This is a genomic window from Oceanospirillum sediminis (assembly GCF_014164585.1).
GTDB classification, from domain to species: Bacteria; Pseudomonadota; Gammaproteobacteria; order Pseudomonadales; family Halomonadaceae; genus Oceanospirillum; species Oceanospirillum sediminis.
Genome location: NZ_JACJFM010000037.1, coordinates 1 through 49,093, shown reverse-complemented (window position 1 = coordinate 49,093; position 49,093 = coordinate 1). Strand labels below are relative to the sequence as shown.

Genomic DNA, 49,093 nt, shown 5'->3' with positions numbered 1-49,093 from the left:
CAGTTCTGCCTGATTCGCAGCTATCTTTCCTCATGCCGTAAACAATCGGTATCAGCAAGTAATGCCTTAACCCTGTTATTTTGTGGGCAGCAGCCAGATATCTTTGACCGGGCAGCAGAATAGTTACCCAAAAGGTATGTATAATTGTTTTATCATTTTTCAAAGAATAGCTGAGTTACAGCAAAGAGATGAATATTGGTGGGCAAGGGGAAAAGAACCCCGGTTGATTAAACCGGGTGTAGTATGCCTTGCCTGGCGCTATCGCGAATGGTGTTTGCGAGCCGTGTGGTTGCTTCATTAACGTTGTCGTCTAAAAACAGGGTAGTGTGAGTGCCGGGCAGCTCTGGCAGGCCTGACTCAATAATCATCATCCCGGATTCGACAGTGGAGCGAGGCAGAATGCCAATGCCAATACCTGCTTTAACCGCTGCGATGATCCCTGCCCGGCTCTGGCTACTGAATGCGATACGATAATCCCGTCCGGCATCCTTCAGTGTATTCTGAGCACATTGTCTGTGATAACAGCCTTCAACAAAAACGGCCAGTGGTAATGGTGTTTGTTGAGTCATCGGGCGAATTTGAGAGCAAACCCATACCAGTTCATCTCTGGCCAATCGTTCACCGCCTTCAGATTGTGCGGGCATCTCGATCAGAGCGATATCCAGTTTGCCTTCATACAGCATATCCCTGAGCACTTGTGGTCGGTGATCACTGAATACTTCCAGATTAGCTTCAGGATAAGACAGGACAAAGGATTCCAGGATCGGTGTCAGTACCCGTGTGGCGTACTGATCATGGGTGCCTAATCTGACCGTGCCGTCAATTGCAGCGTGTTGATATTGCCCCATGATCTGATCATGCAGGCTGATCAGTTGTCGGGCATCCTGTTCAAGCTGTTTTCCTGAAGCTGTCAGGCGAACACCATATTGGCCTCTCTCTAACAGGGTCGTGTCCAGGCATTCTTCCAGCCTGTTCAGTTGCATGCTAATGGTCGAGGGAGCCTTATGCAGAATCTGTGCGGTTTGTCCAAGATTCAGAGTTCTTGCCGCAATCACAAATGTTCTCAGTAGACTGATCGATAAATCTTTCATGATTATATTCATTTTTATTGAAGGTAATGATCAATATTTATCGATATATTGAATATGGTCAAGTGCATACAATGCGGCCAGATGCTTCGGATACCTCCGGAGAAACAGGGTTATGGAGATTTTTATGCGATTGGCCATTATTCTGGGAGCAAATCAGGTTATCAGTCATGGTTTTGGCGTCTTCCTGTTTGCGGCCTTATTTCCTTTGATGCGTGATGCGCTGGATATGACGTACTGGCATCTGACGTTGACAGGTGTCGCGACACAAATCGCTTATCTGGCCGGAGCACTCTGCGTCAGCATTCTGGGCAGGATTATTTCTGCAGAGCGCCTGATTCTACTGACTGCAGGTGGGGCAACACTGTTGCTGGCAGGTTTATCTCAGGTAGCGGAGCCAGTGATTATTATCGTTTTATTATTTCTGCTCGCCTTCAGTGCAGCTGGCTGTTGGGGAGCCATTGTCGGGTTGATCAGTCAATATGCGGATAAACAGAATGCGGCAACCAGTTTATCCGTAGCAGGAAGTGGCACCGCCTGGGGCTATGGTATTAATGGTTTGATTCTGCTTTGGTGGGTGCCGGTCTTTGGCTGGCAAAGTGTCTGGATACTGACTGCGGGTATTGCCGGGCTTATCTTTCTGACCACTCTTTATATGATGCGAAGCTTATCCAGCGTCAGTACCAGGCAACCAGAGAAACTCTCAGAATCTGAGCTGAATATGCTATCTGTACGTCAGCTGATTATGGCTTGTCTGACAGAACACAGAGCCTTGTTCAGTTGTCTGATCTATTTCCAGATCGGGTTAACCTGTATCACTTTTACCAGTTGGCTGAATACCAGGCTGGATGAGGTGGATCCATCCGGTTTTCAGGGAGCAATAACCTGGTCGGTGATTGGCATCAGCGGAATGCTGGCAGGAATCTTGATTGGACGTGTTGCAGATAAAAAAGGTCATGAAGTGGCTCTTTTGCTTGCCGCTTCAGGGTATGCCGCAGGATTACTGGCGTTCAGCTTTAATCCGTTGCAGTTTGCTGTGATCGCCGGGGCTGGCTATGGAATGATCTATTTCCCTGTGTGGGGAGTGGTGTCATCCTGGCTGGCACAGCGTTACTCTCCTGTTGCGACAATGCAGCTTAGTGGGGTTGGCATGATCGCTTCAGCCATTGGTGGCAGCCTCGGTAATATCATCGCAGGGCAAATATTAAACCAGACGGGATCGTTAACGCTGCTTTATGATTTTCTGGCATTCGCGGGTTGTGTCACAGTGGTGCTGGTGGGAGGGATCTGCTGGCATAAAAGTAAAGGCGAGGTGACAGCTCGTCTTAATAGCCTGTCCTGAAAGATCACTATAGTAAGGGGCAAGGGAAAAGGAAGAGGATTTACCCGATTGGGAGTACTGTGCTTAGTCCTGGTACTGATACTGACCAATCAGGTAAATTGTCTGCAGATGGTTCACCTGAACCATCTGCAGATAAGGCGTTAAACTGATGAAATCAGTTTGCTGGAAGTGCGTCGTCACGACGGCGACGTTGCAACCAGCCAATAAACACCAGTAAGGTTATTGTCGGTATAAATACCAGCTCCTGCGGCGGTCGGTCTGCTTCAGCTTTAATGCCGGTAATCTGCCAGCCAAAGTCGATGCCTGCACGTTCTGCTGGGCTATCGAAAGTGACCAGATCAACGGTCCAGCTATTTTCACCTTCGCTGAGCATAAAGCCCATCTCCTGCAGGCGAGCCATACCATTACCGTCTTCTGATTCCAGCTGAAGGGAAACTGTTTTAGCCACTTCGTCTCCTTCAATGGTGACGCCTTCAACGTTTAACTGCAGATATTCACCTTTTTTCAGTCCCTCTGCCTGAACAATAAGCTGATTGGCTGGCAGGTTGGTTGTCGGTGCATATACCTGATCCCACCAGAAATCCGGGCGGAACAAGCTGAAAGCAATCAGTAGTAGTGCCAGAGATTCCCACAGTTTACTTTTGACCAGCCAGTAGCCCTGTGTAGCGGCGGAGAAGATCAGAATAGCAGCAATAGCGCTGACTACAGTGATCAGAAGGTCAAATATGCTATCAATACCAATCAGCAGTAGCTGAGTGTTAAAGATAAACATGAACGGCAGGATGGCGGTTCGGATATCGTAAGTGAAGCCCTGTACACCGGTTTTGATCGGGTCTGATTTGGCAATGGCCGCCGCTGCAAAGGCTGCAAGACCCACCGGAGGTGTGTCATCGGCGAGAATACCAAAATAAAACACAAATAAGTGCACGGCAATCAGAGGTACGATCAGCCCATTTTCTGCACCCAGGGATACAATAACAGGGGCCATCAGAGTGGATACTACGATGTAGTTTGCTGTTGTTGGCAACCCCATGCCCAGAATAATACAGATGATAGCTGTAAAGATCAGGATCAGGATCAGGTTGCCGCCAGAGATGAATTCAACAAACTCTGTCATCATCTGACCCAGGCCGGTCAGGGTAACAGTACCTACAACGATGCCTGCTGCTGCTGTTGCGATACCAATGCCAACCATGTTTCTGGCGCCATCTATCAGGCCATCAACAAAGTCATTCCAGCTTTCCTTGAAGAAATGCCCCAGGCTCTGTTCACCACGGAACCAGGCTTTCAGTGGTTTATGGGTTAAAACCACACCGATCAGGAAAATGACTGAGAAAAACGCCGATTGCTGAGGAGAGTAGCGTTTTACTGCCAGAGCCCACAGCAGAACCACAATAGGCAGACCAAAATAGAGACCTGACATTACGGTTGGGCGAACTTCTGGCAGATGATCCAGTTCAATGCTTTGATCATCAGACGCCAGTTCTGGATAGCTTGCTGCGACTTTTACCAGATAGATATAACCGGCAATTGAAATAATCAGCATAGCCGGATAGGCAAAACCACCCAGATAGGCTTCAAGCAGGTTAGATCCGTAATAGACTACAGCTGCCAGCAGAAGTGTAATGGTTGATGTGGTGAACCAGGACAACATACGTTGTGCCATTGTTGGCACATGTGTTCGGGTAATCCCTTTCATTCCCAATTTGATCGCTTCCAGATGCACGATATAGATCAGTGCAATATAGGAGATCAGAGAGGGAAGGATCGCATGCTTAACTACCTCGATATAGGATATACCGACATACTCTACCATCAGAAAAGCTGCTGCGCCCATAATCGGTGGTGTCAGCTGCCCATTGGTTGATGCCGCAACCTCTACAGCCCCGGCTTTAGAGCCTGGAAAGCCAACACGCTTCATTAGTGGAATAGTGAAGGTTCCTGTGGTTACCACGTTAGCAATCGATGATCCTGAAATGATGCCGCTCAGACCCGATGCCACAACCGCAGCTTTAGCCGGGCCACCTCTTAAATGGCCCAGCAAAGAGAAAGACACCTTAATCAGGTAGTTACCTGCACCGGCTTTATCCAGTAAAGCACCGAGCAGAACAAACAGAAATACAAAGGTGGTTGATACTCCCAGAGCAACACCAAAAACGCCTTCAGTAGTAATCCACTGATGAGACATCGTCTTGTTCAGACTGGCGCCTTTATGGGCAATAGCATCCGGCATGTGTGGGCCGCCGAAGGTATAAATAAGAAATACTATTGCAACGATAACTAAAGGTGGTCCCAGAGCCCTTCGAGCAGCCTCCAGCAGAGTAATCATGCCCACCACAGCAAAGATAATATCAGTGGTATCAGGTGCACCAATGCGCAAAGACAACTCTGTTCGATTAAACAACAGATAAAGGGAACAGGAAGCTGCAATCAGGCCTATGATAAAGTCCATCGCCTGCCAGGGGCCACGGTTCATACGTGAACTTGCAGGAAACAGGCAGAATGTCAGAAATACCGCAAAGCTCAGGTGAATAAATTTAGCCTGATCTTCATTGAAAACACCGATATTCAGCATAAAAGGTATCGGAGAGGCATACCATAACTGAAACAGTGACCAGGTAACCAGCAGGCCTATGACCAGTTTGCCTAAAGGGCCGTCGAGAGACCGGCTGCCGGTTTCAGATTTCAACAGCTTATCAATCTCATCATTCTGAGGCGGAGTAGTCGGAGAAGCGTCGGACATCGTGAAGGCTCCATGGCAGAGGAAAAACATGCAGTCATAAACAAGAGATGCCACTGCCCGGAGGCAGTAGCATCAGACAGCAATTATGCAGTCATGGAGTACTTACAGAAGACCGGCTTCTTTGTAGTATTTAACAGCACCCGGGTGCAGAGGGGCAGACAGACCGTCTTTAACCATCTCTTCTTTTTTCAGGTTAGCAAACGCAGGGTGCAGTTTTCTGAAGGTATCGAAGTTTTCGAATACGGATTTAACAACTGTGTAAACAACTTCGTCAGGTACTTTAGCTGAAGATACGAAAGTCGCACCGACACCAAAAGTTTTTACATCCTGATTAGTGCCGCGGTACATACCCGCTGGGATAGTAGCTGTACGGTAGAAGTCATTCTGGCTGACCAGAGAATCAACCGCTTTACCGGATACTTCAACAATCACGCTATCGCATGATGTAGTGGCTTCTTTAATAGAACCACTTGGGTGGCCCACAGTGTAAACCATGGCATCAATCTTATTGTCACACAGAGCTTTAGACTGCTCGGCGGCTTTCAGCTCAGACGTCAGACTGAAGTCAGATGCTGTCCAGCCTTTTTCAGCCATCAGCACTTCCATCGTACCGCGCTGACCAGACCCCGGATTACCAATGTTTACTCGCTTACCTTTCAGGTCATCAATTGTTTTGATGCCGGCATCAGCACGGGCAACCACTGTGAATGGCTCTGGGTGTACAGAGAAAACTGCACGCAAATCCTTGAATGCGCCAGCATCTTTGAATTTACTGGTACCGTTATAAGCGTGGAACTGCCAGTCAGACTGAGCAACGCCCATCTCCAGTTCACCAGCACGGATAGTATTAATGTTGTATACCGAACCGCCGGTGCTCTCTACGGAACAACGCACACCGTGTTCTTTACGGTCTTTGTTAACCAGACGGCAGATTGCACCACCCGTTGGATAGTAAACACCCGTTACACCACCTGTACCAATAGAAATAAAGCGTGTTTCAGCACTGGCTGCGGATGCAATACCTGCGGATGCAACAACGGCCATACCTGTCAGCAATTTCTTGGTAAATTTCATAAAGTGCTTCCTTTTTATTATGCTTTTCGGACAAAAAGAATGTGCAGATGCGATTACGATTGTCTCGCTAATGCAACGGCGAATACGCCGGTTTTGTAGTTCCAGTTTAGACCTTCCCGATGGATTTAACCTGATAATAGGAAAGATCTTTTTTGTTTCGGATGACATTGTCACCTGCAATAACAGATTCGCCAGAATCTGTCAGGCAATTACATCTCTAAATATGTGCCTGGAATGCTCTGGAGCTATTTCCCTGGTAACTATTTGTGATTCTGGGCAATTTTTCTTTAAAAAGCAATAAAATCATTTTTATCAACGATTTGTAATAGTTAAATTCATAATAAACAGGAGATTCTATTTTATTTTGGGTCATTAAATATAGAGGTGTAAGTGCTTTTTTGAGAAAAGCAGTGGAACAAAGCGTGTGTTTATGGCGTTACTTCAGGCACATCCTGAGATAAATCCGGTATGTTTTGGTGTCATGGCCTGGAAAGCTATACCCGTGAGATGGTATCCGTATTTGAAATTCTGATGCCGGTTACCTGATGCAATGCCGAAGAGCTGGTTTAATTTTATATCTGGCTGAGAGCCTGACAGTCCTGAAGCAGGGCAACTCGTGGCTTAAAAGTCAGCATTCATTTTTTTAAGACAGGAGACCAGAGTCTGTGCTTCTGTCTCAGTCAATGACTGGCTGATTTTTTCGGTTAGCTTCAGATGCAGGGCATCATGCTCCAGATAGAGTTGATGTCCTGTTTCTGTCAGCTTAATCAGAAATGAGCGCCGATCTGATTCATGGGGGATACGTTCTACCAATTCTGCTTTGGCCAGCTTGTCGACCTGAACTGTCAGAGTACCTGTGGTAATGCCCAGCTTTTCAGCAAGCTCTTTCATTCTGAGAGAACCATAGGTACCCAGCACTTCCAGAGTGTGGATTTGTGCCAGAGAATAATCTTTATTTCTGACGACGTTATTTTCCCAGGCGGATAATCGGTCATAAAACTCAATAATTGACCGGTTCAGCTGATCGGTTTTCTCTTTGCTCATCTGAATTACTGCATCGATTTACTTCAATTGTCAGATGATGCAGTTTATCGAATTCCTGCAGCAGTGTCCTGTATTCCTCTGTGGACTTTGCCTGAGTAGTATTCAGTGAAATCATTGCAGCATAATGATCTGCACTGATTTTCCAGATATGAATATCACTGACGGTCGTTGCTTTATCCTTTTCCAGTGTGGACACAATCTTCTGCTCATATTCTTTAGATATACTGTGATCCAGCAGGATAGGGCTGGTTTCTTTCAGAAGACCTAACGCCCAGCGAGTGATAATGATCCCGCCAACAATGCCCATAAAGGCATCGAGCCAGTGCCAGCCATAATATTTTCCTGCCAGAAGAGCGAAGATCGCTAACAGAGATGTCAGTGCATCAGCCAGTACGTGGTAATAAGCCGCTTTCAGGTTGAAGTCGCTTTTATGATGAGCGTCAATATGATGTCCGTGTCCGTGTCCGTGTCCGTGTCCGTGTCCGTGTCCGTGTCCGTGTCCGTGTCCGTGTCCGTCGTGAAGTAAAAATGCACTGGCAATATTGGTCACTAAACCAACCATAGCAATCAGAATGGCTTCATCGAACTGAATTTCCTCCGGTGAAAACAACCGATGTACCGATTCTGCCAACATGATTAAAGCAACCACACCCAGAATGATTGCACTGGTAAACCCACCCAGCACGCTGACTTTGCCAGTACCGAAAGTGAAAGAGGGGTTATGGGCATTCATTCTTGCGTAGCGATAAGTGAATAAAGCCAGAATAAAAGCCGCAGCATGAGTTGCCATATGCCAGCCATCGGCCAGCAAAGCCATTGAGCCATACAAACTTCCGGCAATAATTTCTACTGTCATTACAAGCAGCGTTAACAGTAATACATACCAGGTTCGATTTTCACTGTCTTGATGCTTGTGACTTAAATGCTTGTCGTACAGGCAGGTTCGTGCAGGTTCTGAATGTTTCATCCTTTAACCTTTTAACTATTTTGATAATCAAAATAAATGGTAGTTTGTTTGATTGTCAAAATAAAGAGGATTATGGCTGCAAAGAAGTTTCAGTTTGGGTCTGCCTTGCCTGAAATATATCTCTGAATGCCTCTGCTGAGCGAATTGGTGTGCTTCAAACACAGTCGATAAGCTGGTATGAGTTTTGCTTTTATATTTTCCATCTAATTTAAAGAGGGGATATTATGAACGCTGAACTCTGGTGGTTATTTTTCTTATCCTATTTTTTTATCACCCTGGCCCCAGGGCCAAATGTGTTTTTTGTTGTCCAGAATGCTGTAAAACACGGTTACATGCAGGCAATTTTATCTATTATGGGAAATCTGTCCTGTCAGGCTGTTATTATCTTTCTGGTCGCGATGGGCGCAGGGGCCATGCTGGAGCAATCGCCTATTGCCTTTTTTATCCTGAAAATTATGGGTGGTTTATATCTGATTTATCTCGGAGTAACCGGGTTAATGAAAAAGCCACAAACCACCGAAAAAACTGAGCCCGCACTTGTACAGCAGACATCCTTCTTTAAGACGGGCTTTCTGGTTTCAGCCAGTAATCCTAAAACTGTGATCTTTCTGTCTGCATTTTTACCCCAGTTTATTTCGGCAGATTACCCGGTTTCGGCGCAGTTTAGTGTCATGTTTCTCACTATATGCGCTATTGTGATCTCTGTGCATCTCGCTTACTCGTATTCAGCCAGAAATATGCAAAAGTTTGTTGCAAACACCAGAGCTGGAAAGTTTTTTTCCAGAATCTACAACGGGGTTTTTATCGCGTTTGGAGGCGGGCTGATTTTCAGTAATAAGTAATCTGTCTTTTTAGCCCCGAGTTAATCGACAGGCTTTAATCACTGTCAGTTGAAATAAGGCACCATGTTTTATGAAAAATATGGTGTTTTCAGATGCTCTGCCTTCGAAATTGCTATATCAGTATTGCTAATGCATCCTTGGATTTTCCTGTCCTTATTCTTGCTCTGCCTCTCTTTTTCATTGTTCAGATCGCGTTTTAAGCGCCTCAACTGGCTATATTCCTGATTATTCAGAATTGCATTGCTGCATATATGAAAAAATCACTTGATTTAAATCAATGCATGTTTAAACTTTCAGAAAATACTGAAAGTTCGGAATGTTCTGATGATTATGACCGAGAAGATTGAATCCTTTGTAATGCACTGCGGTGAAATGGGGAGCCGGTGGGGCTTTAACCGCACTGTCGGACAGATGTATGGACTGCTCATCATTAGCCAGGAACCTTTGAGTGCTGTTGAGATTGGAGAAACTCTGAATATCTCCCGTGGCAATATCAGCATGGGAATTAAGGAGCTGCAGTCCTGGCGTCTGGTACAGGTATCCCACAAACCGAAGGATCGCAAAGAATATTATTCGCCAGCAGGTTCTATCTGGGAGATGGCGATTCGAGTATTTGAAGAGCGCCGTAAGCGGGAAGTTGATCCGACAATGTCTTTGTTGCGCGATAATCTGATGGATGAGCCAGGCAATGAGCAGGAGCGCTATGCACAGGAGAAAATGGGAGAAATCCATGATCTGCTGGAAGCCGTGACCAGCTGGGCCGGAGAGTTGCAGGATATGAACCCGGACAAGCTCAATACCCTGATGAAGCTGGGGGCTGGCGTCAGCAAAGTCATCGATATGAAAGACCGAATACTACAAAACAACTGAATCTGAGTTGTTATCTTACTTGTCACCCTTCCGAGGTGGATTATGCTTGAAGAAACCTTAATGCTTTCGCGCATTCAGTTTGCGGCGAATGTGAGTTTTCATATCCTTTTTCCCTCTATTACCATCGCTTTGAGCTGGTTTCTGGTGGTCTTTAAAATTCGTTATAACCAGACCGGTGATCCCGTCTGGATGAGGGCCTACCGTTTCTGGGTGAAAATATTCGCTCTGACGTTTGCAGTGGGGGTTGTTAGTGGTATCACCATGTCTTTCCAGTTTGGCACCAACTGGCCCGGCTTTATGGAAACCGTCGGTAATATTGCAGGGCCTTTATTGGGTTATGAAGTACTGACTGCTTTCTTTCTGGAAGCGGGCTTTCTCGGCATTATGCTGTTTGGTATGAATCGTGTGTCAAATCGAGTCCATACGGCATCAACTGTGATTGTTGCCGTGGGCACGGCATTGTCAGCGTTCTGGATTCTGGCACTCAACTCCTGGATGCAGACGCCGCAGGGTTTTGAGATGCGGGATGGCGTTGCTCACGCAACCGACTGGGCTGAAATCATCTTTAATCCCTCTTTTCCCTATCGCCTGACTCACATGCTTCTGGCCTCAGCATTAACAGCGACTTTCTTAATTGCTGGTATCAGTGCCTATCGTCTGTTGAAAGGGGATGATAAAAGAGCACCGAAGCTGACCTTGAAAGTCGCTTTATTTATCGCGGCAGTACTGGCGCCGGTACAGGCTCTGGTGGGGGATTTTCATGGTCTGAATACCCTGCATCATCAACCGCAGAAGATTGCGGCAATGGAAGGTATCTGGGAAACCGATACTCAGGTGCCTTTATTACTGTTTGCTGTACCTGACGAAGAAACCCGTCAGAATCATTTTGAAATCGGCCTACCTGGTATCGCCAGTTTTATTCTGACTCACGACTTTAACGGTGAACTTAAAGGTCTGAATGATTTTGAAGGTAATCATCCTCCGGTAGCACCTGTGTTTTATGCTTTTCGGGTGATGGTTGGTATCGGCGTTTTAATGCTGGCAATTGCCTGGCTGGGTAGTTTGCAGCTAGTACGCAAAGGCTCAGTTTCACCGCTCATATTAAAAGGACTGGTGGTTATGAGCTTCTCTGGCTGGGTGGCGACTCTGGCAGGCTGGTATGTGACGGAGATAGGCCGTCAGCCATGGCTGGTAACCGGTGTATTGACTACTCAACAGGCTGCGACAGATATTGCGCCTGGAAATGTGGCTCTGTCTCTGGCAATGTACTCCATCCTTTATGTGGTGTTACTGGGCGCTTATCTGCATACCCTGTTTGTAATGGCCCGGCGTGCGGTTGAGATTGAGGAGATTCAGCCAGAAGAAGTGAAGCAAGCCGGTGCTTATACCTCAAAGTCTGAAGTGAATGGAGGTCAGAACTATGTTTGATGCAGATACACTGGCGGTAATCTTTATCGCATTAATGGGCCTTTCCGTCATTCTTTATGCTGTACTGGACGGTTATGATCTGGGGGTCGGGATTTTATTGCCGCTGGATCATGATCAGCATAGCGATCGTATGGTGGCATCCATCGGTCCTTTCTGGGATGCCAATGAAACCTGGCTGGTACTGGCGGTAGGGCTGTTGTTGATTGCCTTCCCAACGGCACACAGCCTGGTATTCCGGGAGCTTTATATGCCCACTGCCATCCTGTTAATCAGTCTGGTGTTGCGAGGCGTTGCTTTTGATTTTCGCGCAAAAGCACCTTTCAGCCATAAACCAACATGGAACAGAGTATTTAAAATCGGTTCTTTACTGGCGGCACTCAGTCAGGGCTATATGCTGGGCATGTATGTGATGGGGTTTGAAGATAGCTGGACTGCCGTTGCTTTCAGTATTCTCAGCGCCCTGGGTGTGGCAGCTGCTTACAGCTTTATTGGTGCTTGCTGGCTGGTGATGAAGGCAGAAGGTGAGTTGCAGAAAAAAGCGATTATCTGGGCAAAAAATTCCATCGGAATTTGCATGGCAGGTACTATTGCGGTGTCTCTGGTCAATCCCTGGATCAACCCGGATGTCTATGAGCGTTGGTTAAGCTGGCCAAATGTACTCTGGCTGGCTCCATTACCAGCGTTGTGTATGGCGTTGTTTATCGTAAATTATCTGTTCCTGAAAAAATTGCCTCAGGATAATGATCGGGGATGCTGGGTTCCATTTGTCTCTGCAGTAGTTATCTTCCTGCTCTGCTTCTTCGGTTTAGGTGTGAGTTTCTTCCCGTATATTGTACCGGGTCAACTAACAATCTGGGATGCCGCTGCCGCACCTGAGTCTCTGACTATTATTCTATGGGGAGCGATTATTGTTGTACCTGTCATCATTTGTTATACCGCGTTCGCCTATCGGGTGTTCTGGGGTAAAGTAGATGATTTGAAGTACTATTGATAGCAGGTTCTTTGGCAGAAAATGGTTTCTGTTGAAGTAACATAATAGTGACAAAAAGCAGCCATTTGGCTGCTTTTTGCGTTATGGAGGCAAAGGCAATCAGATATCCTTCATCAATCGCAAAGCATCCAGAATAGCGGCATGGGTATTACGAGAGGCGACGGCATCTCCAATTCTGAAAAGCTGGTAGCGTCCTTCCGGATTACGTACCACCGTTTGTGGTTTACCGTTTATCAGCTGTTCATGGGATAGCTCTCCCTGATTAGAAGAATCAGGTTTTAGCTCGAAATAGAGGTCATCCAGCGGGATAATGCCGTGATTCACAATGACCTGATCGAAAGCTTTTTCTTCTGCGACACCGCCATAATCACTGCCAATAAAGGCTTTCAGGGTATTGCCTTCGGAATCCGTATCCTGTTTTTCCACGGCATGCAAACGATAGGTTACGGTGAATTGGGTATCCAGTGATTGCAGTGTACGCATATAAGGAACCAGGTTCATGGCCATCACTTCCGGGGCAAAACTGCGATCTGGGGTCATTATTTCGGTTCTTGCACCGGATTTAGCAATGATTTCAGCAGCCTGAAGGCCTGAATGATCACCGGCATCATCGAAAATCAGTACGTTTTTACCAGGTTTTACATCACCAGATATAATGTCCCAGGCTGAAATAACGTGTTCATTACCTTTAGCCAGCACCTCAGTATGAGGCAGTCCACCTGTGGCTATTACGACCACATCCGGCGCTTCTTCGGCTATGGTGTCTGCTTCTGCCCAGGTATTAAACCTGAAGCGTACATTCAGACGTTCGCACTGGGCCATACGCCAGTCGATAATAGAGATCATCTCTTTACGGCGTTCACTCTGGGAGGTCAGCAGAATCTGACCACCGGGTTTATCGGCAACCTCAAACACAACCACATCGTGCCCTCGTTCGCCTGCAACACGTGCGGCTTCTAACCCCGCGGGACCTGCACCCACGATAACGACTTTCTTCTTCGTATCTGCGAGGGTGATCTGATGGGGCAGGGTTTCTTCTCGTCCAGTGGATGGATTGTGGATGCAGAAGGCCATACCGCCCTGGTAGATTCGATCCAGGCAGTAATTTGCACCGACACAGGGGCGGATCTCTTCTTCGCGCTTTTCGATAATTTTCTGCACAATATGAGGATCAGTCATATGAGCTCGGGTCATTCCCACCAGATCTACTTTACCGGAATCTACGGCGTAACGTGCAGTGGCTACGTCGGGGATTTTAGCAGCGTGGAACACAGGCAGACTGGTCGCTGCGCGAATCTCTCCGGCAAAATCAAGGTGAGGATTATTAGCCATACCCTGGATTGGAATCACATCGGTCAGGCCCGGATCAGAATCGATATGTCCCCGAATAACGTTCAGGAAGTCCACCATGCCGCTGGCTTCCAGTTTGCGTGAAATCTCCAGACCCTCTTCTTTACTCAGGCCTCCCGCCAGCATCTCATCAGCGGTATAGCGCATACCGATAATGAAATCCGGGCCGACGCGTTTGCGCATTTCTGTCAGCACATCAAAGGTAAAGCGCAGCCGATTATCCAGCGAACCACCGTAAGGGCTATCCAGTTCATTCGTGAGCGGAGACCAGAACTGATCCATCAGATGACCGTAGGCCTGTAGCTCAATACCGTCCATACCTCCGGCTTTCATACGCTCTGCTGCATCGGCATAGTCTTTGATAATTCGTTCGATATCCCAGTCTTCAATTTTCTTTGGAAAGGCTCTGTGTGCCGCTTCTCGATGATGAGAAGGGGAGACAACAGGCAGCCAGTCGCCTTTATCCCAACGGGTACGACGGCCCAGATGGGTCAGCTGAATCATAATGGCAGCACCTTCTTCATGTACTGCATCCGTCAGCTGTTGAATCCAGGGAACCACTTCATCCTTATGTACCAGCAGGTTGTTAAATACTGGTGGACTATCTTTGGACACTGCCGCTGAGCCTGCTGTCATCGTCATTGCGACCCCACCTTTTGCCCGCTCCACATGGTAAGCCCGATAACGTCCTTTGGGCATGCCATCTTCCGGATAAGCGGGTTCATGGGAGGTCATGATAATGCGATTACGCAGTGTCAGATGCTTCAACTGGTAGGGTTGCAATAATGGATCATTGGACATGTTCAGGCTCCTGCTTGTTGTTATACCTGTTTTCCGCTGTGTTTTGCCATTTCAAAGAGGGTATGGCTGTCACGGTGTATTTAAAAGGGCCGGGTCAGATGACATGGCTTTTTGTGACTTTAAAAATAAATGTACAGTAGTGTCAATAATTATGACGCATATGAACATATTATGACGCAGATAGATCAGAACGTAACATTGAGGTATCGTTAAGCCGTGATCGGATTACAGATAAAAGCAATGAAAAAACAATCCCCTAATGAAACCGGATGGCGCGGATCGTCAGAAGTATGGCTACAAGCTGCCAGTGAGATTCTGGTGGAGTCTGGTGTTGAGAATGTAAAAATCGCAACTCTGGCGAAACGGCTTAGTTTATCCCGAACCAGCTTTTACTGGTTTTTTAATGACAGAGAAGCGCTGTTAACGGCTTTGATGCAGCGTTGGAAAGAAAAAAATACCGGAAATATCATCAGACAGTCGGAAGCTTATGCAGACTCTCTGGCTGAGGCAACACTGAATATATTTGATTGCTGGCTGGATAACGGCCTGTTCGACGACCGGTTTGAATTTGCGATTCGTAGCTGGTCATTGCAGTCGAACGATATTCTGGCGGAGGTGCACAGTGCTGATCAGTTGCGTCTGGATGCACTGGCTGCAATGTTCAAACGCTATGGCTTTAATGATGTTGAAGCGGATGTTCATGCCAGAACCATTTATCTGGTGCAGATTGGCTATATTTCAATGCAGACTCAGGAATCTTTAGAGGTGCGTATGCAACGTATTCCTGAGTACGTTAAAACTTTCACCGGAGAATACCCTGAACTCCACGAGCTGGCACGCTTTCACTTCCGTCATGGTTACTCCGGGCCCTGATGCCACTCCTGCTCGGTTTAATTAAAGGGCAGTTCATTTTTCATAAACAGGATGTTACAGATAGCGGGATAAAGCATTCAACACTGTTCCTGTTATCCGTACAGCATATACAGAAAGGTTATTCAGGTGTTTGTCAGAAAATAGTTAATTCAATCCTGGGCAGGTTTTTTGCATGAACAGATAAAAATAGCCACAGCCTTAAGGATGATTATGACTATTACTGTAGGTATTACTCACCATACGGAATATCATTATGACCGTCATGTGAACATGTCCCCCCATGTATTTCGTTTACGTCCTGCCCCCCATAGTCGAACGCCTGTCAAAAGCTATTCGCTCAGAATTGAGCCAGAAGAGCATTTTATAAACTGGCAACAAGACCCGTTTGGTAATTATCTGGCACGGGTGGTTTTTCCTGAAAAGACTCGTCACTTCTCTTTTACTGTTGATGTCGTTGCCGAGATGAAGGTGATTAATCCGTTTGATTTTTTTCTGGAGGAATACGCTGAGCAGGTTCCTTTTGATTACGATGCACAGTTGTTACAGGATCTGGCTCCCTATCTGGCAAAAGACACTCAATGTCAGCAGTTTGATCAACAGCTGAAACAGATCAGAGTACTGGAGAAGGACAGTAAGCATACTGTCGATTTTTTAGTGGCAGTGAATCAGCATCTGTATCAATTGATTGACTACACCATACGCCTGGAACCCGGAGTGCAGACCTGTACCGAGACTCTGGAAAAAGGCTCAGGCTCCTGTCGGGATTCAGCGTGGTTACTGGTGCAACTGTTCCGTCACCTTGGTCTGGCGGCCCGTTTTGTTTCCGGATATCTGATTCAGTTAGCTCCGGATGAAAAATCACTGGATGGTCCCAGTGGACCGGAGAAAGACTTCACTGACCTGCATGCGTGGACAGAAGTGTATATTCCCGGTGCAGGCTGGATAGGTCTTGACCCCACATCTGGTTTATTCGCAGGAGAAGGGCATATTCCTCTGGCCTGTACCCCGGAGCCTGGCAGCGCCGCACCAGTGACCGGCGGGATTGATCCCTGTGAATCTGAATTCAGCTTTTCGAATACTGTCACCCGCTTGCATGAGATGCCCCGGTCGACGAAGCCTTTTGCGGATGATGACTGGGATGATATTAATCAGTTGGGAGAGCAGATCGATGAGTTCCTCCATCAGCAGGATGTGCGCTTGACCATGGGAGGGGAGCCGACATTTATTTCCATTGATGATATGGAAAGTCCACAATGGAACACTGAGGCTGACGGTAAAGAAAAAAGAAAGCTGGCTCAGGATCTGTATCTGAAGATGCAGCAGCATTTTGCCAAAGGTGGTTTCAGCCACTTTGGTCAGGGGAAATGGTATCCAGGGGAGCCATTACCGCGTTGGGCTTATAGCTGTTACTGGCGTAAAGATGGTGTGCCCATCTGGCATAAGCCAGAGTTACTGGCAGATATAAACCGGAACTATGATTTTTCTGATCAGGATATTAAGCACTTTGCTCAACTTCTCAGTCGGCATCTGGGGTTAGATAGTGGTTGTGTACACCCCGCTTATGAAGATGTGCTGTACCATTTGTGGCAGGAGGGAAATCTGCCTGTTGATCCTGGGCCGGATGAACCTGAATTACTCAACGCTCTGAGTCGCAAAGGCTTTCTGGCAAAAATGGAAAAAGGCCTGGATCAGCCAGTCGGGTATGTACTGCCATTAGAATGGAATCCTGTACAGCAATACTGGCAAAGTTGCTGCTGGTCATTCCGGCGGGGGCACTGTTTCTTGCTGCCAGGCGATTCACCCGTGGGTTATCGTTTACCTCTGGATAGTCTGGGTAGTGTACCGCTTGTGCCAGAACGCGATCCTTTTGCTATTGATAAGCGCTTTGACGGGAAAGCTGTTCCGACTGACTTTCAGCCACAACAGGGACAGGTGACAGAACAGCTAATTAAGACAGCTTTGTGTTTTGAATATCGTCAAGGGCAGCTGTACCTGTTTATGCCCCCTTTAAGTGACAGCGAACACTATCTTGCACTGTTAAATGGCATTGAAGCGATCGCTAATGAGCTGAAAATGCCTGTCGTTATAGAAGGGTACACACCGCCATCTGATCCAAGAATTGAGAAGTTTTCGGTCACTCCTGACCCTGGAGTAATTGAAGTCAATGTGCAGCCAACACAAACCTGGGCTGATCTGGTCAGTAATACGGTTGATTTGTATCAACTGGCAAAAGAGAGCCGTCTGGGTACTGAAAAGTTTATGCTGGATGGTCGCCAGACAGGGACCGGTGGCGGTAATCATGTTACGTTGGGGGGCGTAAGGCCTGAAGACAGTCCTTTCTTACGTCGTCCTGACCTGTTACGCAGTTTTATCACTTACTGGCAGCATCATCCTGGGCTGTCTTATCTGTTTTCCGGATTATTTATCGGCCCTACCAGTCAGGCTCCACGAGTGGACGAAGCCAGAGATGAGCAGCTGTATGAACTGGAGATCGCTTTTTCACAATTCCCGCAGGGAGAAGTGCCTCAACCCTGGCTGGTAGACCGGTTACTGCGCAACCTGCTGACGGATCTGACAGGTAATACTCATCGGGCAGAATTCTGTATTGATAAACTGTACTCACCGGATAGTCCGACTGGTCGTTTAGGGATCGTAGAGTTCAGGGGCTTTGAAATGCCCCCTCATGCGCGTATGAGTCTGGTGCAGATGCTGTTGCTACGCACTCTTCTGGCGCGCTTCTGGGTAAAGCCTTATCACAAGCCTCTGGTTCGCTGGGGAACTCAGCTGCATGATCGCTTTTTATTGCCGGAATATGTCTGGCAGGATGTTGCCGAGGTTTGTCAGGATCTACAGCAGTCTGGCTTTAACTTCCAGCAGGAGTGGCTGAAAGCTTTCTTCGAATTCCGTTTTGCCCGTGTTGGTTTATATCAGTTTGATTCCCTTGAACTGGAACTGCGAAGTGCTATTGAACCCTGGCATGTGCTGGGAGAGGAATCTACTGCCCAGGGGACGTCCCGTTTTGTCGATTCCTCTTTAGAGCGGGTACAGCTTAAAGTGACAGGTATGACGGATAAGCGCTATATCATCACCTGTAATGGACGTCGCTTGCCACTGCAAAAAAACTCTGTCTCGGGTGAATTTGTTGCAGGGATACGTTTCAGAGCATGGCAGCCACCTTCTGCCCTGCATCCAACAATTGGTGTTCATGCCCCCCTGGTGTTTGATATTTATGATAGCTGGATCGGGCGATCAGTGGGTGGGTTTACCTATCACGTGTCTCATCCGGGTGGACGCAGCTTTGAAACACCTCCGGTGAACGCTTTTGAAGCGGAAGGGCGGCGTTTAGCCCGTTTCTGGGATCATGGTCACACCATCCCTGTTATTAATACCGATCAGGGCTTAACCGGGCATATGACGTTGAAACGGGAGTTTGTTGTGCATAAAGGACAAGCTGAGTTTGTGTTACCGCCTGAAGAACGGCCAAATGATGAGTATCCGGTTACTCTGGATTTGAGGCGGCCACTCTGAGCGGCTATGGCACACAAGTGAACGGGCAGGGCTTTCTGACAGGTATCTTTCGGGTAAACGCTTTGAGGGATGTAGCAGACAGGCCGTGGCCCGGCGTTGTTGATGTTAATTGTTAACGATCTGGTTAGGTGATCCTGGCTATGGAAATGTGTTTTACCGATTATTTACTGCACTCAAATCCAACGGATGAGGCGGTAGGAGAGGATGGAGAGTTTGCCCGCCACTGGCAAACTCTGATCAATAAATTGTCTGAGTTGAGTCGTGACGACCTGAACGGCCGGGCAAATGAGGCCTATCGCCTGTTGCAGGAATACGGCATGATGGATCAGGAGCACCAGAACTGGCAACTGGACCCTCTGCCAATGGTATTGTCAGAAGAAGACTGGCGTTTTCTGGAGCAGGGGGCGATACAGCGCCAGCAGCTATTAAATGAGGTATATCAGGATCTTTACGGTGAGCAGAAGTTGCTTAAGCAAGGCTTATTGCCTGCTAATCTTATCCGGCGTCATAAAGGTTATCTGCGTGAAAGAGTCGTAGGTGAGGGACAAGCTGCGCAACCTTTGTTTATCAGTGCTATGGATATTGGACGAGATCTTTCAGGGCAGTTCAGAGTATTAGCTGATCATTGCCAGTGTCCGAACGGTATTGGCATGTTGCTGGAAAACCGCATTATCAACCGTCGGGTGATGGGGGAAGCGTTTAATGAATGTGGTGTACGTCGTATCACACGTTTTTTCCGTATTCTGCAGGAGACGATTAATCAGCAGCTAGAAGGTGCCAGAGACCCTAAGGTGGTGATTTTATCGCCAGGCCCTGAACATACATCCTATTCAGAACATGCTTATCTGGCTTCTTATATGGGCTACACCCTGGTTCGTAGTGCAGATCTGACGGTACGAAAAGGCAAAGTATGGCTTAAGACACTACGGGGGTTACGTCTGGTCGATGTGATTATTCGCTGGGTCCAGGATTCTGATATTGATTCCCTGGAGCTACCGGAATATTCCATGAATGGTATTCCCGGATTGTTGCAGGCCGTACGCGCGGGCAATGTAAAAGTGTTTAATCCTCTGGGAGCTGGTTTAGTTGAAAGTCCGGCATTAATGCCTTATCTGCCGGGAATCGCTGAAGCTTTACAGGGTAAACCTCTGTTACTGGACTCTATTCAGGTTAACTGGCTGGGGGAGCATCAGGATAACTCTGAAGCGGAACTTCTGACCTTAACCGGTGAGAAGGTGATACCGAATGCTGCTGAAATATCTTCAGACACGCTGTCAGACGATGCTCATTATACGGAAGCAGACAGACTGCCCGCTAACACTCTGCCGGAAGATTACCTCAATCGTATGCCGCTGAATCTGACCCAGGCCCCTTTCTGGCAGCAGGGACGGCTGGTCAGTCGCCCTGTTTTTCTGCGTATCTTTATGATTAACAGTCCCGACGGTGTTTATGTGATGCCTGGTGCAATTTGCCAGTCATTGCCTCTGAACGACCGTGATAATAGCTCTGATGCCGATGAGCAGAATACAGATGACAGCTCTGAAACACTTAATGAGGTTGTACAGGTAAAAGATACCTGGATCAGAAGTTCTCAGCCCGTTAATGAGCTTAACTCGCAAAGAAAACGCAATCGCTATCCTGACCTGGCACTGGTCGAAGGCGCTGTACCCAGTCGAACAGCTGAAAATCTTTACTGGCTCGGACGTTACCTGGAAAGAGGAGAGAGTACGGTACGTCTGATCCGCCAGTTAACAGAGAAACACTCTGAAGGTGCTGCGTCTTCAGATGCTAACTTTATCGCTATGACGGAGCTGTTTGCACTGGGCATCAGTGGTGGCTATCTGCTATATCCATACCATTGTCAGCTTTCCGAGGATGACAGCGAAGTTCAGGCTCAGGTAAGCCAGACTATTATTGACGGATTAAACCATCAACAATGGCCCGGTGCTCTGGTGCAGACTCTGGATGCTTTTTATGCCAGTGCCTGCGAAGTCAGAGATCTGTTGTCCGACGATAGCTGGCGATTTGTTGATGATCTTAAGGATGAAATCAACAGCCTGAAAAAACATCGAATCAGCTCAACCAGCCGGGTTGTGCAGGCCAGGCTTGATCGTATTATCGGTTACCTGATGGCGTTTAATGGCTCTACTTCTGATAGTATGCCCAACAGTAATGGCTGGTTTATGCTGGAAATTGGCCGACGTATAGAGCGTGCCCAGCAGCTACTGGCTATGCTGGAATATACTCTTGGGCAGGAATTACCTGAAAACCAGCAGAATCTGGTGCTGGATGAAACCCTGTCCAGTCAGTTGAGTCTGGTGACTTACCGTCGGCGGTATCGTATCTATCAGAGTGTTGAGAGTGCGATAGAGTTACTGATTCTCGATGGTGAGTATCCCAGATCTCTGGCCTATCAGCTAAAACAACTGCAACAGTTAAGCCAGCAGCTACCGCCCAAAAAACGGCCTGGTTTACTGGAAGAACACGACAAAGCGCTGTTAAAAGCGATTACCGCCTGCCAGCTGACTGATCGTGAAAGTCTTGCTGAGGCTGATGATGCGGGGCTTCGTAGTACTCTGAGCAGCCTGATCCAGCAAATCAATAGTCAGCTGGATGTTTTTGGTGACATGCTGTTGCTGAACTATTTCTCTCATACTAAAACGGCCCGACCGCTGGCCTGGAGCCAGATGGCTCAGCAGATTTAAATATGGAGTGATCTGTGCGTTATAAAATCAAACATGTCACCCGCTACGAATATGCGGATTTTGTCAGTCTGTGCCAGAATCACGCCCGCTTAACGCCCCGTAGTGATCATAAGCAGATCAATCTGAATAGCCGGATTTATGTTGAGCCAGAGCCGGGTTATATCGATCAGTATATGGATTATTACCATAATCAGGTGACTGTATTTGAATTACCTACCCAGCACAAAACCCTGACGGTAACTGCAGAGAGTGAGATTCAGCTACTGGAGCAACCGGATATCCGGTCATTACCGGATAAATACAGCTGGGAAGACGTCCGTCATCTGTTGCGTCATCCCGAATGTTTAGCAGAGTATTCAATTGAAATACAAACTTTGCAGTGTAAAGCATCAGAGGGGCAGACTTCAGAAAACACTGACTCTCTGTTTTCAGCTGCAGAGTTTGCCCTGCCTTCACCTTTTGTACCGATACACCCGGAGATGAAACAGTTTGCAGAACTGAGTTTTACTCCGGGCCGTCCTCTGATTGATGCGACTTATGATCTGATGGCACGGATTTTTCATGAGTTCCAGTACGATCCTGGCTTCAGCACCATCAGCACCCCCATTTTAGCGGTGCTGCAGCATAAAAAGGGTGTGTGCCAGGATTTTGCCCATTTAGCAATAGGTTGCTTGCGCAGTCTGGGGCTGGCGGCTCGTTATGTCAGTGGCTATATCGAGACTCTGCCCCCGGAAGGTCAGGAAAAGCTGGAGGGCGCTGATGCAACCCATGCCTGGTTTGCGGTTTATGTACCAGAAATAGGCTGGTTGGACTTTGATCCGACCAACAATGTCACAGCTAAAGATCAGCATATCACTGTGGCGGTTGGTAGGGATTTCTCAGATGTTACGCCATTAAAAGGGGTGGTTTTTGGTGGGGGTTCTAATCGGTTAAGTGTGGCGGTAGACGTTACACGGCTTTAGCCATGCTTCCTGCGCAGACGAGGGGCATGTGCAGGCTTGTGTATTCAGCCCCGTAACAGGTGATTTATCTCACACTGACCGGATGAAAGACTCTGAACCAGAATTGACTTTTTGCACGTAATGGCGCCCTGAAACAGGGCGACATCAGGGACGTTAAAAAGAGCAATAAAAGGAGTCAAGGGTGAGTATCAATTGGCAGGAATATCAGAACCAGGGGTTTTATGATGAGTCGGTACAGGGCGATGGCCAGGCCCGAAGACATGCCAAGACCGTCGTAAATTATTTAGCCGAGTTAGGATCTGACGAGCTGAGAAGCCGTCAGGTCGCCGCTGAATTGGCCATTAAGGAGATGGGTATCACCTTCAGGGTGTATCATGAGGGCAGTTCTATTGACCGCCCCTGGCCCTTTGACATCCTTCCCAGAATGATGCCTCAGAAAGAGTGGCAACATATCGAACAGGGTTTAAAGCAACGGGTAAAAGCCCTGAATCTGTTCATTCAGGACCTTTATAACGATCAGCAGATTATTAAGGATGGTGTATTCCCGGCTTACCTGATCGAGAATTCTGTTAATTTCAGAAAAGAGTGCATTGGTATTACGCCCCCGAATGGTGTCTGGGCACATATCTGTGGCTCTGATTTGGTGCGTGATCAGGATGGTACTGTCTATGTACTGGAAGATAATTTGCGAGTGCCATCCGGCGTATCCTATATGCTGGAAAACCGCTCAGTAGTAAAACGGGCTTTTCCTGAGTTGTTTGAACGATTATCTGTTGAGCCTGTGTCGGATTATCCCTCTCAGCTGTTTGATATGCTCTCTGCCATGAGTCCACGGCCTCAGTCTCAAACCGAAGTGGTGGTATTAACTCCGGGAATTTATAACTCAGCCTATTTTGAGCACAGCTATCTGGCACAACAGATGGGCTGTGAGCTGGTTGAGGGGCGGGATCTGGTTGTTCAGGACGATGACAGGGTCTATATGCGCACTATCGCCGGATTAAAACCAGTAGATGTTATTTATCGTCGCATTGATGATCTGTTTCTTGATCCGGAGGCATTTGAAAAAGACTCCATGCTTGGGGTGCCTGGTTTGATGCGAGCCTGGAAAGCCGGAAATGTTGCTTTGTGCAATGCGCCGGGAGCAGGTGTTGCAGATGATAAAGTGGTCTATGCCTACGTGCCTGAGATGATCAGGTATTACCTTGATGAAGAAATTCTTCTGCCAAATGTACCCACCTACAAATGTCTGGATGAAGAGGACCGTGCCTATGTTCTGGAACATCTGTCAGAACTGGTCGTCAAGCCTGCTAATGAATCTGGCGGCTATGGTTTATTGATTGGTCCCAGAGCCAGTAAAAAAGAACTGAAAGAATATGCTGAACGGATTGTTGCTGATCCGAGAAACTATATCGCTCAACCCACCCTGAATCTGTCTACTGTGCCAACACTGATTAAGGATCAGGTAGAGCCCAGACATGTTGATCTGAGGCCCTTTATTCTGTCGTCTTCTGTTGACGAAAGTTACGTCACTATGGGAGGGTTAACCCGAGTAGCTATGACAAAAGGCTCCCTGGTGGTTAACAGCTCCCAGGGAGGAGGCAGCAAAGATACCTGGATTATTAAGGAGGGGCATTGATGTTATCCCGTGTCGTAGAAACTCTGTACTGGACAAGTCGTTATATTGAACGCGCTGAAGATATTGCGCGCTTGATTGATGTAAACAATCATTTACTACTGGATTTACCGAAAGGTATCTTAACTGGCTGGGAACCCCTTATTGATATTATTGGTGGAAGGGAGCAGTTTCTGCAGAGTTACAGTGACTTTCAGGAAAGTAATGCACTGAAGTTTCTGATCACAGAGGAACAAAGTCCATCATCTATTCTCAGTTCTTTATGGAGCGCCAGGGAAAATGCCCGCACAGTGCGCGATATTCTGCCATCAGAAGTATGGCAGAGGCTGAATGCACTGTATCACTATGCAAAGGATAATCAGCACGAAGGGATTAATAAGCGCGGACGAGCCAGTTATCTGGAAAGCATTATTCGGCAGACTCAGGGGATTCAGGGAACTCTGGCAGGTACGATGAATCATGACTCCGGCTATCAGTTTGCCTGTATGGGACTATTGATAGAGCGCGCAGATATGACGTCCCGAATTATTGATGTTCGCTCCACTAATTTACTGTCCATTGATGACAACAGCTTTGATAAAATTCAGTGGGTCAGCGTACTGCATTCATTGAGTGCTCATCAAACCTACCGGCAGGATCGAGGCGTCCAGGTCAGCCGTCCTGATATTCTGAACTTTCTGTTTAAGAGTGAAACGTTCCCAAGGTCAGTACTATTCTGCCTGAATGAAGTGAAAACTACTCTGCAAAAACAGCCAAATTCAGAGGGATGTATTGAGGCTGTCAATTATGCCTGTAATCGTATTAACGATGTCTCTGTGGAAGGGTTAAGACACAGTGATCTGCAACAATTTGTAGATGATCTGCAGGTGGATATTGCCAGATTACACAATGTGATTGCGGCAAATTACTTTCTGCCAGGGTTAATGACGCAGGAGCAGAGTAGTGCTTAGTCAGAATATCAGATGGCTTAATCCTGATATAATGGCTTGTATCGAATAGCTTTTTTTGCTGAACATCATCGAATTGTCAGTGTCTTGTAGCGTCGGGTTATATCTTGTACGTTCTGCGACAGGTATAATCCTGACATTCTTTTTTATCAGGATGTGGCTATGAGTAATGATATCAATTACAAGAACAACCCTTTGCACGGTGTTAGTTTAAAAAACTTGTTGATTGAGATGGTCGATCATTACGGTTTTGATATTCTCTATGCCTATCTGAATATTAATTGCTTTAAGACCAAGCCCAGTATTGAGTCCAGTGTGAAGTTTCTGAAAAAGACAGACTGGGCTCGGGAAAAGGTCGAAGCATTTTATCTGTATCAGTACAAAAATCTGCCAAAAGCCTCCGCTGATCAGTTTAAGTTACCCCCCAGAGATCGTATTGTGCCTGAAGGGCAGGTTGCTGGTGAACCGGCTGAATTAAGCCTGGAAGATGCTGAACGTTTACGGGAGAAACGGGAAAAAAAAGCGGCTGAGTATAAAAAAGGAGGCGGGCGTCGATCAGGCAGAGACTTCGGAGGTCGTCGTGATGACCAATCCTCCCGCAGTCGTAGCAACGATCGGAACAATATCTGGTCCCGTGGTTCTTCTGATAATCGAAATAACTCTTCTTCAGACTCATCCAGTCCGTGGGACAGAGCTGTAAGAGATTCTGAATCATCTCAAAAACCTGAACGCTCAGGTGCTTCTGACCCGTGGGCAAACTGGAAAAAGAAAACGCAGTGATGACAATTATCACTACAATAGTCAATGTCCTATCTCATCAGAAGTACTGTTTTTGAAGTGATATTCCTCCGGAAAACAGAAAATCCTGTGGTCTGAACAGATCACAAGTGTGCTATATCTGAACCAGAATCGTCTGATAATGGCTATGTTTTTGTTCCGATGTGCTGGTTCAGATTCAGATATTCCGTTGCTATTTTTCCCAGTCAAATGGGCAGCCTTTACATCCTTCCATATAGGTTGCCTGGAAGGTAGCGTAATGCTTTCTGACACCGGTAAAATCAGCATCCTGTAGTGTTGCTGCGTTGAGTTTAGCTTCCTGCAGGTTTGCATTTCTCAGGTTAGCTCCAGTCAGATTGACCTTAGTCATCCAGGCAATTTCCAGACTGGCGGCCTGAAGATTCGCTTTTTGCATGCGAGCGCCGCTTAATCTGGCGAATTCCAGATTAGCGCCACTCAGGTTAGCCTTGTAAAAATTAGCTCCCTGAGCAAACAGTGCCCAACCTTTAATAGCCTCAAGATTGGCTTCGGTCAGATTGGCTCCACGCAGCGTTGCATGCCGTAAATCCGCACGAGCCAGATTGGCCCCTGTCAGATCGGCTTTTTCAACCTTTGCATTTTTCAAGGTTGCATGGCGTAAATCAGTACCTTTCAGGTTAGCACCGGTCAGGTTGGCCCCACTGAAATCGGCATGACGCAGATCCAGGTTGCTTAAATCAACACCGGACAGATCCACATCTACACATTCTGTTTCCACTTCCAGGATACAGCCATTGATTGTTTTTGCCTGACGGGTGTCAGCATGAGCAACGCTGGAAAGAAGTAATGGGGAAGCAATCAGCGTACTCAGGAAAAGAGCTTTTTTCATTATTGTCTCCTGAAAAAGCCCGCATTCGAAGGAGGGAAGGAGTGAATGCGAGCTTTTATAAAAAAGGTTGCAGTTCAGTAGAAAATCAAAAACAAGGTTTATCACGCATATTTCCGATGCTTCTTCACTGACCTTAGTTTTATCGTGACCTCAGGTGATCCGCATGAAGAATCATCCGGGATATCAACCAATCATCATGGATGATTGGCCATACCACACTAAGTTTTTAAATTAGTGCTCAGGCAGTTTGAATACCCAGAAAGAACCACCCTGTGAAACAGGTTTAGTCAGATCAGCCATGTCGCCACCCCACAGCGGTACAGCACCACCGTAGCCGCTTGCGATACCGATGTACTGATTGCCATCCATTTCCCAGGTCACCGGGGAGGCTACGATGCCGGAACCTGTCTGGAACTTCCACATTTCCTTACCGGTTTTAGCATTGAACGCTTTAACATAACCATCACCGGTACCGGTGAAAATCAGATTACCTTTCGTTGCCAGAACACCAGCCCACAGAGGCAGTTTTTCTTTGTGAGACCATACGATTTCACCTTTTACCGGATCAACTGCACGAAGAACGCCTACGTGATCATCGTACATTTTCTTGATACGGAAACCCTGCCCCAGGTAGGCAGCACCTTTCTTATAGTTAACCTCTTCAGTCCAGTAATCCTCTTTCCAGTGGTTAGCGCCCAGGTAGAACAGACCGGTATCCTGGCTGTAAGCCATAGGGTTCCAGTTTTTACCGCCCAGGAATGGAGGTGATACTTCAACAGACTTACCGCGCTTCTCACCTTTTTCTGGCAGAGGAGGACGCTGGCCTTCAACTTCTACCGGACGACCCGTTTTTTCATCGATATGAGTAGCCCAGGTGATGTTGTCAACAAATGGGAAACCACGAATGAAGTCACCGTTGTTACGGTCAACAACATAGAAGAAACCGTTACGATCAGCGTGTCCGGTAGCTTTTACTGTTTTACCGTTGTCTTTATACTCGAAGAGTACCAGCTCGTTATTACCGGAGAAATCCCAGGCATCGTTTGGTGTGTGCTGGTAGAACCAATCTACTTCACCCGTGCCTGGATCAACCGCTACCTGACCAGAAGTGTATAGGCTGTCGTAGTCTGCTGGGTTACCGCCAGGTGAAGTACGCGCCCAACCGTTCCAGGGCGCAGGATTACCTGCACCAACAATGATTCTGTTATTTTCGATATCGAAGCTGGCTGACTGCCATGGTGCACCTCCGCCGTGACTCCATGCTTCAACTTTGCCAGTCGGGGAGTTCGGGTCATCCGGCCAGCTCGGTGCTTTTGGATCACCAGTTGGCGTGCTCTTCTTGCCATTCAGGCGACCATAGTGTCCTTCAACAAAGGGGCGCATCCAGACTTCTTCACCGGTTTTAGGATCACGGGCAAACAGTTTACCGACTACACCGAATTCATCACCAGAAGATCCGTGGATCAGCAGAACACGGCCTGTTTTCTGATCTTTAATAATCGTTGGAGCACCGGTCATCGTGTAACCTGCAGCGTGGTCACCGAATTTCTTTCTCCACTTCACTTTACCGGTTTTCTTGTCCAGAGCAACAATCGAAGCATCCAGGGTACCAAAGTAAATCATATCGCCAAAGATCGCAGCACCACGGTTAACTACGTCACAGCAAGGACGGATATCATCAGGCAGACGCTTAGAGTAAGACCACAGTTTCTGACCTGATTTGGCGTCGATTGCGAAGATACGGGAGTAAGATGCCGTGACATATATGACACCGTCATGCACCAGAGCCTGAGTTTCCTGGCCACGTTGCTTTTCACCACCAAAAGAAAACGACCATGCAGGAACCAGCTTATGGATGTTTTTGTCGTTAATCTCGGTCAGATCACTCCAGCGTTGAGCTTTCGGCCCCATACCATAACCCAGAACGTCTTCCGGTGTATTTGCGTCGTTTGCAATATCCTCCCAGGTTACCGGCTTAGCGAATGCTGAACCGGCAATCAGACTCAAACCAATGGCGGCACACAGCGGCTTAAGCCCTGCGATCTTCGATTTTCTTTTTGTCATTTTTATAGACCCTGTGGTTTCTGAAATTCATAGCTGCGATTGGCAAATCGCGACACTTATTCTCAGTGTTCGGCTTCATATTCGACAATGGCAGAAAGCCCGGCTTTGCCGGGGCGAATGCCCTTATAAAAGGGAAAAAATCCCAGGAGTATGAGGGAGAAATCCCGTAGTAATCTCAGAGGATTAGTGCTTAGGTATTGGGACTTTAGTAAGGGAGAAGAGGTCGTTATGTCGGTTGCACAAGAGCCCGGATAAAACAGGGGTAATCGAAAACAGAGTTAGCGATATTGAACAGGATAACTGGAAAGGTTTCGTACCAGTGAACGCACTGGCACAAATACAAAGCCGGGTAGTCTCAGCTGACAAACAACCAGATACCGACACCCATCATTAAGCTTCCGGATATCCGGTTCATAAAGCGAACATTTTCGCTATTGCCTAACAGACTTTTCAGGCCCTTACCTCCTGTTGCGTACAGTGTCATTGAGATAAACTCTGAAATCAGAATAATCGATACCAACAGAAGCAACTGAGTCGTTAAAGGTTTGCTGTTATCAATGAAAGGAGGCAACAGTGAGATCATAAATGCCCATCCCTTAGGATTCGCAATGGCTGTAACAAAACCCTGTAACACCAGTTCCCAGTTATTTCCCGTCTGAATATCCGTACTTTCATCACTTAAGGCCAGCTTTCCTCTGGATAGCCATAGCTGAACTCCCAGATAAAACAGGTATGCTGCACCAATTGACTTAAACAGAGTAAATAACCAGGGGTAGCTGAGCATAACGGAAGCAATGCCAACAACAGCCAGCACCGCAATCAGCCCTACACCCACCATTTCACCCAGCATCATCCATAATGTACGTCGGTAACCAATACTCATCCCCATGCTTAAAGCCAGTGTCATGCACATACCCGGAGTGATAGAGACAAAAAAGAAAGTCGGGATAAAAACAGATAACAGAGCAAGATTCATTGCAGTTTCCCTGAAGAATGATTTCGTGACAAAAATGTATCCTGAAACTGGTGAAATAATCTTTGCAATATAAACTTGATAAGCACGTTATACTGCATGATTATGCTCGCAAGATAACTTAAAGAGATTAAAATCATGCAGGAAATCGCACTTGATCGATATGATATAAGCATTCTGAATATCCTTCAGCAGAATTGTCAGGTTCCAAGGCTGGAGCTGGCAGAGCGTGTCGGCTTATCATCTTCTCAGTGTTTTCGCCGGTTAAAACGTCTGGAAGATGTGGGAATTATTGAGCGTTATGCCGCAGTGCTTAACCGGGAAAAGGCGGGTATGGATGTTTCAGTAGCTATGATGGTCCAGTATCGTAAAAGTGAGGTTAATGCGCGGGAAAAAACCATTCAGCTGATTGAGCAGACACCCGTTATCTATGAGTGTTTTTCAGTGACCGGAGAATATGACTTCTTGTTGAGAGTCTACTGCAAGACAATGAAAGAATTTAATACTCTGGTCAATGAGACCTTTCAGACCAGTTTTATCTCGGGATTACACTCTTACATGCTGATGTCATGTATTAAAGACGCGCCCGTTCTGACGTTGAGCGATGACTAACTAAAAGCAGATTGATATATGCCTGATTTAACCGTCTCACCGGAAATTACTCTTTCTCCACTCTCAGAAGCTGAAGTGCTGACTCTTTATCATCTTGTCAGAAAGAATCACTCTTTTCTCAGAAGGTCCCTATCCTGGGTAGACAGTATTGTGGATGAGGAAGATATGCTCAGATATATCCGTCATCGTGTCTCAGCGTATCAGTCGTCATCCTGGTATATCATCCGTTTTCGGGGGGCTGCAGCTGGCATTATTGGTGTTAAGGGTGTTGTACAGCGACAGGCTGAGCTCAGTTATTGGCTGGCTAAGGATATGTGCAAAAAAGGATTGGTTATTCTCAGTCTGAATTTCCTGGAAAATCAGTTACTGCGAGCAGGCCGGGTTGATCTTCTTTGTTTCAGATGTGAGCCGGATAATAAACCATCTATCAGAGTAGCACTTAGAACAGGCGCCAGCTACAGATATGCCAGAAAAGAAATGGATACCGATACTGGTGAGCAGAAGATTTATAATATCTACGTGAAACGTATCAGGAAAAGAGCATCGGCCTGACCCGATATTTTACATGATTCTGCTATCTCGTGTCTGATCTGAATCTGATGTTGTCAGAGTTACACACTGCATTTGAATGAGTTCATAGCGATTAACACAATATTTGGGGTTGTTATTGGTGATTGTCACTAATCGTTTACGTTTAATGTCCTGTATTTGGTGTCTAAGCCTGGGAGGGCTGCACTAAGCTTTTAATAAAGCTGAAGACAACAATAACAAGTACGGGTGATTTATGAATAACGATGCTCAAAAAGCTGCTTTCTCTACCAGAGCTATCCATTATGGCTATGACTCCAGTAGTGCAAATGGCTCACTGACTCCGCCAATTTATATGACATCAACCTTTGCATTTGACTCGGTTGAGCAGGGGGGAGAGCGTTTTGCCGGTGAAGCAGAGGGGCCCATTTACAGTCGCCTTGGTAATCCGACTCAATCTGTTCTTGAAACGCGCTTAGCAGATCTGGAAGAGGGTGAAGCAGCTCTGGCGATGGCATCAGGAATGGGAGCGATTAGCGCAACATTCTGGACACTTCTGAAAGCAGGTGATCATGTTGTTGCGGATAAAACACTGTATGGCTGTACCTTTGCCTTTCTTGAGCATGGATTAAAGAAGTTTGGTGTAGATGTCAGCTATGTCGATTGCTGTGATCTGTCTGCGGTTAAAAATGCACTGACCGATCAAACCCGCATTGTGTATTTTGAATCACCTGTTAACCCCACTTTACGGGTTATGGATATTGCTGCCATCAGTCAGCTTGTTCATAACTATAGTAATGATATTAAGGTCATCGTGGATAATACATATTGTACCCCAGCTTTGCAGCGACCATTAACTCTGGGTGCCGATCTGGTGGTGCATTCTGCGACAAAGTATCTGGGGGGGCATGGCGACCTGATTGCTGGTGCTGTTGTTGGTGACGAAGAAACAGTGACAAGGATTCGCCTGGAGGGGCTGAAAGATATGACCGGTGCGGTCATTTCTCCTATGACCGCATTTCTTATCCAGCGTGGCCTGAAAACCCTTGAGCTAAGAATGGAAAGACACAGCCAGTCTGCGCTGGCAATTGCACGCTGGCTAGCCGAGCAGCCTGAAATTGAACAGGTTTACTATCCAGGTTTAGAGTCCAGTCCTTTCTATCAGCTGGCTCAACAGCAGATGACATTACCTGGTGGAATGATTGCTTTTGAACTTAAAGGCGGCCTGGAAAAAGGCAAGCAGTTCATGAACAATCTGAAAATGATTAAAAGGGCTGTTAGCCTTGGAGATGCCGAGACTCTGTGTCAGCATCCGGCCAGCATGACCCACTCAACATATACTCCTGAAGAGCGTATGGCTCACGATATTTCAGAAGGACTGGTTCGAATTTCTGTCGGTCTGGAAGATGTTAAGGATATACAGGCTGATCTTTCCCAGGCTTTATCTGTCTGCTAATACCTGCTTAATCTACAGGACTGTCAGTTGCCACTGTCAGTCCTGTATTACTGGCAATACTGCTCTCCATACACTCTATTACTTTTCGGATGGTAAGCCGCAGCGTTCTGTACAGGACTTTTTTCTGGGACGATAACGAGCAAAAACACGATAAGCCATATCTGTCAGAGCTCGCAACCCTGGCCAGCCTGTTGGTGCCATAAGCCACCCCAGACCAATAATTCTGTAAATCATGCGTGTGGCCTCCATTGCTTTCAGCCACTCCCCATCAGCGCTTCTCAAATGAAGTTCACCCATAAAATCCTCCATGCTTTTGCCATACTCTTTGGCATTGAATGACGGTTGGCTGATATCGATAAAGTGCAGAGTATGATTTGCTTTGGTTTTTCTTCGCTTCAGCCATTGAACTTCTTTCTCACACAGAGGGCAGGCTCCGTCATAAAAAAGCCAGAAACTGCTTTGTTGCCGTTTATGCATTATGAACTCTTTTTCATGAGTAAATTAATAAGGCCATATTTTTTACGCAATAAATCAGGGTGTGGTGCTCAGAAAAAATATTTTTTCCATAGTTGTTGGTGAATTATGCCAAATAGATTGTTTTTTACTTTGAAATTTGCAGGTTTTACCTGGCTTAAATCACACAGAATAGTCCGCAAATCCCGATTGGACTCAGTGTCATTATGTCTGTTGTAACAAGTCAAAATTCGTCGTCATCTGTACTGCAGGTTGAAGATCAGCGAGTATCTTCATATCAAAAATGGATCGGCATTCTGGCTGCGTCCCTAATGGTTCTGGTATGGGCCAGTTATTTTATGTCTCTTAAAATCGGAGCATCTTCTGCACTGACAACTTATGAGATCGCTTTGTTCCGCTTTGTTATACCCGGAGTATTGCTGGCCCCTTTATTCATACGTCACTTTAACTCTATTCGAAAGGTGCCCCTGATTTATCTGGCAGGATTACTGATAGGAGGAGGGGTACCGTTTTTCTGGCTCGGCGCTATGGGAATGAAAACAGGTCTGGTAGCCGAAGGCAGTACATTAATTCCCGGAGTGGCTCCTTTGTTTGTAACCGGACTGGCTGTTCTGTTATTTCGTCAGCCACTGTCGCAGTGGCGTTTATATGGCCTTATCCTGATTGCTTCAGGTGTGGCTACATTTCTGCTGGAGTCCTTATCCGGTGGGAATGGGCTGATGGGGCAAGGCATTTTTCTGCTGGCCAGTTTTTTCTGGGCTCTGTTTGCAGTATCTGTTCGTCAGTGCGGTTTGTCTCCATTAGTTGCCGCATCAGTGGTGACTTTACCCAGTAGTTGCTTTCTGTTGATTTATGGTCTGATGTATCAGCCCGAGTTAGGCTGGTACCAGGTTGAATGGAATGAGTTATTTGCCCAGATGCTGGTTCAGGGATTGGGAGCCGGCCTGGCTTCAAGCTTTCTTTTTGCTTTTGCTATTTCAAGACTGGGTGCTGAAACGACCTCTGCTATTGGCTCTCTGACACCTGTCGTGGCTTCTGGTATAGCATTATTATGGCTTAATGAAGTATTGAACGAGCATATTCTACTGGGTATTTTCCTGATCAGTATTGGTGTTGTTCTGGCCAGTGGTGCGATAAAAACTGAGAAGTGACAGAGAGAGGCTTGTCCTGAGACTCGTGTTATCAGTCAAAGCCATCATCCGAGTCATACCACTTTCCTTCATACTACTTTCCTTTGAGTCATTTTTCATGTGTTTGGCAGCTGTAATGGCTGCCTTTTTTATGCCTGGTAAAAATGGGGGGATATTCGTAACAGATATACAGAGGCCGAGTAAGGGAATTGTTGGATGTTGGATATAGCCTGAACCTTATTTTTTATATGTGTTTTTATGTTTATATTGTGATTTTTTTTGTAAGATATATCTAACTCCAGTGTAATTCTGAGAATGCTTATGATTAGAGTGTATGTACTGCTGCTTTTGATTCTGACAAGCCTGTTATCACCTTCAGTCAGAGCAGAGAGTGAATGTAAAGCCCTTATAGCCAGTGGCAATGCAGAGTACCCACCATATCTATGGAGATCTCCCGATGACCCTGAAAAACTGGTAGGTGCAATTGCGTTCATGATCGAAGACCTGGCAAGAGAAATAGCTCTGCCTATTGACCTGAGATACAGTGGTCCATGGGGACGGGTGCAAAAAGAAGTCGCTTCAGGTCGGGTTGATATGATCGCAGGTGCTTTTTTTACACAACCAAGAACAGAGTATATGGACTATATTTATCCTGAGTTTCAGGGGACTGCCACGGCGGTCTGGTTTAACAAAGAAAAACCCTTTAAGTATACTCTATGGTCAGATCTGAAAATTTTGCGTGGCGTCACTGTGATTAATAACAGTTTTGGCCAGGAGTTTGATGAATACTCAGCCACGGAATTAAATATCAATCAGGTGGTCAGTCTGGAGCAAGGCTTGCGCATGTTGAGTGCAGCTCGGGTTGATTATCTTATTTATGAGGAAAATCCGGGTAAAGCTTATGCAAATCAATTGAATATTGAAAATGTTGCTGTTCATAATGAGCCTGTTACCAGGCAAAATTTATATCTGACCGTATCCAGAGTTTCGGCATGTAATTCGGATCAGTTAAAAGAACAATTGGCAGAAGCTCTGACGTTATTTGACACTCAGAGCAGAATGAATACTTATCTGGAAAAAGCCCATCAACTATGGGCATCACAACAGACGCAATAAAATAAAGAAGGATTTATGTCCCTGGAAACAGCTCCAGAGCACATTAAGCTGGCTGTAGATCTTATTGAATTGCTGGAATGCAATAATATAGATCCGGCTGTTGCCGAAAAAGCGCTGCGGATTGCCTTAAATGACTATCAGCAAAAACTGTCCGGTCAGAATGAATGCAAAGAAAAAGGGCTGGATTAATCCAGCCCTTTACTGTTCATTATTTGTTGGAGAAGTGTTTATCAGCAACTTAGCTGTGGGAAACTTTTAAGCCCTTGAATTAATGCTTCCATTTCACTTCGGGTTCCGATTGTGATCCTCAGGAAATTCTCAATGCCGGGTTTGGAAAAGTGACGAACAAGAATATTCTGATTTCTCAGATGCTGCATCAGGTCAGTACCGGTAGCGGACTTATGTTCAGCAAAAACAAAATTGGTTGATGAGGGTAATACTCTGAAACCAAGTGATGTTAGTTGTGTACTTGTCCAGTCGCGATCATCAATAATTTTTCTGACAGTTTCTTCAAAATATTCCTGATCACGAATCGCTTCGCTGGCCGAGGCTATAGCCAGCATATCCAGAGGATATGAGTTAAACGAATTTTTCACCCGTTCCAGACCCGCTATCAGTTCTGGTTGACCAAGAGCAAAACCGACACGCATGCCTGCCAGACTGCGGGATTTTGACAACGTCTGTATTACCAGAAGGTTCGGGTGGCTTTTTATCAGGCTTACAGCACTGTCTGCACCAAAATCGACATAGGCTTCATCGACAACAACAACAGTTTCTGTGTTGCGTTTCAGCAAAGCTTCAATTTCATTCAGAGATATGGCAACTCCCGTTGGGGCGTTGGGGTTGGCAAAAATAATCCCACCATTTTTTGATGGATATTCTTCCAGATTTACACGGAAGTCTTCTCCCAGAGGAATGTGTCTGGCTTCTATATCATACAAATTGCAGTAGACATCGTAGAAACTGTATGTCATAGAAGGCATGACAAGAGGTTCCGGGTGGCGGAAGAAGGCCATAAAGGTATGAGCAAGTACTTCATCAGAACCATTACCAACAAAGACATGATCTGAAGGCAGGTTAAAATGCTCAGATAATGTCTGTTTCAGTTCAGTACTGTCCGGATCAGAGTACAGACGTAGCTTCTCAGCTGGATAGTCTTTCAGTGTCTGGATGACCCTGGGAGACGGTGGGTAAGGGTTTTCATTAGTGTTAAGCTTGATAATCTGATCTTTTTTAGGCTGCTCGCCCGGAACATAGGGTTGAAGGTCTTTTATCGCTTCACTCCAGAACTTGCTCATATGATGAAACTCTTCCTGTTAACTATTTTGCAGAGCGAAACAGATTATCACTAATGGGTTATATCATCACGTAGTTTTATGACTACCAGTGCAGAGTTATCATTACGCATTAACTAAAGCTAAAGTCAGTGCTGAATCAGTATTTTTTGCCCGATTGAAATGATCACTTGCAGGAGGGTGCAGAGCAGCTTCTGCCAGCCAGTTACCTTGAGAAAGGTCGAAGCCCAGGTGGTTCTGATGCTTTTCCGTTTCAGCAGAATCAACGTGTTGCGCAATAACTTTAAGGTTTGTCTGAGCAGCATACTGGACCAGTTCATTCAGTATCAGTCGGGCTGCCAGATCTTCTTTACTATCGTGTAACAAGTGAGGATGAGGTCGAAGATAGCTGAACAGATTAAGAATCTCTTTCCCAGGTAACTGATTTATACCGCAATTGTCCAGTATAAGTTTGCATCCTGACTCCTGAAGGCTGGCCAGGGTGTTGATGAGGTATCTTGCTGGTTCTGCAAGAGAGGTACAATCTATCTGGATGATAAGCTTACTGCACAAATCAGGCTGACAGGCTATCTGGTCCAGTTGTTTTTTTAACTCAGAGTCAGCCAGAGCTGAAGCAGCAATTGATATTGCTACGGGAATATCCGTATGTGGAAGTCGTTCTGCCAGTATTTTCATAGCTGAATTTATATGACTAACAGATGTTACTGAAGCAGGCTTTTGTCTGTTTGGTCTGATAAAGGCTTCACAGTGCTGTAGCAGTCCCTTCCGATTACAAAACACAGGCTGAAACAGAATTAATACCTGATTGTCTTGCTTATTCTGTCCGGTAAAGGACTGTACTTTAATTGTTGATACCGGATTGAATCCAGGAGGGTAAGGCAGAGTAATATTATTTAGTTCTTCAATACTGGCTTTCGTTCTCAGGCCAAGCATAGTCAGTATTTTCTTTGCATCACTGGCTTTCATTCCTTGCCATTGTACCCAGAAGGCGGCCAGATATTTCATCAGTTTCCTGATGTGAAAATGCTCGATAAACGCAGGCCATGCCAACAAGGTTTCATCTGGCTTTACATTGCTTATTGAGGTCAGCTCCTGGTATTGAATAATCCATTCTTCAAATCGTGTCAGCATCTCATAACGGTTAATACGAAAACGTTTGAACATCGGTGAAGTGTTCAATTGATCGTAACATTGTAACAAACAGGCGTAGTATGAGAACCAATCCTGTAGCAGAATTTCCGGACTCAGCTGACTATGGTTTGTGCAGGAAGAAATTTTCTGAAGAAAAGTACTTAACTCACTATCGTGACAACTTAATTGTTCCAGATTTTCAAGGCATGAGGTATATCTATCCCATTCCAGTTGATGAGGGTTGTTCCTCTTTTCTATCTGCCATTCTGTGTTTTTTCTGATATCGAGAACAGTATCAATGAATTGTTTCTGCATAAACTGATATAGTGTGTCAGAATTTGCTATATCCATAATATATCTTCATCCCTGGGCTTTGTTACATGTCCATGACGTCTTCATCTGAACAGAAATTTCTCGTTAATACACTTGCCAGCTTATGTATGTCTGTTGGCTGTAGAATGAAAAAGTGCTTATGTTCAGGTTCGTAGTAGTCTGAAATGTTAGAGTTCAGGCACTATTTGTAACTCATCATGTCTTCAAATTGTGACAATTTCAAGCTTAACTTGATTAGAGTCAATTTTTATGAGTAATTATTGTTTCATGAGGCACAGAAATCTCGCTTTTGGTGGTTTCAAGGGTATTGCTTATTTGCTGATGGTGCTGAATATCTGCTTTATGACACAGCATGCTTATGCGGTCAGTGCTGAATTTGATATCAGAGTTGAAGTTATCGAAACCCCGGTTATCGAGGTTAAGCAGGGGATCGATTTCGGAAATATCTCGCTGGGAGAAAGCAGAAAAATTACTGTTTCTCCTCTCAGTGGAGGAGGTGCTCAGTTAGTCTCTGGCCGTATGAGCATTACCATCCCCGGAAATGGTGTGGCTGGCGTAGCTTTGATTTTTCCAACAGAAATTTTGCTGACAAACTCAGAAACTAATGGTGTCCTGACAGTGAAAAACTTCAACTTCTCTTATGAAGGAACATTGTTTTCATCGGGCCAGCATGCGGATGTAGAAAAAGGCAGTAAACAGGAAATGAGAATCGGTGCAACGTTGTTCTACCCGGGAAATATCAGTGCTGGTCGTTATCATGGCGTGCTACAGGTAAATATGAGCTATATGTTCTGAGGATATTCGAGTTTGAGGTATCTTATTGATGACGAGAGCTGATGATGCAATTGCAGGCTGTATTTCCGAATAAATCTTTTGCGCTCTCAGGATAGAATCTGTCTGACAAAATGGCTTCTATTTGCAGATGCAAGCTCATTAAACTTAAGTTGTTTACTGGATGTGTTTTTATTATTTTTCACTGTTTTTCTGATCTGTCTTGCTTTACACAGTATCAGTGGGTTGTGGGTTTGTTTGTTTTTATCAGATTATTGTAAGGTAGTGTTACAGATTTGATCTGTATAGAAGTTGTTGAAAACCTTTTGATTGCTGGAATAGCAATGGTTTTAGCAACAGAAGAAGCGATATAACAAATAGCTTTTATCACGGCAGGACCCGAATTGTTGCCGGTTAAAAGCAAATGACCCGATTTTTTTTGGAACAGGAGTTCTGAAGTGAAAAAGATTTTTCAACGTACTGGTTTAGCTTTGGTTGTTGCATCTGCTGTTACTGTTGCTCACGCGGCAAATAATGCAGTATTTGATATTAATGCAGAAATTCCTGCAGATCTTGACGTGGCAACCACGCAAAATATGGATTTTGGTCTGCTGAATCCGGGTGCTGGAGGTGGTTCAGTAACCATTGATACTGCTGGAGCAATCAACTATGGCGGTGATGTGACATCTGCAGGTGGTACGGTTCAACCTGCGGTTGTAACGCTGGATTCATCCACAGCAAACCTGAAGGTTTCTTTGGATACACCAGATGTTACATTAGTAAACTCTGCTGACAGTAATGTCACTATGACTGTTAGCGGCTTTACCTATCAGGGAGGAGCTGGTGCCGGTTCTAATGAATTTACACTGGATGGCACTAACACGACTACTCTGAATGTTGGAGCGACGCTTCTTGTTGGTGGAAACCAGTTGTCAGGTACTTATACCGGTCAGGCGACTGTTACAGCTACCATCCTGTAACTGTACTAGAAGTATAATATAATACAATGCAGCCCATCTCTTTATAAAAAGAGATGGGTCTTATGGCACTATAAATATGACTCATCTCAGACTACTTCTTCTGTTTTTAGCGTTTTTACCTGGAATCTCATATGCTCAACTGGCGGTATTTCCTGAAAAGGTTGTTTTTGAACCTGGTCAGAGATCCGTAAGACTTAATCTTCAGAATCGAGGTAATGAAACCTACACCTACCGAATTGGCTGGCAAGATATTGTGATGGATTCTCTGGGCCTGATTAAACAGGTTGATGATGAAAAAAATCCAAGAAAGACTCCTGCTGCCTCAAAAATGATTCGTTATGCCCCCAGACAGGTTATCCTTGAGCCAGGTGAGACTCAGGCTGTACGAGTTATGCTGCGAAGGCCAGCAGATTTGAAAGATGGTGAATACCGCTCTCATATGCTTTTTCAGAGGCTTCAGACAGTTAAAGGTATTAATACTCCAGCGACAGCAACAACACCAGGTATCTCAATGGATTTGTTGATTGGTACCAGTATTCCTGTTTTTGTCCGTCAGGGAGATGGCGAGGCCGATCTTGAATTCAATAATCTGGAGCTGAAGAAAAAAGAAGGAAAATATTTTCTGAATATGCAGGTTGAACGTAAAGGGTTGTATAGCTCGCGGGCAGTTGTCAATCTGTATGAAGATGGTAATAACGTACCTGTTATGATGAGTGTTCAGGTTATGTATACTGATAATGATCGTTATACGTACAGTATTCCGGTGCAAAATAGTGCTGCCATTGACAGAAATAAAAAATATATATTAGAAATTGAGTACAATCTGAGAAATGGTGAGAAGCAGTTGGTGCGGAAAAATATATCAATCTGATTTCATATTCGCTTTTTGCAGAGATTTATTATCAGAGAGTCATATATCTTGTAGCAGAAAGCCATTGTGGCTTTCTGCTTTTTTGTGCTTATTTGCTTTCAATAGTGCTCTGGCTGAAGAAGAGCCTGTTATTTTTGATGTCTATGCTGGCCGTTACCTTCTTGCACAATCTTTATTCGGGTATCAGAGAGATGAAATCTTATTTATCCCCGTATCCGCCCTTGCTGACGCATTAGGAATTCCCTACCACCTGGAGCTGGCACCTCTTACCCTTGATTTAGAAAAGACTGCAGCAAACAATATGATGCAGTTGTCTGAAGCAGATAATAAACTGAAGCTTTCTGGTGTAGGTATTAAGGAAACAATATTTCCGGAAAATGCCTGGCTGAAAGATTATGTGGAGTTTGATGCTGAGCTTTTTATTCAGGCTGAATATCTGGAAAAAATATGGCCACTATCCCTGGAATTTAAATACAGAGATATGCTGTTGAGTATTGAACCCAGAGGATTTATTCCCAAAATAGAAGCCATTAAACGTGATGAATACCGGAAGCAGAAGTTAAAAAAGCGGGCTGACAGAAAATCCGGACGCTTTCATGCCGGCATTCCTTATTCTCTTTTATCTGCCCCAATTCTGGATTGGAACTGGAGATATTCCTCTGCCAGTAATAGCCACAGCTTTCTGGTGCAAGGGCGCGGAGATCTGCTTGGTATGGGGAATCGCTGGAATTTATTATCCGGTAATAAATCAGATCCCAGACTGACGTACTGGAAATCAGCTTATCAGGTGTCAGATGATGATGCTCAACCCCCACTGGCCGGGTATATTAAGTCATTATCTTTCGGAGATATTACGACTCAGTCAATTTCAGATGTTTTCCCTTACTCTGGGGGAACAGGAGTGAACCTGAGTACTTTTCGAAGGTCTGGTAATATTTTCGATAAGCGCGCTATTGTTGGTCAGGCGCCTGATAAGTGGGAAGCAGAGCTTTATATCAATCAGCAGTTAATTGACTTTCAGACGATTTCTTCTGAAGGCATTTACCAGTTTGATGTTGAGCTGGTATCGGGTATGAATCAGATAACAGTGCGTCTTTATGGCCCTTATGGAGAGGAGAGGGTTGATAATCATAGTGTTGTTATTACCCCGAATTATCTGAAGAAAGGAGAATGGGGTATTGCCTATTCTTATATCAAAACCACGTCATCAATCAGTAGCATGCTTTATGATCAGCAGATTGATAGTACTGATGCTCATCTGGTGACTCTGGGGCTTGGTTTAGGGCTGGATGCTGATTTCAGATTTAACCTTATCTCGCGACAGGATGAAAGTGGTGAGCTACGCACTATTCTGGGTGGTGATATTAATGGGTACTTATCTGATATTGCCTGGCGTTTCAGAGGTTATTTTACAGACACGGCTGCTACTTACTCGTTTTCATTTGATAAAAAAGGTGATGGTTTATCATATTCGTCAGGTGTTTCAGACCGGAGTCAATGGCCGGTAGTATTAAGAGATGATAAAGATGTTATCCGAGAAGCCTATGCAGGGCTGAATTACAGCCTGAACGATATTACGATACCAGTAACTATTAATAACAGAGTGTTTTTTAAGGAAGCTATTTCAGAGGATATATGGAGTCTGGATCAGGTGGTGCGTTTCAGGCTGGGCCATTGGAATCTGGCTGTTAATAATAGTTGTGACTTTTTTGAATATACTGAGAGCCTGTGTACGCCTTCTGCTATTCTCAGGTACAGATTAGGTGGCTTTAAAGCAAGGTTGCTTCATCAGAAAGAAGACAAGTCAGATGATTATCAGCAATCTCTGGATCTGTTTATCCCTCATGAAATCTGGCCTGAGTGGATTTGTAAGCGTTATGTGGAGGAATATAAAAAATACTGTGAAGGCTTTGGTTTGGGGGTTAACTATCAATCAAGTGATGAGAGTCTATTGGATTTGAGGCTAATATGGTCAGGTAAATCGAATCACTTTTCTGTAGGTAGTGAATTAAACTGGAACAGAAAGGATGGTGCTGGCTTTAACCTCTCTGTGAAGGGTAGTTTATTGCCAGCTAAACGAGGTGGGTATACTGCAAATAATGAAAAATTGAGTTATCCGGCATTTGGCCGTATTTACCATGATGAAAATAATAATGGTACCCTGGATACTGATGAAAAGCTGATTAGTAAGAAGAGATTCTATCAAAGAGGATCAATTTCTGACTTTACCAATGCAGAGGGTGTGTGGATGGATCTGAAGTCTTTGTCACAGGTATCACTGGTCATGACTGACTTTGAAGATCCCTACCGTATTTCCCCTGTTAATTCCATTGATATCCCAGTACGGCCTGAAAGAGTGGCTTATATCGACTGGCCTGTTATTGATACCGGGTCTGTAGAGGGCATGTTATCTGATAGTCAGGGACGCCCTTTAAGTGCAGTCCATCTGGTACTTTTAGATAAAGAGTCAGCAGATCAGGTGGCTGAGATGTACACTGCCTACGATGGTTTTTTTGTTATGGATTTTATTCCACCCGGACAATACATCCTTTATATGAGAACAGAAAAAGAGCAAATAGAGCTGGCCCGGCCAGAGGTTAGTCATGAAAACCTCTGGGTGGTTGTTAACCCTGTCTATCAATCGGGTTGATGTGGTATTTCCTGAGGGGGGAAAAGATAGAAGCCCTGGGAGGCATCAACACCTAGTTTTTTGACCCAGTAATACACACTCTCGTTGTGCACGAATTCTGCCACTGTTTCAATTTTTAGCTCACTGGCGATACTGATAATACCTTTGACGATGGTTCTGAGTTCCGGATTGCGGTCCAGATCTCGTATCAGGCTACCATCCAGCTTCAAATAATCCGGTTTAAGTCTGTATATATAGGAAAAGTTGGCGAACCCGCTGCCAAAATCATCTATTGCCAGCTTGCACCCTGTAGCCCTTAGTTTTTCTATCGATTGTATACTTCTGGACAAATTGATTAATGAACTGGTTTCTACCAGCTCTATTGTCACTCTTTTTCCAAGCTGCTGTTCATTTAATAACTTAATGATGGCGCTTAATATCTGATCATCAAACAGGTCTTCCGGCGCAAGGTTGATGCTAAAGCGTCCGGGATATTTCTGCATAGTTTTCCGGGCTTTTTCCAGTATTCGCAGTGTCAATTTTCCTTGTAACCGGAACTGTGATGCTTGAGGGATAAACTGATCTGCGCCAATCCAGCCATATTTATGGCGTATTCTTGCCAGGCACTCATGGCTCAGAAGGCGGTGAGTCTTATTGCATATAATAGGCTGGTAGAATGCTTCCAGGGTATCTTGTTTTAATGCATCTGACAGTAACCCAACGCCTCTCAGATACTGACCGTATTCCAGTTTCAGATGAGGTTCACCAGAAAAGATGAAGGTGCTTTTTTTCAGCCGCTTTGCCTGATTCAGAGCCATATTGGTATTGCTCAGTAATCCGGAGATATCTTTTTCGGTCAGGGAGTCGGAATCATGACGAACAATCCCGAAAGACATGCTGATATTAATCTGATAATTATTCCAATTGAGCTCAATTCTGGAGAGTTGTTCCAGTGCTGTTTCCAGCTTTATATCAGTAAAATAGTGTGCAGGCATAAGAATCAGAAACTGATCGCCTGATAGCCTGAATACTTCGCTGTTTTCCATATATTGTTGTAAGTGTTCTGCAACCCGTGTCAGGGCATACTGCTCAGCCTCCGTCCCATAAAAATGACTGACTGCTCTGAATTGATCTATGTCACTGATAATAAGATAAAAATCATCTGATGATAATTGGATATATTCCCTGATATATTTATGGAAATAATTCTGATTGCGTAGCCCGGTTATAGGGTCAATCTGTTGTGGCAGCAGGACTTGTTGTATGGGATAACCCGGCAGCTCTTCTTCTTTTGTCAGCAGCCATTCATGATTCTGATTGCAGTAATTATCATGTAAGGCTACAGCAAGAGTGTAGTCACATAGTTCTTTATAGAGCTCTCTGATTTTTTGTGATAACTCCATACTGAACTCAGACCCGGTATGTAACCATAACATTCTGGATACATCAGGCTGAATCGCTTCTTTGGCAGTGGCCGGAGTATCAAAAGTCAAGGAGCATATATCCATATGTTTGCCTGTTATTTTTTGCATTGTTACATTGTTATTGTGAATATTAACAAAAATATTCTCTAATGTTACGTATTATGTCAGAAAATATCTAAATTGATGACATTAAAGTCTGAAGCCACGTTTTATGTGGTTTTCAAGGATGGCTGGTAAGTATCTCTGGCGCAGTCTGTCTTTTATATGTGAGGTTATTGTGTCCCGTGATGTAAGTGTCGAATTAATGGATTCTCATGTAATGTTCTCTGTTTCCGGACAAGTACAGGGTGTTGGTTTTCGCCCTTTTGTATGGCGTCTGGCAACCGAAATGCAATTAACAGGTTTTGTCAGGAATAATGGTTCTGGCGTAGAAATAGGCTTATGCACTACCAGGGAGATTGCCGGAGTATTTGAACAAAGGCTGTTGGCTGAAAAACCAGATCAATCCCGCATCGATAGCATAGATATTCATTTATTAACTGAACCGGCAGAGTGGGATAATTATCTGTCTGACAATGACAGCTTTTATATTCTCAGCAGTGATCAGGGGAGTGTAAAAACGGGCTGTACACCGGATATGGCGACTTGCCCCGATTGTCTGATAGAGATACAGAATGCCGGAGAACGCCGTTTTCAGTATCCTTTCACCAACTGTACATGGTGTGGCCCCAGACTTTCTATTATCACAGGTATACCCTATGACAGATCAACAACCAGTATGAAAGACTTTAATCTGTGTCCGGAGTGCCAGTCAGAATACGATAACCCGGCAGACCGGCGTTTTCATGCTCAGCCTGTTGCTTGTCCGGAGTGTGGGCCAGAGCTGCTTCTGGTTAATACTGTGGGGGAATCTGTTAATGATCAGAAGTCTGCTGAGAGTAATATCCGGAATCAGCAGGAAATAGCGCAGTCCGTTACTCTGCTTAAAGCAGGAAATATTCTGGCAATTAAAGGTCTTGGGGGCTTCCATCTGGTGTGTGATGCCAGAAATCAGAATGTGGTAAATCTTTTGAGAGTTCGTAAACACCGGCCACACAAGCCCTTTGCGATTATGGTCGCCGATCAGAAACAGGCAGAGCAGCTTTGTTTACTAACCGATGATGCCTGGAAGTTACTGAGCAGTTCCCAGTCTCCAATTGTATTATTCTATAAAAGAGATAGTGCAGATTTAGCCGAAGGCGTTGTCCCTGAACAGAATCGATTAGGCATCATGCTGCCAGCAACACCTCTGCATCACTTATTGATGGCTGAGTTTGATGGTCCTTTGATTATGACATCAGGCAATGCATCCGGTGAACCTCAGGCCATTGATAATGATGAGGCTTTGCGAACGCTGTCTGATATAGCGGATTATTTTTTGATCAATAACCGACGGATCGAAAACCGGGTAGATGACTCCGTTGTTCAGTGGGGGAATCCGATTACTGAAACAGGGCATATCTCTTTAATGGATTGCTCGGAGGGACGTTTATCCTGTAGAACAGAACCGTATCAGGTACTGCGAAGGGCAAGAGGGTACGCACCCTCAACGATTATTCTGCCCGAAGGGTTTGAAAGCGCGCCGTCTGTTCTGGCGATGGGAGGAGAATTAAAAAACACGTTCTGTCTGCTGGAGGGCAATAGAGCCACGTTATCTTCGCATATGGGAGATATGGAATCCGCTCGTAGCTGGGATCAGTATCAGCAAGGAGTTGAACGCTTTCTGATGCTTTATCAGTTTCAGCCAGAATATATCGCAGTCGATGAGCATCCTGAATATCTGCCATCTAAACACGGAGAGGCTCTGTCTGATAAATGGCAGGTACCGGTTAAAAAAGTACTGCATCACCATGCCCATATGGTGGCCTGTCTGCTGGATAATCATTATCCCTTGAATGCATCACCTGTTTTGTGCCTGGCTCTGGATGGTTTAGGTATGGGAGAAGATAAAGCATTATGGGGAGGAGAGCTTCTGCTTGGTGATTACAGGGATTGTTCTCATCTGGCCGGGCTGAAACCGTTGCCCTTGCCTGGTGGAGCAAAAGCTATGAGAGAGCCGTGGCGAAATTTGTTATCTCTGGCATGGCAAATAGAAACAGATCAGAGAGAATCTATTCTGAATCATCCTGCTCTGCAGAATAAGCCTGTTACTCTGGTTGGTCAGATGATTGATAATCAGCTGAATTCGCCTTTGGCCAGTTCTACGGGGCGATTGTTTGATGCGTTTGCAGCTGCTTTGGGGCTATTTCCCGATATTATCACTTATGAGGGGCAGGCAGCCATAGCGTTGCAAATGAAAGCGGAAAGCGTTGTTCACAAGCTGGATCAGGTTCAGCCGCTGGCTTTCAGTCTGGAACTGAATCCGGATGGTAAATGGCAGCTGGATTCATCCGGTGCCCTGGCAGAGCTGATTGAGCGCATGATCCTTCTATCAGGTGGATCTGATGCCAGAGATATTTGCTTCTCAGACGAGATTATTACTGAACAGGCTTTGGCTTTTCACAAAGGGCTGGCTGAAGGCTTAATTAATCTCGTCGCAAAATCTATGACTCAACTGGAAGTTGAGACTTTACCTGATTGTCTGGCTATTACAGGAGGTGTCAGTCAGAACTCGTTATTGCTGAGGCTTCTGGGTCAGCAATGCAGCAAAAGATTACCTGATATGCAGTTAATCTCTCATCAGCATATACCGGCTAATGATGGCGGCATTTCGATAGGGCAGGCTACAGTCGTAGCGGCCAGATATATTTAATTCCTGATTGCAACGTACTTTTTCTGACTCCAGGTTAACTGACTGTAGCGACTGGAGGAATGCTTAATATCTTGTCTATTTGATGGTCTTATTCACTGTATTTCTGTGTTTTTTATGGTGAATTACTCTTTTTTTAGGGTATGATGCGACTGAAATATACTCCTTTAGTCGTAAGTTAGCTCGGTCATCGTTAATTAGCTATGATGCTGAGAACTGTCTCAGGAAAAGATATGAATCCGTTTTCTGTTTTTTTGAATCGCATTGCTTCCGGTAGTCTGGTTGCACAGATTATGTTTGGTCTTATAGCTGGTATTGTACTGGCTCTGGTTATGCCTGAGTGGGCGGTGAATTTTTCTATTTTGGGAGATTTATTCGTAAAAGCCCTGAAAGCTGTGGCGCCAGTGCTGGTTCTTGTGCTGGTTATGTCAGCCATTGCTAACCAGTCTTTGGATAGCTCTCATCGCATCCGGCCTATTCTTACCTTATACCTGACCGGGACATTCTGTGCCGCGCTGATTGCTGTGCTGCTGAGCTTTTTATTCCCGACAGAACTGACTCTGATCAGCAGTGATGTTAGTACTACACCACCGGGAGGAATTGGTGAGGTATTACGTACTTTATTGTTCAGGGTCGTTGATAATCCGGTTAATGCACTGATTAATGGCAACTTTATTGGTTTGTTAGCCTGGGCCCTGGGATTGGGATTTGCACTGCGTGGAGCCAGTGATAACAGCAAAAAACTGGTTTCTGATCTGGCTGATGGCGTATCGTTCCTGGTTCGAATTGTGATTCGTCTTGCACCTTTGGGTATTTTTGGTCTGGTTGCTAATACTGTCGCGACAACAGGTGTGGATGCTTTACTGGGTTATAGTCATTTATTGATGGTCTTATTGACTGCTATGATTGTTGTTGCCTTAGTGGTTAACCCTTTATTGGTCTTTATTAAGACACGTCAGAATCCATACCCGCTGGTGTTCACCTGTCTGCGTGAAAGTGGCGTAACCGCTTTTTTTACCCGCAGTTCCGCAGCCAATATCCCGGTTAATATGGAACTGTGTCGCAAACTGGGTTTGCATGAGGATACTTATTCGGTCTCGGTTCCTCTGGGTGCGACGATTAATATGGCCGGTGCAGCAATTACAATTACAGTCTTAACGCTGTCGGCGGTGCATACCCTGGGCATTCAGGTTGATGTTGCTACCGCCTTGTTGCTGAGTCTGGTGGCAACTGTTTCAGCTTGTGGCGCATCCGGGGTTGCAGGCGGTTCTTTATTATTGATTCCGATGGCCTGTAGTTTGTTTGGCGTACCAAATGAGGTTGCGATGCAGGTCGTTGCTGTTGGCTTCATTATTGGTGTTGTGCAGGATTCTGCTGAAACTGCTCTGAATAGCTCAACAGACGTTTTGTTTACGGCAGCAATTGATGGCTGCTCTCATGATATTCAGCAACTGATGGAAGATGAAATTGCCTGAAGTTGCCGAATATTGCTAACAGGTCGATTGGCATACAAATCATGAATCAATTTCTGATTTCTTAGCTTTCTGCTTTAATCCCTTAAGCTTAAGCTGCCAATACCATAGACTGCTAATAAGTAGTCAGCCCTGAAAAAGTCAGGTTTCTATCTAACCGAGCATCGGTTGGCTTTATTGCTCCAGGAAATAAAGCCAACTGATTTTCTGCTC

37 protein-coding genes are annotated in these 49,093 nt (G+C 45.5%); 24 read left to right on the top strand and 13 right to left on the bottom strand.

Features of this window, described 5'->3' with window-relative positions; translation table 11 throughout:
• Positions 1–227: 227 nt before the first annotated feature.
• Positions 228–1,091, bottom strand: a complete 864-nt coding sequence (locus H4O21_RS19935) for a LysR family transcriptional regulator (RefSeq protein ID WP_182810657.1) — start codon at positions 1,089–1,091, stop codon at positions 228–230.
• Positions 1,092–1,203: 112 nt separating this feature from the next.
• Between H4O21_RS19935 and H4O21_RS19930 the strand changes: the two genes are divergently transcribed.
• On the top strand, positions 1,204–2,430 hold the full coding sequence (locus H4O21_RS19930; protein WP_182810656.1) for an MFS transporter: 1,227 nt from the start codon (positions 1,204–1,206) through the stop codon (positions 2,428–2,430).
• 154 nt (positions 2,431–2,584) lie between these two features.
• Here the strand turns inward: H4O21_RS19930 and H4O21_RS19925 are convergent, their stop codons facing one another.
• From H4O21_RS19925 to dmeF, 4 genes are all read right to left on the bottom strand, one after another.
• Positions 2,585–5,173: a TRAP transporter permease gene (locus H4O21_RS19925; protein ID WP_182810655.1), complete on the bottom strand. Its 2,589-nt coding sequence runs from the start codon at positions 5,171–5,173 to the stop codon at positions 2,585–2,587.
• A gap of 102 nt (positions 5,174–5,275) precedes the next feature.
• Positions 5,276–6,247, bottom strand: coding sequence for a TAXI family TRAP transporter solute-binding subunit (locus H4O21_RS19920; protein WP_220495761.1), 972 nt, complete (start codon positions 6,245–6,247; stop codon positions 5,276–5,278).
• A 621-nt stretch (positions 6,248–6,868) separates the two neighbouring features.
• On the bottom strand, positions 6,869–7,291 hold the full coding sequence (locus tag H4O21_RS19915) for a MarR family winged helix-turn-helix transcriptional regulator (RefSeq protein WP_182810654.1): 423 nt from the start codon (positions 7,289–7,291) through the stop codon (positions 6,869–6,871).
• Entirely contained in the window at positions 7,248–8,258 is a 1,011-nt protein-coding gene (dmeF, locus tag H4O21_RS19910; protein ID WP_182810653.1) for a CDF family Co(II)/Ni(II) efflux transporter DmeF, read from the bottom strand. The genes H4O21_RS19915 and dmeF overlap by 44 nt, the downstream gene beginning before the upstream one ends.
• A gap of 224 nt (positions 8,259–8,482) precedes the next feature.
• Here dmeF and H4O21_RS19905 point away from each other — a divergent pair, with 224 nt between their 5' ends.
• From H4O21_RS19905 to cydB, 4 genes are all read left to right on the top strand, one after another.
• Entirely contained in the window at positions 8,483–9,100 is a 618-nt protein-coding gene (locus H4O21_RS19905) for a LysE family translocator (RefSeq protein WP_182810652.1), read from the top strand.
• 324 nt (positions 9,101–9,424) lie between these two features.
• On the top strand, positions 9,425–9,970 hold the full coding sequence (locus H4O21_RS19900; RefSeq protein WP_182810651.1) for a GbsR/MarR family transcriptional regulator: 546 nt from the start codon (positions 9,425–9,427) through the stop codon (positions 9,968–9,970).
• Between the two features lie 42 nt (positions 9,971–10,012).
• Positions 10,013–11,398, top strand: a complete 1,386-nt coding sequence (locus H4O21_RS19895; protein ID WP_182810650.1) for a cytochrome ubiquinol oxidase subunit I — start codon at positions 10,013–10,015, stop codon at positions 11,396–11,398.
• Positions 11,391–12,389, top strand: coding sequence for a cytochrome d ubiquinol oxidase subunit II (gene cydB, locus H4O21_RS19890; protein ID WP_182810649.1), 999 nt, complete (start codon positions 11,391–11,393; stop codon positions 12,387–12,389). Before H4O21_RS19895 ends, cydB begins: the two co-directional genes overlap by 8 nt.
• 99 nt (positions 12,390–12,488) lie before the next feature.
• Here cydB and H4O21_RS19885 read toward each other — a convergent pair whose 3' ends face one another.
• Complete coding sequence (locus H4O21_RS19885; RefSeq protein ID WP_182810648.1) at positions 12,489–14,540, bottom strand: NADH:flavin oxidoreductase; 2,052 nt, start codon at positions 14,538–14,540, stop codon at positions 12,489–12,491.
• A gap of 240 nt (positions 14,541–14,780) precedes the next feature.
• Between H4O21_RS19885 and H4O21_RS19880 the strand changes: the two genes are divergently transcribed.
• From H4O21_RS19880 to H4O21_RS19850, 7 genes are all read left to right on the top strand, one after another.
• A complete protein-coding gene (locus H4O21_RS19880) occupies positions 14,781–15,413 on the top strand; it encodes a TetR/AcrR family transcriptional regulator (protein ID WP_182810647.1) in 633 nt (210 codons plus the stop codon).
• A 210-nt stretch (positions 15,414–15,623) separates the two neighbouring features.
• A complete protein-coding gene (locus H4O21_RS19875) occupies positions 15,624–18,941 on the top strand; it encodes a transglutaminase family protein (protein WP_182810646.1) in 3,318 nt (1,105 codons plus the stop codon).
• Positions 18,942–19,081: 140 nt separating this feature from the next.
• Positions 19,082–21,646: a circularly permuted type 2 ATP-grasp protein gene (locus H4O21_RS19870; protein WP_182810645.1), complete on the top strand. Its 2,565-nt coding sequence runs from the start codon at positions 19,082–19,084 to the stop codon at positions 21,644–21,646.
• Positions 21,647–21,660: 14 nt separating this feature from the next.
• Positions 21,661–22,608 carry a transglutaminase family protein gene (locus tag H4O21_RS26360; RefSeq protein WP_182810644.1) on the top strand — a complete coding sequence of 316 codons (948 nt, stop codon included), beginning with the start codon at positions 21,661–21,663 and terminating at the stop codon, positions 22,606–22,608.
• A gap of 181 nt (positions 22,609–22,789) precedes the next feature.
• Positions 22,790–24,244 (top strand): circularly permuted type 2 ATP-grasp protein, encoded by a 1,455-nt coding sequence (locus H4O21_RS19860; RefSeq protein ID WP_182810643.1) that lies wholly within the window; start codon positions 22,790–22,792, stop codon positions 24,242–24,244.
• Positions 24,244–25,191 (top strand): alpha-E domain-containing protein, encoded by a 948-nt coding sequence (locus H4O21_RS19855; protein WP_182810642.1) that lies wholly within the window; start codon positions 24,244–24,246, stop codon positions 25,189–25,191. The genes H4O21_RS19860 and H4O21_RS19855 overlap by 1 nt, the downstream gene beginning before the upstream one ends.
• A gap of 159 nt (positions 25,192–25,350) precedes the next feature.
• Positions 25,351–25,968, top strand: a complete 618-nt coding sequence (locus tag H4O21_RS19850) for a VF530 family protein (protein ID WP_182810641.1) — start codon at positions 25,351–25,353, stop codon at positions 25,966–25,968.
• A 190-nt stretch (positions 25,969–26,158) separates the two neighbouring features.
• On the opposite strand, the gene H4O21_RS19845 is transcribed toward H4O21_RS19850, so the two are convergent.
• The 3 genes from H4O21_RS19845 to H4O21_RS19835 all read right to left on the bottom strand — a co-directional run bounded on the left by H4O21_RS19845 (position 26,159) and on the right by H4O21_RS19835 (position 29,873).
• Positions 26,159–26,833, bottom strand: coding sequence for a pentapeptide repeat-containing protein (locus tag H4O21_RS19845; protein WP_182810640.1), 675 nt, complete (start codon positions 26,831–26,833; stop codon positions 26,159–26,161).
• A 231-nt stretch (positions 26,834–27,064) separates the two neighbouring features.
• Positions 27,065–28,897, bottom strand: coding sequence for a PQQ-dependent methanol/ethanol family dehydrogenase (locus H4O21_RS19840; protein WP_182810639.1), 1,833 nt, complete (start codon positions 28,895–28,897; stop codon positions 27,065–27,067).
• 355 nt (positions 28,898–29,252) lie between these two features.
• Positions 29,253–29,873, bottom strand: coding sequence for a LysE family translocator (locus H4O21_RS19835; protein ID WP_182810638.1), 621 nt, complete (start codon positions 29,871–29,873; stop codon positions 29,253–29,255).
• Between the two features lie 135 nt (positions 29,874–30,008).
• On the opposite strand from H4O21_RS19835, the gene H4O21_RS19830 reads away from it, so the two are divergent.
• From H4O21_RS19830 to megL, 3 genes are all read left to right on the top strand, one after another.
• Positions 30,009–30,482: an Lrp/AsnC family transcriptional regulator gene (locus H4O21_RS19830; protein WP_182810637.1), complete on the top strand. Its 474-nt coding sequence runs from the start codon at positions 30,009–30,011 to the stop codon at positions 30,480–30,482.
• A gap of 18 nt (positions 30,483–30,500) precedes the next feature.
• Positions 30,501–31,034 (top strand): GNAT family N-acetyltransferase, encoded by a 534-nt coding sequence (locus H4O21_RS19825; RefSeq protein ID WP_182810636.1) that lies wholly within the window; start codon positions 30,501–30,503, stop codon positions 31,032–31,034.
• A gap of 232 nt (positions 31,035–31,266) precedes the next feature.
• Complete coding sequence (megL, locus tag H4O21_RS19820; RefSeq protein ID WP_182810635.1) at positions 31,267–32,466, top strand: methionine gamma-lyase; 1,200 nt, start codon at positions 31,267–31,269, stop codon at positions 32,464–32,466.
• 78 nt (positions 32,467–32,544) lie between these two features.
• Here megL and H4O21_RS19815 read toward each other — a convergent pair whose 3' ends face one another.
• Entirely contained in the window at positions 32,545–32,943 is a 399-nt protein-coding gene (locus tag H4O21_RS19815; protein WP_182810634.1) for a thiol-disulfide oxidoreductase DCC family protein, read from the bottom strand.
• Between the two features lie 203 nt (positions 32,944–33,146).
• On the opposite strand from H4O21_RS19815, the gene H4O21_RS19810 reads away from it, so the two are divergent.
• The 3 genes from H4O21_RS19810 to H4O21_RS19800 all read left to right on the top strand — a co-directional run bounded on the left by H4O21_RS19810 (position 33,147) and on the right by H4O21_RS19800 (position 35,375).
• Positions 33,147–34,091 carry a DMT family transporter gene (locus tag H4O21_RS19810; protein ID WP_255487389.1) on the top strand — a complete coding sequence of 315 codons (945 nt, stop codon included), beginning with the start codon at positions 33,147–33,149 and terminating at the stop codon, positions 34,089–34,091.
• Between the two features lie 300 nt (positions 34,092–34,391).
• Positions 34,392–35,186 (top strand): substrate-binding periplasmic protein, encoded by a 795-nt coding sequence (locus tag H4O21_RS19805; protein WP_220495760.1) that lies wholly within the window; start codon positions 34,392–34,394, stop codon positions 35,184–35,186.
• Between the two features lie 15 nt (positions 35,187–35,201).
• Entirely contained in the window at positions 35,202–35,375 is a 174-nt protein-coding gene (locus H4O21_RS19800; RefSeq protein WP_182810631.1) for a DUF2496 domain-containing protein, read from the top strand.
• A 41-nt stretch (positions 35,376–35,416) separates the two neighbouring features.
• Here the strand turns inward: H4O21_RS19800 and hisC are convergent, their stop codons facing one another.
• Positions 35,417–36,484 (bottom strand): histidinol-phosphate transaminase, encoded by a 1,068-nt coding sequence (gene hisC / locus H4O21_RS19795; protein ID WP_182810630.1) that lies wholly within the window; start codon positions 36,482–36,484, stop codon positions 35,417–35,419.
• A 102-nt stretch (positions 36,485–36,586) separates the two neighbouring features.
• The gene (locus H4O21_RS19790) at positions 36,587–37,963 is read right to left on the bottom strand and encodes an EAL domain-containing protein (protein WP_182810629.1); all 1,377 of its coding nucleotides are present in this window, start codon (positions 37,961–37,963) and stop codon (positions 36,587–36,589) included.
• A 249-nt stretch (positions 37,964–38,212) separates the two neighbouring features.
• Here H4O21_RS19790 and H4O21_RS19785 point away from each other — a divergent pair, with 249 nt between their 5' ends.
• From H4O21_RS19785 to H4O21_RS19770, 4 genes are all read left to right on the top strand, one after another.
• Positions 38,213–38,740 (top strand): DUF4402 domain-containing protein, encoded by a 528-nt coding sequence (locus H4O21_RS19785; protein WP_220495759.1) that lies wholly within the window; start codon positions 38,213–38,215, stop codon positions 38,738–38,740.
• Between the two features lie 434 nt (positions 38,741–39,174).
• Positions 39,175–39,696 carry a DUF4402 domain-containing protein gene (locus H4O21_RS19780; RefSeq protein ID WP_182810627.1) on the top strand — a complete coding sequence of 174 codons (522 nt, stop codon included), beginning with the start codon at positions 39,175–39,177 and terminating at the stop codon, positions 39,694–39,696.
• Positions 39,697–39,772: 76 nt separating this feature from the next.
• Positions 39,773–40,567: a fimbrial biogenesis chaperone gene (locus tag H4O21_RS19775; protein WP_182810626.1), complete on the top strand. Its 795-nt coding sequence runs from the start codon at positions 39,773–39,775 to the stop codon at positions 40,565–40,567.
• 82 nt (positions 40,568–40,649) lie between these two features.
• Positions 40,650–43,217 (top strand): carboxypeptidase-like regulatory domain-containing protein, encoded by a 2,568-nt coding sequence (locus H4O21_RS19770; RefSeq protein ID WP_182810625.1) that lies wholly within the window; start codon positions 40,650–40,652, stop codon positions 43,215–43,217.
• Here the strand turns inward: H4O21_RS19770 and H4O21_RS19765 are convergent.
• Entirely contained in the window at positions 43,205–44,704 is a 1,500-nt protein-coding gene (locus H4O21_RS19765) for an EAL domain-containing protein (RefSeq protein WP_182810624.1), read from the bottom strand. The genes H4O21_RS19770 and H4O21_RS19765 overlap by 13 nt on opposite strands.
• 127 nt (positions 44,705–44,831) lie before the next feature.
• Here H4O21_RS19765 and hypF point away from each other — a divergent pair, with 127 nt between their 5' ends.
• Both hypF and sstT read left to right on the top strand, forming a co-directional pair.
• The gene (gene hypF, locus H4O21_RS19760) at positions 44,832–47,411 is read left to right on the top strand and encodes a carbamoyltransferase HypF (RefSeq protein ID WP_182810623.1); all 2,580 of its coding nucleotides are present in this window, start codon (positions 44,832–44,834) and stop codon (positions 47,409–47,411) included.
• A gap of 230 nt (positions 47,412–47,641) precedes the next feature.
• Positions 47,642–48,883: a serine/threonine transporter SstT gene (sstT, locus tag H4O21_RS19755; RefSeq protein WP_182810622.1), complete on the top strand. Its 1,242-nt coding sequence runs from the start codon at positions 47,642–47,644 to the stop codon at positions 48,881–48,883.
• The last annotated feature ends 210 nt before the right edge of the window (positions 48,884–49,093 follow it).

What these genes read in the sequence shown, in the direction of transcription:
- H4O21_RS19775 (WP_182810626.1), top strand. Translation starts at nt 39,773, where the DNA reads ATGACTCATCTCAGACTACTTCTTCTGTTTTTAGCGTTTTTACCTGGA.
- H4O21_RS19880 (WP_182810647.1), top strand. Translation starts at nt 14,781, where the DNA reads ATGAAAAAACAATCCCCTAATGAAACCGGATGGCGCGGATCGTCAGAA.
- dmeF (WP_182810653.1), bottom strand. Translation starts at nt 8,258, where the DNA reads ATGAAACATTCAGAACCTGCACGAACCTGCCTGTACGACAAGCATTTA.
- H4O21_RS19885 (WP_182810648.1), bottom strand. Translation starts at nt 14,540, where the DNA reads ATGTCCAATGATCCATTATTGCAACCCTACCAGTTGAAGCATCTGACA.
- H4O21_RS19855 (WP_182810642.1), top strand. Translation starts at nt 24,244, where the DNA reads ATGTTATCCCGTGTCGTAGAAACTCTGTACTGGACAAGTCGTTATATT.
- H4O21_RS19805 (WP_220495760.1), top strand. Translation starts at nt 34,392, where the DNA reads ATGATTAGAGTGTATGTACTGCTGCTTTTGATTCTGACAAGCCTGTTA.
- cydB (WP_182810649.1), top strand. Translation starts at nt 11,391, where the DNA reads ATGTTTGATGCAGATACACTGGCGGTAATCTTTATCGCATTAATGGGC.
- H4O21_RS19870 (WP_182810645.1), top strand. Translation starts at nt 19,082, where the DNA reads ATGGAAATGTGTTTTACCGATTATTTACTGCACTCAAATCCAACGGAT.
- H4O21_RS19925 (WP_182810655.1), bottom strand. Translation starts at nt 5,173, where the DNA reads ATGTCCGACGCTTCTCCGACTACTCCGCCTCAGAATGATGAGATTGAT.
- hisC (WP_182810630.1), bottom strand. Translation starts at nt 36,484, where the DNA reads ATGAGCAAGTTCTGGAGTGAAGCGATAAAAGACCTTCAACCCTATGTT.
- sstT (WP_182810622.1), top strand. Translation starts at nt 47,642, where the DNA reads ATGAATCCGTTTTCTGTTTTTTTGAATCGCATTGCTTCCGGTAGTCTG.
- H4O21_RS19835 (WP_182810638.1), bottom strand. Translation starts at nt 29,873, where the DNA reads ATGAATCTTGCTCTGTTATCTGTTTTTATCCCGACTTTCTTTTTTGTC.
- H4O21_RS19895 (WP_182810650.1), top strand. Translation starts at nt 10,013, where the DNA reads ATGCTTGAAGAAACCTTAATGCTTTCGCGCATTCAGTTTGCGGCGAAT.
- H4O21_RS19815 (WP_182810634.1), bottom strand. Translation starts at nt 32,943, where the DNA reads ATGCATAAACGGCAACAAAGCAGTTTCTGGCTTTTTTATGACGGAGCC.
- H4O21_RS19825 (WP_182810636.1), top strand. Translation starts at nt 30,501, where the DNA reads ATGCCTGATTTAACCGTCTCACCGGAAATTACTCTTTCTCCACTCTCA.
- H4O21_RS19785 (WP_220495759.1), top strand. Translation starts at nt 38,213, where the DNA reads ATGAGGCACAGAAATCTCGCTTTTGGTGGTTTCAAGGGTATTGCTTAT.
- H4O21_RS19915 (WP_182810654.1), bottom strand. Translation starts at nt 7,291, where the DNA reads ATGAGCAAAGAGAAAACCGATCAGCTGAACCGGTCAATTATTGAGTTT.
- H4O21_RS19830 (WP_182810637.1), top strand. Translation starts at nt 30,009, where the DNA reads ATGCAGGAAATCGCACTTGATCGATATGATATAAGCATTCTGAATATC.
- H4O21_RS19765 (WP_182810624.1), bottom strand. Translation starts at nt 44,704, where the DNA reads ATGGATATATGCTCCTTGACTTTTGATACTCCGGCCACTGCCAAAGAA.
- H4O21_RS19930 (WP_182810656.1), top strand. Translation starts at nt 1,204, where the DNA reads ATGGAGATTTTTATGCGATTGGCCATTATTCTGGGAGCAAATCAGGTT.
- H4O21_RS19840 (WP_182810639.1), bottom strand. Translation starts at nt 28,897, where the DNA reads ATGACAAAAAGAAAATCGAAGATCGCAGGGCTTAAGCCGCTGTGTGCC.
- H4O21_RS19790 (WP_182810629.1), bottom strand. Translation starts at nt 37,963, where the DNA reads ATGGATATAGCAAATTCTGACACACTATATCAGTTTATGCAGAAACAA.
- H4O21_RS19810 (WP_255487389.1), top strand. Translation starts at nt 33,147, where the DNA reads ATGTCTGTTGTAACAAGTCAAAATTCGTCGTCATCTGTACTGCAGGTT.
- H4O21_RS19935 (WP_182810657.1), bottom strand. Translation starts at nt 1,091, where the DNA reads ATGAAAGATTTATCGATCAGTCTACTGAGAACATTTGTGATTGCGGCA.
- H4O21_RS19875 (WP_182810646.1), top strand. Translation starts at nt 15,624, where the DNA reads ATGACTATTACTGTAGGTATTACTCACCATACGGAATATCATTATGAC.
- hypF (WP_182810623.1), top strand. Translation starts at nt 44,832, where the DNA reads ATGTGGTTTTCAAGGATGGCTGGTAAGTATCTCTGGCGCAGTCTGTCT.
- H4O21_RS19920 (WP_220495761.1), bottom strand. Translation starts at nt 6,247, where the DNA reads ATGAAATTTACCAAGAAATTGCTGACAGGTATGGCCGTTGTTGCATCC.
- H4O21_RS19900 (WP_182810651.1), top strand. Translation starts at nt 9,425, where the DNA reads ATGATTATGACCGAGAAGATTGAATCCTTTGTAATGCACTGCGGTGAA.
- H4O21_RS19905 (WP_182810652.1), top strand. Translation starts at nt 8,483, where the DNA reads ATGAACGCTGAACTCTGGTGGTTATTTTTCTTATCCTATTTTTTTATC.
- H4O21_RS19850 (WP_182810641.1), top strand. Translation starts at nt 25,351, where the DNA reads ATGAGTAATGATATCAATTACAAGAACAACCCTTTGCACGGTGTTAGT.
- H4O21_RS19800 (WP_182810631.1), top strand. Translation starts at nt 35,202, where the DNA reads ATGTCCCTGGAAACAGCTCCAGAGCACATTAAGCTGGCTGTAGATCTT.
- H4O21_RS19845 (WP_182810640.1), bottom strand. Translation starts at nt 26,833, where the DNA reads ATGAAAAAAGCTCTTTTCCTGAGTACGCTGATTGCTTCCCCATTACTT.
- megL (WP_182810635.1), top strand. Translation starts at nt 31,267, where the DNA reads ATGAATAACGATGCTCAAAAAGCTGCTTTCTCTACCAGAGCTATCCAT.